At 42.3% G+C, this 57,671-nt stretch carries 47 protein-coding genes and 5 pseudogenes (1 of these 52 running past the window's edge); 29 read left to right on the plus strand and 23 right to left on the minus strand.

The genetic code is table 11. The features are described 5' to 3' along the window. The coding region (trmFO, locus tag ACYRY3_RS25915; RefSeq protein ID WP_460204506.1) for an FADH(2)-oxidizing methylenetetrahydrofolate--tRNA-(uracil(54)-C(5))-methyltransferase TrmFO at nt 1-1,005 on the plus strand (1,005 nt) is incomplete at its 5' end. Here trmFO and egtB read toward each other — a convergent pair. The 3 genes from egtB to ACYRY3_RS25930 form a co-directional block, all read right to left on the minus strand. Further along, the gene (gene egtB / locus ACYRY3_RS25920; protein ID WP_460204507.1) at nt 1,002-2,243 is read right to left on the minus strand and encodes an ergothioneine biosynthesis protein EgtB; all 1,242 of its coding nucleotides are present in this window, start codon (nt 2,241-2,243) and stop codon (nt 1,002-1,004) included. The two genes, trmFO and egtB, sit on opposite strands and share 4 nt — an antisense overlap. Then, the gene (gene egtC, locus ACYRY3_RS25925) at nt 2,218-3,006 is read right to left on the minus strand and encodes an ergothioneine biosynthesis protein EgtC (RefSeq protein ID WP_460204508.1); all 789 of its coding nucleotides are present in this window, start codon (nt 3,004-3,006) and stop codon (nt 2,218-2,220) included. The genes egtB and egtC overlap by 26 nt, the downstream gene beginning before the upstream one ends. 461 nt (nt 3,007-3,467) lie before the next feature. Further along, on the minus strand, nt 3,468-3,899 hold the full coding sequence (locus ACYRY3_RS25930; RefSeq protein ID WP_460204509.1) for a helix-turn-helix domain-containing protein: 432 nt from the start codon (nt 3,897-3,899) through the stop codon (nt 3,468-3,470). A 309-nt stretch (nt 3,900-4,208) separates the two neighbouring features. Here ACYRY3_RS25930 and ACYRY3_RS25935 point away from each other — a divergent pair, with 309 nt between their 5' ends. Then, nucleotides 4,209-5,375, plus strand: coding sequence for a hypothetical protein (locus ACYRY3_RS25935; protein WP_460204510.1), 1,167 nt, complete (start codon nt 4,209-4,211; stop codon nt 5,373-5,375). Between the two features lie 117 nt (nt 5,376-5,492). On the opposite strand, the gene ACYRY3_RS25940 is transcribed toward ACYRY3_RS25935, so the two are convergent. From ACYRY3_RS25940 to nagA, 4 genes are all read right to left on the minus strand, one after another. Then, nucleotides 5,493-5,873: a DUF423 domain-containing protein gene (locus ACYRY3_RS25940; protein WP_460204511.1), complete on the minus strand. Its 381-nt coding sequence runs from the start codon at nt 5,871-5,873 to the stop codon at nt 5,493-5,495. Nucleotides 5,874-5,902: 29 nt separating this feature from the next. Continuing rightward, nucleotides 5,903-6,385, minus strand: coding sequence for a hypothetical protein (locus ACYRY3_RS25945; RefSeq protein ID WP_460204512.1), 483 nt, complete (start codon nt 6,383-6,385; stop codon nt 5,903-5,905). 175 nt (nt 6,386-6,560) lie between these two features. Continuing rightward, nucleotides 6,561-7,247 (minus strand): magnesium protoporphyrin IX methyltransferase, encoded by a 687-nt coding sequence (gene bchM, locus ACYRY3_RS25950; RefSeq protein WP_460204513.1) that lies wholly within the window; start codon nt 7,245-7,247, stop codon nt 6,561-6,563. A 98-nt stretch (nt 7,248-7,345) separates the two neighbouring features. Continuing rightward, complete coding sequence (gene nagA / locus ACYRY3_RS25955; protein ID WP_460204514.1) at nt 7,346-8,575, minus strand: N-acetylglucosamine-6-phosphate deacetylase; 1,230 nt, start codon at nt 8,573-8,575, stop codon at nt 7,346-7,348. A gap of 159 nt (nt 8,576-8,734) precedes the next feature. Between nagA and purE the strand changes: the two genes are divergently transcribed. The 7 genes and pseudogenes from purE to ctpC all read left to right on the plus strand — a co-directional run bounded on the left by purE (nt 8,735) and on the right by ctpC (nt 19,996). Then, nucleotides 8,735-9,262, plus strand: a complete 528-nt coding sequence (gene purE, locus ACYRY3_RS25960) for a 5-(carboxyamino)imidazole ribonucleotide mutase (RefSeq protein ID WP_460204515.1) — start codon at nt 8,735-8,737, stop codon at nt 9,260-9,262. 1,024 nt (nt 9,263-10,286) lie between these two features. Next, nucleotides 10,287-11,732 carry an ammonium transporter gene (locus ACYRY3_RS25965; protein WP_460204634.1) on the plus strand — a complete coding sequence of 482 codons (1,446 nt, stop codon included), beginning with the start codon at nt 10,287-10,289 and terminating at the stop codon, nt 11,730-11,732. 286 nt (nt 11,733-12,018) lie between these two features. Beyond that, nucleotides 12,019-13,371 carry an ammonium transporter gene (locus ACYRY3_RS25970; protein WP_460204516.1) on the plus strand — a complete coding sequence of 451 codons (1,353 nt, stop codon included), beginning with the start codon at nt 12,019-12,021 and terminating at the stop codon, nt 13,369-13,371. A gap of 403 nt (nt 13,372-13,774) precedes the next feature. Further along, nucleotides 13,775-14,659 (plus strand): SGNH/GDSL hydrolase family protein, encoded by an 885-nt coding sequence (locus tag ACYRY3_RS25975; protein WP_460204635.1) that lies wholly within the window; start codon nt 13,775-13,777, stop codon nt 14,657-14,659. 1,407 nt (nt 14,660-16,066) lie between these two features. Further along, nucleotides 16,067-17,275 (plus strand): 4-hydroxy-3-methylbut-2-enyl diphosphate reductase, encoded by a 1,209-nt coding sequence (locus ACYRY3_RS25980; RefSeq protein ID WP_460204517.1) that lies wholly within the window; start codon nt 16,067-16,069, stop codon nt 17,273-17,275. A gap of 392 nt (nt 17,276-17,667) precedes the next feature. After that, nucleotides 17,668-18,558 (plus strand): annotated as a pseudogene (ispG, locus tag ACYRY3_RS25985) ((E)-4-hydroxy-3-methylbut-2-enyl-diphosphate synthase); the annotation flags it as partial. Nucleotides 18,559-18,712: 154 nt separating this feature from the next. Then, nucleotides 18,713-19,996 carry a carboxyl-terminal processing protease CtpC gene (ctpC, locus tag ACYRY3_RS25990; protein WP_460204518.1) on the plus strand — a complete coding sequence of 428 codons (1,284 nt, stop codon included), beginning with the start codon at nt 18,713-18,715 and terminating at the stop codon, nt 19,994-19,996. 93 nt (nt 19,997-20,089) lie between these two features. On the opposite strand, the gene ACYRY3_RS25995 is transcribed toward ctpC, so the two are convergent. Then, nucleotides 20,090-20,278: a DDE transposase family protein gene (locus tag ACYRY3_RS25995; RefSeq protein WP_460204519.1), complete on the minus strand. Its 189-nt coding sequence runs from the start codon at nt 20,276-20,278 to the stop codon at nt 20,090-20,092. 40 nt (nt 20,279-20,318) lie between these two features. Then, the gene (locus ACYRY3_RS26000) at nt 20,319-21,695 is read right to left on the minus strand and encodes a GH1 family beta-glucosidase (protein ID WP_460204520.1); all 1,377 of its coding nucleotides are present in this window, start codon (nt 21,693-21,695) and stop codon (nt 20,319-20,321) included. A gap of 137 nt (nt 21,696-21,832) precedes the next feature. Here ACYRY3_RS26000 and ACYRY3_RS26005 point away from each other — a divergent pair, with 137 nt between their 5' ends. The 5 genes from ACYRY3_RS26005 to rdgB all read left to right on the plus strand — a co-directional run bounded on the left by ACYRY3_RS26005 (nt 21,833) and on the right by rdgB (nt 26,214). Continuing rightward, nucleotides 21,833-22,039, plus strand: a complete 207-nt coding sequence (locus ACYRY3_RS26005; RefSeq protein ID WP_460204521.1) for a hypothetical protein — start codon at nt 21,833-21,835, stop codon at nt 22,037-22,039. 333 nt (nt 22,040-22,372) lie between these two features. Further along, entirely contained in the window at nt 22,373-22,540 is a 168-nt protein-coding gene (locus ACYRY3_RS26010; protein ID WP_460204522.1) for a hypothetical protein, read from the plus strand. Nucleotides 22,541-22,857: 317 nt separating this feature from the next. Next, nucleotides 22,858-23,805: a prolyl aminopeptidase gene (pip, locus tag ACYRY3_RS26015; RefSeq protein ID WP_460204523.1), complete on the plus strand. Its 948-nt coding sequence runs from the start codon at nt 22,858-22,860 to the stop codon at nt 23,803-23,805. Nucleotides 23,806-24,095: 290 nt separating this feature from the next. After that, nucleotides 24,096-25,532, plus strand: a complete 1,437-nt coding sequence (locus tag ACYRY3_RS26020) for a phosphoglucomutase/phosphomannomutase family protein (protein WP_460204524.1) — start codon at nt 24,096-24,098, stop codon at nt 25,530-25,532. A 100-nt stretch (nt 25,533-25,632) separates the two neighbouring features. Beyond that, nucleotides 25,633-26,214, plus strand: coding sequence for an RdgB/HAM1 family non-canonical purine NTP pyrophosphatase (gene rdgB, locus ACYRY3_RS26025; protein ID WP_460204525.1), 582 nt, complete (start codon nt 25,633-25,635; stop codon nt 26,212-26,214). 108 nt (nt 26,215-26,322) lie between these two features. On the opposite strand, the gene ACYRY3_RS26030 is transcribed toward rdgB, so the two are convergent. The 4 genes from ACYRY3_RS26030 to ACYRY3_RS26045 form a co-directional block, all read right to left on the minus strand. Then, complete coding sequence (locus ACYRY3_RS26030; protein WP_017317688.1) at nt 26,323-26,661, minus strand: P-II family nitrogen regulator; 339 nt, start codon at nt 26,659-26,661, stop codon at nt 26,323-26,325. Nucleotides 26,662-26,804: 143 nt separating this feature from the next. Further along, on the minus strand, nt 26,805-27,365 hold the full coding sequence (locus ACYRY3_RS26035; protein ID WP_460204526.1) for a prefoldin domain-containing protein: 561 nt from the start codon (nt 27,363-27,365) through the stop codon (nt 26,805-26,807). A 291-nt stretch (nt 27,366-27,656) separates the two neighbouring features. Next, on the minus strand, nt 27,657-28,484 hold the full coding sequence (gene thiD, locus ACYRY3_RS26040; RefSeq protein WP_460204527.1) for a bifunctional hydroxymethylpyrimidine kinase/phosphomethylpyrimidine kinase: 828 nt from the start codon (nt 28,482-28,484) through the stop codon (nt 27,657-27,659). Between the two features lie 45 nt (nt 28,485-28,529). Beyond that, nucleotides 28,530-28,943, minus strand: coding sequence for a hypothetical protein (locus tag ACYRY3_RS26045; RefSeq protein ID WP_460204528.1), 414 nt, complete (start codon nt 28,941-28,943; stop codon nt 28,530-28,532). Nucleotides 28,944-29,062: 119 nt separating this feature from the next. On the opposite strand from ACYRY3_RS26045, the gene ACYRY3_RS26050 reads away from it, so the two are divergent. Beyond that, entirely contained in the window at nt 29,063-30,892 is a 1,830-nt protein-coding gene (locus ACYRY3_RS26050) for a DUF5942 domain-containing protein (protein ID WP_460204529.1), read from the plus strand. A gap of 82 nt (nt 30,893-30,974) precedes the next feature. Then, the gene (locus ACYRY3_RS26055) at nt 30,975-31,208 is read left to right on the plus strand and encodes a hypothetical protein (RefSeq protein ID WP_460204530.1); all 234 of its coding nucleotides are present in this window, start codon (nt 30,975-30,977) and stop codon (nt 31,206-31,208) included. Here ACYRY3_RS26055 and ACYRY3_RS26060 read toward each other — a convergent pair. Next, the gene (locus ACYRY3_RS26060) at nt 31,195-31,521 is read right to left on the minus strand and encodes a thioredoxin domain-containing protein (RefSeq protein ID WP_460204531.1); all 327 of its coding nucleotides are present in this window, start codon (nt 31,519-31,521) and stop codon (nt 31,195-31,197) included. The two genes, ACYRY3_RS26055 and ACYRY3_RS26060, sit on opposite strands and share 14 nt — an antisense overlap. A gap of 1,021 nt (nt 31,522-32,542) precedes the next feature. Here ACYRY3_RS26060 and ACYRY3_RS26065 point away from each other — a divergent pair. From ACYRY3_RS26065 to ACYRY3_RS26080, 4 genes and pseudogenes are all read left to right on the plus strand, one after another. Beyond that, entirely contained in the window at nt 32,543-33,859 is a 1,317-nt protein-coding gene (locus tag ACYRY3_RS26065; protein ID WP_460204532.1) for a hypothetical protein, read from the plus strand. 268 nt (nt 33,860-34,127) lie between these two features. Beyond that, entirely contained in the window at nt 34,128-34,430 is a 303-nt protein-coding gene (locus ACYRY3_RS26070) for a protealysin inhibitor emfourin (protein WP_460204533.1), read from the plus strand. Between the two features lie 319 nt (nt 34,431-34,749). Beyond that, nucleotides 34,750-35,394, plus strand: a complete 645-nt coding sequence (locus ACYRY3_RS26075; RefSeq protein WP_460204534.1) for a hypothetical protein — start codon at nt 34,750-34,752, stop codon at nt 35,392-35,394. After that, nucleotides 35,345-35,581, plus strand: a pseudogene (locus tag ACYRY3_RS26080) (dihydroxy-acid dehydratase); the annotation flags it as partial. The gene ACYRY3_RS26075 and the pseudogene ACYRY3_RS26080, both read left to right, overlap by 50 nt. Before the next feature lie 67 nt (nt 35,582-35,648). Here ACYRY3_RS26080 and ACYRY3_RS26085 read toward each other — a convergent pair. The 3 genes from ACYRY3_RS26085 to ACYRY3_RS26095 form a co-directional block, all read right to left on the minus strand. Beyond that, on the minus strand, nt 35,649-35,867 hold the full coding sequence (locus ACYRY3_RS26085; RefSeq protein WP_460204535.1) for a hypothetical protein: 219 nt from the start codon (nt 35,865-35,867) through the stop codon (nt 35,649-35,651). A 263-nt stretch (nt 35,868-36,130) separates the two neighbouring features. Further along, the gene (locus tag ACYRY3_RS26090; RefSeq protein WP_460204636.1) at nt 36,131-36,823 is read right to left on the minus strand and encodes a serine/threonine protein kinase; all 693 of its coding nucleotides are present in this window, start codon (nt 36,821-36,823) and stop codon (nt 36,131-36,133) included. 524 nt (nt 36,824-37,347) lie between these two features. Then, nucleotides 37,348-38,103, minus strand: coding sequence for a PEP-CTERM sorting domain-containing protein (locus ACYRY3_RS26095; RefSeq protein ID WP_460204536.1), 756 nt, complete (start codon nt 38,101-38,103; stop codon nt 37,348-37,350). 281 nt (nt 38,104-38,384) lie between these two features. On the opposite strand from ACYRY3_RS26095, the gene ACYRY3_RS26100 reads away from it, so the two are divergent. Both ACYRY3_RS26100 and ACYRY3_RS26105 read left to right on the plus strand, forming a co-directional pair. Continuing rightward, the gene (locus tag ACYRY3_RS26100; RefSeq protein WP_460204537.1) at nt 38,385-38,609 is read left to right on the plus strand and encodes a ribbon-helix-helix domain-containing protein; all 225 of its coding nucleotides are present in this window, start codon (nt 38,385-38,387) and stop codon (nt 38,607-38,609) included. Continuing rightward, on the plus strand, nt 38,596-38,940 hold the full coding sequence (locus ACYRY3_RS26105; protein ID WP_460204538.1) for a type II toxin-antitoxin system PemK/MazF family toxin: 345 nt from the start codon (nt 38,596-38,598) through the stop codon (nt 38,938-38,940). The genes ACYRY3_RS26100 and ACYRY3_RS26105 overlap by 14 nt, the downstream gene beginning before the upstream one ends. Before the next feature lie 205 nt (nt 38,941-39,145). Here ACYRY3_RS26105 and ACYRY3_RS26110 read toward each other — a convergent pair whose 3' ends face one another. From ACYRY3_RS26110 to rtcA, 3 genes are all read right to left on the minus strand, one after another. After that, a complete protein-coding gene (locus tag ACYRY3_RS26110) occupies nt 39,146-42,061 on the minus strand; it encodes a two-partner secretion domain-containing protein (RefSeq protein WP_460204539.1) in 2,916 nt (971 codons plus the stop codon). Nucleotides 42,062-42,769: 708 nt separating this feature from the next. Further along, nucleotides 42,770-45,475, minus strand: a complete 2,706-nt coding sequence (locus ACYRY3_RS26115; RefSeq protein WP_460204540.1) for a CHAT domain-containing protein — start codon at nt 45,473-45,475, stop codon at nt 42,770-42,772. A 246-nt stretch (nt 45,476-45,721) separates the two neighbouring features. Beyond that, nucleotides 45,722-46,768, minus strand: a complete 1,047-nt coding sequence (gene rtcA, locus ACYRY3_RS26120) for an RNA 3'-terminal phosphate cyclase (RefSeq protein WP_460204541.1) — start codon at nt 46,766-46,768, stop codon at nt 45,722-45,724. A gap of 286 nt (nt 46,769-47,054) precedes the next feature. Here rtcA and ACYRY3_RS26125 point away from each other — a divergent pair, with 286 nt between their 5' ends. Continuing rightward, nucleotides 47,055-47,489: a DoxX family protein gene (locus ACYRY3_RS26125; protein WP_460204542.1), complete on the plus strand. Its 435-nt coding sequence runs from the start codon at nt 47,055-47,057 to the stop codon at nt 47,487-47,489. Nucleotides 47,490-47,674: 185 nt separating this feature from the next. Here the strand turns inward: ACYRY3_RS26125 and ACYRY3_RS26130 are convergent, their stop codons facing one another. Beyond that, a complete protein-coding gene (locus ACYRY3_RS26130) occupies nt 47,675-50,284 on the minus strand; it encodes a glycogen/starch/alpha-glucan phosphorylase (protein WP_460204543.1) in 2,610 nt (869 codons plus the stop codon). A gap of 57 nt (nt 50,285-50,341) precedes the next feature. Next, nucleotides 50,342-50,917, minus strand: coding sequence for a TIGR04376 family protein (locus tag ACYRY3_RS26135; RefSeq protein ID WP_460204544.1), 576 nt, complete (start codon nt 50,915-50,917; stop codon nt 50,342-50,344). A gap of 310 nt (nt 50,918-51,227) precedes the next feature. Here ACYRY3_RS26135 and ACYRY3_RS26140 point away from each other — a divergent pair, with 310 nt between their 5' ends. From ACYRY3_RS26140 to ACYRY3_RS26160, 5 genes and pseudogenes are all read left to right on the plus strand, one after another. Further along, nucleotides 51,228-53,183, plus strand: a complete 1,956-nt coding sequence (locus tag ACYRY3_RS26140; protein ID WP_460204637.1) for a histidine kinase dimerization/phospho-acceptor domain-containing protein — start codon at nt 51,228-51,230, stop codon at nt 53,181-53,183. Further along, nucleotides 53,171-53,542, plus strand: a pseudogene (locus ACYRY3_RS26145) (glycosyltransferase); the annotation flags it as partial. The gene ACYRY3_RS26140 and the pseudogene ACYRY3_RS26145, both read left to right, overlap by 13 nt. A gap of 16 nt (nt 53,543-53,558) precedes the next feature. Next, entirely contained in the window at nt 53,559-54,617 is a 1,059-nt protein-coding gene (locus ACYRY3_RS26150; RefSeq protein WP_460204545.1) for a glycosyltransferase family 2 protein, read from the plus strand. A 674-nt stretch (nt 54,618-55,291) separates the two neighbouring features. Further along, a complete protein-coding gene (locus ACYRY3_RS26155) occupies nt 55,292-56,116 on the plus strand; it encodes an Rpn family recombination-promoting nuclease/putative transposase (RefSeq protein ID WP_460204546.1) in 825 nt (274 codons plus the stop codon). 68 nt (nt 56,117-56,184) lie between these two features. Further along, nucleotides 56,185-56,667, plus strand: a pseudogene (locus tag ACYRY3_RS26160) (Rpn family recombination-promoting nuclease/putative transposase); the annotation flags it as partial. A 142-nt stretch (nt 56,668-56,809) separates the two neighbouring features. Here ACYRY3_RS26160 and ACYRY3_RS26165 read toward each other — a convergent pair. Then, the gene (locus tag ACYRY3_RS26165) at nt 56,810-57,181 is read right to left on the minus strand and encodes a helix-turn-helix domain-containing protein (RefSeq protein ID WP_460204547.1); all 372 of its coding nucleotides are present in this window, start codon (nt 57,179-57,181) and stop codon (nt 56,810-56,812) included. Between the two features lie 325 nt (nt 57,182-57,506). Between ACYRY3_RS26165 and ACYRY3_RS26170 the strand changes: the two are divergent. Beyond that, nucleotides 57,507-57,671, plus strand: a pseudogene (locus ACYRY3_RS26170) (hypothetical protein) (its annotated part continues 15 nt past the right edge of the window); the annotation flags it as partial.

Consider the following 57,671-nt stretch of genomic DNA (forward strand, 5'->3'; position numbering starts at 1 on the left):
GATTTGACAGAAACTCTCTCTCGCCATCCCTTAATTGAATTGCGTCGGGATGAAGTGCGTGTGATACCAGAGGGAATTGTCGTTTTGGCAACAGGTCCTTTAACCAGTCCCGATTTAGCAGATGATTTACGTCGGTTCACTGGGATGGAATATCTGAGCTTTTTCGATGCTGCCAGCCCGATTATCGTAGGAGAATCAATTAACCGCGATGTTGCTTTTCTCGCCTCTCGTTATGACAAAGGTGAAGCTGCATATCTCAACTGTCCGATGAATAAACAGCAGTACTTGCAGTTTTGGCAGGAAGTGTCTGCAGCCGAACAAGTGGAATTGAAGGATTTTGAACGGGAAACAGCAAAATTTTTTGAAGGCTGTTTGCCAATTGAAGAACTGGCGCGGCGGGGAGAAGATACGATGCGTTACGGTCCCCTCAAGCCAGTGGGATTATCGGATAGCCGTACAGGGGAACGTCCTTATGCGGTGGTGCAGTTGCGGCAAGAAGACAAAGCGGGTCAACTTTGGAATATGGTGGGATTTCAAACAAACCTGCGTTGGGGGGAGCAAAAGCGTGTCTTTCGGCTGATTCCTGGTTTAGAGAATGCAGAATTTGTGCGGTTGGGAGTAATGCATCGCAACACTTTTGTCAATGCTCCACAACTTATGCTTCCCAGTCTGCTATTTAAACAGCGTCCAACATTATTGGGTGCTGGACAGTTGATTGGTACTGAAGGCTATGCAGCAGCATCTGCAGGTGGCTGGTTAGCGGGGACAAATGCAGCACGGTTAGCTTTGGGTCAAAAACCATTGACTTTACCAAATACAACAATGATGGGAGCGCTGTTTGAATTTATCAGTTCGGCTTCACCCAAGCATTTCCAGCCAATGCCTCCTAATTTTGGGATTTTACCAGAACTTGGTGAAAAAATTAAAAGCAAGCAAGAGCGTTACGGGCGTTACCGCGATCGCGCTTTAGGTGAAATCAAGCAATTCCTCATGCATTGCAGTTAGCTAGCACAGCGGAATCCAGCAAGAATTTGACGTACATTGGGATAATACCAGTTACGAAAACTACAACGTAGAGCCCAAGGACGTGTTGCCCAACTACCACCTTTTAAAACACGATGTTGGTTGTCAAAATAGACTTGGGAGTAACCTATGTAAGGGTAACTTTGGAAACCGGGGTAGCTATCAAACCAAGTAGCTGTCCATTCCCAAACATTTCCTAAAGTATCGTACAAACCATATGCACTTTGCCCAGCAGGAAAAGCATCTACAGGTGTTGTTCCTTTGATGAAGTTGTCATGATTGCAAAGTTGCGGTGTTGGTTGTTGGTTTCCCCAAGGATATGTTTGATGACAACGCGATTGAACATCCCAACTAGCTGCCTTTTCCCATTCCGCTTCTGTGGGTAGCCGTTTTCCGACAAACCTTGAATAAGCGTCTGCTTCGTACCAACTGACTCCACAAACAGGGTGGTTATCCTCAGTGCGATCGCCACTCCAGTAAAGTGGTTGTGTTACGAGTTCTGTATGTAGCCATTCCCAACCAGCTTTTGACCACCACTGAGGATTGTGGTAACCTCCTGCCTCCATAAAAATCCGATACTGCCCGCAAGTGACCGGATAGCGGTCAATCCAATAAGTTTCTAGATAAACTCGATGTGCCGAACGTTCATTATCCAGAGCATCAACTGAGTCGTTACCCATGTAAAATTCCCCAGCCCGGATTTCTATCATTTCCGGGGAGGGAGATGAGGGGGTAAAGGGGTGGCTTTGACTTTTGACCTTTGACCTTTGAGTTTTGAGTAGTTCCAGTAGAAAAGTAATTATCTCATTGTGTTGGCTTTCATGCTGAAGCATAAAGCGCCAAAGAGGGGCTTGCTCCTGTAAATCAGCGACTTCTAGGTAAGGGAGAAGTTTGCTTCTAATGGTGTCTAGGTAATAACGGGTTTCCTCTAAACTGGGTAGTTTAACACGTTCTGTTTTTGGTAAGCCATCAGCTGCGAACAACTTGCGGTACTGTGGAAACAAGCATGGAAAACTCGCAGTGCGTTCTAGCAGCCACAAAGATTCGGTGTAAGCAATATGCCCTAAGTGCCAGCCGACGGGGCTGAAGTCAGGATGGGCTTGCTGGCAAAAAGTTGCTTCGTCGATACCCTCAAAAAGAGTGAGAGTTTTGGCGCGACAAGCCTCAAAAGTGTAATAAATTGTTTCTTTTAAACTAGATTTGCTCAATTCTGATATCACAGTTATCTCCGACACTGATGATGCTATTTTCAGCAAAAGGAATCCATTGACCGGCAAATAGCGGTTCAGAAGCGACGATCGTGGAGTTTGGAAAAGTTGGATCGTCACACAACCAATAAAGAGAAGGAGCAGGTGATTTAGTGCTAAAGCGAGACGCGATCAGGCGATGTCCATCACTGATGACTAAATTGGCTAAAACATAGGTTTGATAGCTTTGCGCTAACTCTGCCAGCTTGAGCAATGTTGTGCGTAAAGCCTGTTCTAAACTTTCCTTTGGATTTATCAGCCACTCGTTCAGCACCAAAGCAAAAATATGTTCTGAATCTGTAGTTCCACCAATCCATTTGTAAATTTTATCGTCTAATTGGTTGCGTATTGGTCTAAAAAGTGTTTGCCGAAATTTGTCAATTCGACCGTTGTGAATAAAAAGCAGACGTTGATATTGAAAGGGTTGAGAATTACTAAAATCTAATGCTTGACCCGGTGTAGCACTGCGAACATAAGCGAGGATACATCCCGACTCAACGAAACGACTGAGACTTGGTAAGTTAACATCATTCCAAATTGGTAATGTATTTTTGTAGATAAACGGTTCAGTCTCTTTGTAAGAATGATACCAACCAACACCAAAGCCATCAGCGTTAACCACGCCAGAGAGCATTTCACGTGGTTGATAACTTTGCACTATGAGGGAGTGCTGGGGTTGATATAGTAAAGGTTCTAGAGAGATAGGTGAACCGAGATAAGCAAGTAATCGGCACATAAAGGGGACTTTTGCTCTCCATGCTGTAGATTTTCAGCTTTTTGGCTAAGAATTACTTAAATTTTGCATAAATTTACGTTAAGGTCGCACTTACTCTCCTCTCAATGCCAAAATATACTGCTAATATCAAGTCTGTTTCAATTGACCACAAAAAAACTACCCGACTTTCAACCCAGTCCTGATTTAGGGTTAGGGGTTGTGAAGCCGGGAGGGGGTAATACGCGAATTATGGGCAACTTACCTGACATGATGTTACCAGTACTTCATATAACTTCACATTATATCAGCGTCATCTTTGTTTGTAGAGAGAAGCACGTCGTACTCAGTCTGACTCCTATGGAACGTCTGGGTTGAAAGTAACAGTAATATGGTAAACCGAGAAAAATTTCAGGAACTCCAGCTAAATCGGGGTTCCTTTCAATGCAAATCATTTAATTGTGTGCTGCAACGTTGCTTGACTATCAAACTTGTTTGGCTAAATATGCAACTGTCAGGGAAATGACTTCAGCAATATCTTTAGGATTTAATGTATAAATTTTATCTAGCACTTCCTTTTTAACATCTTCAGAATCAGAATTGCTGTCATTCCTCGTTGCTAATGTTACTTTTTTTTCTAAACCATTACGGTAGATGAGGAGCGAAATCTCTCCATCTAGATAAAGCTGTAGTGTCATGGGATTACCACCACTCACCTTTGCCAATTGACGAAAATTCTTCGAGTCAGATTCTGGAATAGTCTTCCCTTTCAACCAGCGATGCACGGTGGAAAAATCCACACCAACAGCTTCAGCTAGGCTACTTTGAGTCCAACCGTCTTCTAATAACTTTTTGATCAACTGACTCAGCCGTTGTTGGCGCACCTGCACAGGCGAGGATTCTGAAGCAATAGTCACAAGTTTTACCCTTGCACTCTTCCTGTCAATTAATTTAATCTATAAGTATATGTCCTTACCCTTCGCAACGAGTCGCAATCCAGGTAAGACATTTCGGTATTTGTTTACTAAGGTTCTACTCTTAGTTTAAAAGCATAACTATTGAATTTACAAGGTTTCTAGAAGCTTTTTAAGGCAAGACACACTGCAAGTCTCTCCCCATGCCTGTAGATATGCAATAGTCACTTTGCTTGATGCAATAAAAAGTCTAGAAAAACTCAAATTTTATGACCGATTTGTCTTGCACTATGCAATAATGACTATTGCACGGTGCAAAATAGCAAAAATCAAAAACCCCAAATTTATCAGCAAGCCTGTATTGGGAAGTGCGAAGTGCTGGTAAAACAAGCTTGGGGCAAGACAGGAGGTAATTTGTTAATGTTATCCTTTGAGGATAATGTCATTGATTGTACATTTGAGTCCCAAAACACTTGTGAAGGTGAGGAAATAGGGTTATCTCAGAAATCTCAAACGGACATAGCTGAAAAGGAAAATCTTCCTGAGAAAGAAAATATCCTGACAGAAACTGAGGCTGTAGAACTCAGAGGTCTGGAGGCTAGAGTCCAGAAGGGTTTAAGAGCCTTTTGGGAAATAGGGCAAGCTTTACGCCAAATCCGAGAAAAACGTTTGTACAGACAAGAATACAACACCTTTGAAGAGTATTGTCACCAGCGTTGGGAGATATCCCGACGAACAGCTTACCAGTTGATCGACGCGGCGATCGTTTTGGAAAATGTGCGCAATTGCGCACAAAAATTACCCCTCAACGAAGCTCAAGTGCGTCCTCTAGTAGCACTACCACCTGAAAAACAACGAGAAGCCTGGAATCAAGCAGTTTCTACGGCTCCTAATGGTAAGGTAACAGCAGCCCACGTTCAGCAAGTAGTGAAAGAGTACCAGCAACTGGATGGTACAAGAACGCGCAAGAACGGTGGACGGCAAAAACAGGAAGTGGAAAATCAAACAAGCGATGTTTTGAGTTCTACTGAAAGTCCTTCTTGCAACATTACTGTTGAGAGTCATCTCTTACCAAACCAAAATCAAACGCGCAGTTGCTGGAACTGTCAGCATTGCAGCAGTGAAGCACTTCCAAACAAAGAAACTTTTTATTGCTTTCAATTGGGGATATTGAACTATTTAGAGAAAAATGGTGATACGCGAGGCGCAAGCTGTGAATTTTGGGCTCATCGTCTAACAGATTCAGAAAAACGCCAGCCTCAAAACCAAGAGACTTTCACTGTCACTTTACGCCTTCCAGCCTCAGTACAACCTTTGATGCAAGATGCTGCTAGAGCATCAAATCTAGCTTTAGCAGACTGGGTAGCTAAAGTCTTGTTAGTCGCAGCTTCTAAATCCAGAACTACTATTGATGAGGAGACGTTGAAAAATTTAGTGGATGAAGTCCTTTTGGAAATGCACCCAGCCCTCCTACATTAGGGATTTCCAAGAAATAAATTCTCCTTTGAATGTGGTAGGGCGTCCTCACCCGTCTTTTGTAAATGGCGGGTTGGAAGCCCGCACCGCAAGAGGAAATATGACAACGTGTCATGGAATCTAAAATTTTAGATGCCAAGCAGCAAAAGCCAAAGCACCCCAACCAGCAATAAAAGCAACCCCTCCTAGAGGGGCAATCGCTCCCAATAACTTAACACCACTCAGGCTCAGAGCGTACAAACTTCCCGAAAAAATGGCAATACCAATGATAAACAGCCATCCACTGGCAACAAGGGCTGGTGAAGGAGACTCGTTTTGAGCGAGTAACAATGTCACTGCCAACAGTGCAAGAGCATGGTACATTTGATAGTGAGTCCCAATTTCAAAAATTTCTAGCGATCGCTCGCTAAGTTTCTCTCGCAAGCCATGAGAGGCAAAGGCACCTAAAGCAACAGACAATCCGCCTAGTATGGCTGCTATGGTCAAAAAAATTTGGGTCATGGGGGTATGAAACTGTGCTAAATTGCTTTTTACAGGTCAAAATGGTAAGAGATTCCCCCTTCTTCACTTACCTTAAAATTAGCATTAAATATTTTTGCTTGCTCATCTAAATATTTTCTTGCCGTTGCTGGCGGTATATGAGACTGCATTGCAAAACTTAAAAGAGTAACGTGTCCGTTATTATCTTGAAGCATACGGTAAAAAGTAGACTGTAGCTCCTCACTCGCCTGCTGCTTAAGTGCCTTTTTATCCTGCTGACTTTGACGATACAATCCCAACGCCAGCCATATCCCCAGTATTGAGGTAGGAACGCCGAAAACCAGACCGTGAAAGATAGTATTATCTAGTAAATTAATAGCATCTTTGTTTATCATTTCTTGCTCGCCATGTAAACCAGGTGGAAATGGCTTCTGCATATTATTTTTTTGGATTGTTGCAGATGCTGATAGCGTCAAAAACATGAAGCCAAGTGTGAGTAGCCAACCAGCCGCCAATTTTTCAGCAGTCTTCATAAATTCTTGTATCTCTTATTTCAACCTTGCTTGTGATTCTAACCTCACTTTCCCTAAGCTTCCAGTGAGAATTTATCGTCATTAGTCATTAGTCATTAGTCATTCGCGATACAAAAAACTAAGGACAAAGGACAAATGACGAACAACACGGTTATGGTTGTTTGTACCCAGTTACTTAAGAGCGAGTTGCTTCAAGTAAACGAGAGAAGTAGAAGCGAGTTCGAGTCATAGACTGACGTTGAACCGAAAAGCCATTACTTGCCAAAATTTTCACCACATCAGACTCTCGGTGTAAATAAGCACGAGTCGCCTTACTAGGTCCGGGAAAGAAACTGCCAATCTTCTTCAATAAAGTGAGGGCAAAAGTTTTCGGCGCAAAACTCAGAATCAATCGTGACTGCGATAAAGAACAAAGATGAGAAATCATCTCTGCCGCTTTGTCTTGAGGATAGTGGATGAGAACATCCAAGCAAATGACTGTATGATAGCTACCGCTTAAAGTCTCTAAATCCTGCACAACAAAAGTGGGGTTTTCACCATTTCCGAAAATGTTTAAGCCTCGTTGTTTGGCTTCTTCCACCATTTTTTCAGAAATATCACTGGCGTAAACCTTTGCCCCTGCTTCTGCAAGCGGAATGCTGAGGCTACCGACACCACACCCAGCATCACAAATGGACAGCCCTGGCAGATTGTTATCTGCTTTCAGCCAGGATGTCACCGTATCCACAGTTTGTTGGTGACCATTACGGATATCTAGCTGAACTTTATTAACTTCACCATCACCGTAAATACGTCTCCAACGGTCAAAACCTGTGGAGTTGAAATAGTCTTTAACAATGGTTTTATCGTCAGTTACGTTCATGAAAGTCGATTTTCAAGGTTTCCCAAATGAATAATCGCACGCAAAGACGCGCTTGACGCTAAGAGGTTAAGAAGAACTTTGCGGCGAGCGACATCAGCTTAGCGCGAAACATGAGACAATAGTCTTTGCCAGGATAGTTCTTTTGTAGATTCTTTTAAGTGCCAGCGTAACAATTGAGTAGCAGAAGCACTGTAAAGAATTGTGGGTAAACCAATGGCGCTTCTTGGTGCAGCAGTGGCAAGTGAAATCGCCCTATCTACGTTACAAATTTCCCACTTCACCAAGTTTTGCACCCCTGTAAGTAGAGGAAGAGTTGTTCCTGATAAAGTTCCATCAAAAAGACGTGCTGTTCCTTGTGTCACTTCAATTTGGCGATTATCCCAAGGATACACCCCATCAGGTAGACCTAAAGGTGCAAGGGCATCACTCACAAGAAAAAGCCCATCCCATAAACTTTGATGAATTTCCTTTTGAGCGTCAGGAATGCTGGCGCGGAGTAAAATTTGCAGCACGGTTGGTGAGACGTGCTGACCATCCGCAATAAAACCACACATGATATTAGGATTGACAATTGCCATCCCTAATAATCCAGGTTCGCGATGGTGTAATGGGGGCATAGCATTGAAAGCGTGAGTTACCATTGTTGCACCCAATTCAAAGGCAGATTGTGCTTGGGCGGCGGTGGCTAGAGAATGTCCGAGACTAACAGTGATGCCCAAAGAACGCAAAAAGGGAATCACTTGATTCGTTGAATCTAATTCTGGCGCTAGGGTAATGATTTTCACAATATGAGCGTAATCACCCAAAACCCGTTTGATTTCTTCTAGAGTTAATGGTAATAAATACTCTGCTGGGTGTGCGCCACGTTTTCCATAATTCAGAAACGGACCTTCCAAATGCACGCCAAGAATTTTGGCACCCACTTTTTGAGTCAGCATATGCTTAGCTATGATAGCAAGAGCCCGCTGAATATTGTCTGCTGAAGTCGTGACAAGAGTGGGTAAAAAGGCGTCTATCCCCAAATTCCACAAATATTTACAAATGTCTGTCAGTTGGTGCGAGTTTTCTGGTGAAAGGTCAGTAAAAGCCAATCCCAACGCGCCGTTAATCTGTAAATCGACGCCACCCAAAGAAATCCAGTCACCTGCAACATCCCAAACTTGCAAGTTTTCTGGTGGGACGCGTTCGAGAACTTGAGACATGGGTAGGATGTGCTCGACAATGCCTTGGGGATTTAACAAGATCATCTGTAACTCTTTGTAACCTGGCACCCGAGCATTGATAATGTCTACTGGAGTAGCAATGGGGCTATATATTGCTTCTGTCATCACATACGTTGGCGAGAGAAACAGCTTTGTATGAACTGATTTTAGAGGCAACTCTCTCCTGTTGAATCAGAAATCAACACACATAGGTGTACCTTATCGACTCCATAAATGAGATTATGATCTCCATACACTAATTTCTCCCAGAGTCCCCTCCTTATTATGACCCCTCTTGTCGGAATTATCATGGGTAGCGATTCAGATTTGCCAACCATGCAAGGTGCGATCGCAGTTTGCGAAGAATTTGGTGTAACATCTGAAGTTGCCATTGTCAGCGCCCACCGTACTCCAGAACGTATGGTGGAATATGCTAAGTCAGCACATATACGTGGTATCAAGGTGATTATTGCTGGCGCAGGTGGTGCTGCCCACCTTCCTGGAATGGTAGCATCATTGACTCCCCTCCCTGTGATTGGTGTTCCTGTTTTCAGCCGTCACTTGCAAGGAGTTGATTCACTATATTCTATAGTACAAATGCCCGCAGGTATACCAGTAGCAACTGTTGCTATAGGCAATGCAAAAAATGCTGGTCTTTTGGCAGTACAAATTCTTGCTACCCATCAACCAGAATTACTGGAAAAAGTGCAGCAATACCGTCAGAATTTGTTGGAAACAGTCATGGCTAAGCAAGCCAACCTAGAACATCTTGGCTATCAAGAATATCTAAAACAAATGGGCTCTTCCGGATGAATCAGTTATTCTTTATACATTATTTTTTACTTGATTAAGAATGAGTTTCGGTGAATACTGGCATTACGTGACTAATTATTTACACCCATGACAGTATACCTTATGACACCATTGCAATTGTTAATGCAAAAAGGACAATCGTCAAATTGAGATTGCCTTGCAAAAATAATTCATGAAACTTATGAATAAATTTTGAACATCTGTAGATTTGTGTGGGAGATAACAAAACAAAAATTTTAGAGAATAGTTAGAAAGTTTTTCAAAAAAACTGTATTGAAATTTACAGAATGAGGATGATATATTCATTCTGCTTCAGATAGTTTGAAAAGTGTTGACAGTGAACGATCGACAGCTTTACCAAGACAGTGGGATTTAAATAAATACAAGATATCAGACAACGCTTGAGCAAGGAAACAGGAGGAAAAAACATTAAAGCTATAAAAATAGCAGTAAAAAGGGACTAGTTAACCCAAAAAGCACTTAATTAGCTTATTGAGATTGTGTTGCAAAGATTTTTAGTAGCTCGATAAAGTATTATGTTATAACGAGTAAACTAACGATATTAGTACCTCCAAAAGGTACTTAGTAAAGAGTCAATAAAGTGGTCTTGACGGTTTTGGAAATTACATAATAATTTTTTAAGAATATTAGGAACAGCTGTAGAGGTAGCACCAGTTTATTGACGGCGAACAAACTTAATTTGGCATTATGATTTTCAATCAACCGCAATGGGAATGAAAATCGGCTAGTTTGAGTAACCGACTTGTTTAAATGTCAAATGTAAAAAACGACTCCCACCAGGCTTCAGACGTTACCTAATCTTTACTCAACGTGTTTTTCCGGTAGAAGGATGATTAAGAGCATGATGATAAAGAGCACACACAAAAACAAATCGAGGAAAAAAAATAGGCGGCGGTTATTAGATCGGGGAATATCAGCACAAAATAATCTATTTGTCAAGAAATTGAGCGCATCTATCAAGCGCTTGTCTCCAAGCTGGCAAGCTTGTATCCCTTTAGCTTGCATGATTGTGCTGGCTTGGGGGTGTGCGGCAGTAGCTCAAACCCCAGCAGGCCCAACCACAGCAGACCTGAAGGTAGCGCTAGATACTCTATGGGTAGCGATCGCAGCCTTTTTAGTCATCTTCATGAACGCTGGTTTTTGTATGTTAGAAACCGGCTTCTGCCGTCAGAAAAATGCAGTTAACGTTCTTGCCAAAAACTTGATTGTATTTGCTCTCGCCACCATTGCTTTTTGGGCAATAGGTTTTGGTTTGATGTTTGGCAATGGCAATGACTTCATTGGCTTGAACGGCTTTTTCCTGCAAGGTGCAGATAACAGCCCTGCAACAGGAGATGCCTACAAAGGTGTTTTCAGTGCTCTGAGCTGGGCTGGTGTTCCACTGGCTGGCAAATTTTTATTCCAGTTGGCATTTGCGGGAACAGCAGCAACGATTGTGTCTGGTGCTGTCGCCGAACGGATTAAGTTTGTTGACTTCCTAATCTTCAGCCTCTTACTTGTAGGTATTGCCTATCCCCTCACCGGGCACTGGATTTGGGGAGCTGGCTGGCTCGCAGATAGGGGCTTCTGGGATTTTGCCGGTTGCACAGTGGTTCACTCTGTTGGTGGATGGGCAGCATTAATGGGAGCTGCGTTCCTCGGACCGCGTCTGGGTAAATATCAAGATGGGCAAATTGTTGCCCTACCCGGTCACAACATGAGCATTGCTACTTTAGGCTGTTTAATTTTATGGTTGGGCTGGTTTGGTTTTAACCCCGGTTCAACGATGGCTGCCGATCCCAATGCAATCACTCACATTGCTTTAACAACTAACTTGGCAGGTGCTGTCGGTGGCATTGCTGCTACAGTAACAGCTTGGTTGTATTTGGGTAAGCCAGACCTTTCGATGATTATCAATGGAATCTTGGCAGGTTTGGTTGGCATCACAGCGTCTTGTGCTTACGTCACTCTCGTTGGTGCCTTTATCATTGGTCTCGTCGCTGGAATTGCGGTCGTTTTCTCTGTCACCTTCTTTGACAGAATCGGTATTGACGATCCAGTGGGAGCAACCTCAGTTCACCTGGTATGTGGTATCTGGGGGACTTTAGCGGTTGGCTTATTTGCTGTTGGTCCTGGTGTTGCAACTTTCCCCTGGTACACAGAGACCCTTGGTCCAGCAAAAGGGTTGTTCGCTGGTGGGGGCTTAGGACAACTTTTAACTCAGTTGCTGGGTGTTGTTTCAGTTGGCGGTATGACCGTTCTCTTGAGCACGATCTTCTGGCTGGTACTTAAAGCAACTTTAGGTATCAGAGTATCCAGAGAAGAGGAAATCGAAGGCTTGGATATTGGCGAACACGGTATGGAAGCTTACAGCGGATTCCTAAAAGAAACTGGTGCAAGCGGATTTACGGAAGCGGGTAGCCACGCAGGTGGGGTTTCGCGACCTGGAGATATACCTACAACCTTGTAACTTCTCAAAAGTCAGAAATCATGTACAAAAGAAGCCTGCCCGAGCAGGCTTTTTGTTTTCCCAAAAATCTTAAGTATTGACTAAATTTGCTAAGCGGGGAGTTATTACATAAATCTTAATGAATTGACAACTGCAGTAAGAAGTATAAAATCCATTAATATTGTAAAAATATCAAGGTTTTGTAACTTTAGATACGGTTTATTGTATCAAAAGTAACTGAAATATATATACCTCACACAAAATTGTTGGTGCGCGGGAACAAAAGCAAGTGTTGAAGAAAGTTTTTATGATTGGGGTTATGACCCTAATGTTTCTGGGTGGACCGTTGATAGGTAATGCTGTTGCTCAAGGTACCGCAACTCCGCCCGCTCCCGATACAGGATCTACAGCTTTTATGCTGATTTCAGCAGCACTCGTGTTGCTCATGACACCTGGGTTAGCCTTTTTTTACGGGGGATTTGTGCGATCGCGCAACATCCTCAATACCCTGATGATGAGCTTTGTGCTGATGGGAATAGTTGGTGTAACTTGGGTACTGTGGGGGTATAGTCTCTCCTTTGCACCTAATGATTCAATTCTTGGTAAATTCATCGGCGGATTTCAATGGTTCGGTTTAAATGGGGTTGGTTTTGAGACAACCGATTATGCACCCAAGATTCCCCATCAGGCATTCATGATTTATCAAGCCATGTTTGCCATCATTACCCCAGCTTTGATTTCTGGGGCGATTGCCGAACGGATGAACTTCACAGCATACACTTTGTTTGTACTGTTGTGGTCAACATTTATTTACACCCCCCTAGCCCACATGGTGTGGGGTAAAGGAGGATTTTTGGGTTTATTGGGTGGTATAGGAGCTCTTGACTTTGCTGGTGGTACAGTCGTCCATATCAGTTCCGGAATCTCTGCCCTCGTCGCCGCGATCGTCCTTGGGGCGAGGAAAACATATCCGGATCGCCTCAGCCCCCCTCATAACGTCCCCTTCATCTTGCTGGGCGCTGGCTTATTATGGTTTGGCTGGTTTGGCTTCAACGCAGGTAGTGCATTGGAAGCAAATAATCTAGCAGTTGCTGCTTTTGTCAACACCAATACAAGTGCAGCCGCAGCGACTTTAACCTGGCTGATTCTAGAAAAATCATTGCGGGGTAAACCAACAGCCGTGGGTGCAGCTACAGGAGCAGTTGCTGGATTGGTAGGCATTACTCCAGCCGCAGGATTTGTCACACCCCTAGCAGCAATTCTGATTGGGAGCATAACTGCCTTTATTTGCTTCTACGCCATTAGCTTTAAGCACAAAGTCAATATCGATGATGCTTTAGATACCTATCCCGTACATGGGGTAGGTGGTACAGTGGGCGCAATCCTGACAGGTGTCTTTGCGACTACGACAGTCAATTCAGGCGGAAAAAATGGCTTGTTATATGGGAATCCGGGTGAACTCCTGGTAGAACTGGTAGCGATCGCTGTTGCATACATTTTTGCTGGAGTTGGTACCTGGGTTATTCTCAAAATTCTAGACGCTACAGTGGGTTTGCGAGTCAAAGAAGAAGCAGAATTTCAAGGTTTGGATATCAACGAACACGGTGAAGAAGGATACAACGAGGAATTTGGAGAACGCATCAATATCAGTAATAAGTAAATGAGAATAGCAAACTAACCCATCCCCGCTATATTTAGCCAAAAGTATGGTGGGGATTTAAGTAGGTTGGTGAGAAAAACGTAACTGGTAAGGGTCGTCCTCAGTCATCTGTCATTGAGAGCCACTACGTTGCGGCGAACCCAGAGAAAGTAGGCGATCGGACCAGGGAAAGGAGGCGGGGTTCCCGCATTGTAGCAAGTGGCGTTTATTAGTAAAAGTTTTAGATGCATTTACATTTTGTAACGTATTTTTATTTATTAATGACGACTTACTTAATATTGTAAAACCTGTGACAAAATATCTCGTTTCAAAAAGATTCGACATTAACTTTAAGATACAATGTGGGCTGATTTTAGGAATTCAGTTAAAATCTGAGTCAAAAATTTACTGTATTAAGCTAGTCGTGAACACTCCTGCAAAAACCTTTCCTATTTGGGCATTTCTCTCTTTGACAACCAATGTCCTTCTGATACTAGCACTCGCCCTGTTGATTGCCCGACAGCAGGAATTGACAGCGTTGTTTGGGGCATTCACCAAACCCACTTCCATCAACCCAAACAATCAACCCCAAGCCCAAGCTGCCGTACCCAACTTGGGACCACGCCACAAGCTCAGCTATCAGCAATGGGTGGACATTCTCCAGAAAGAAGCTAAAGTCGCTGCCGAAAAAAAACCTGAAAGTTTAACCATACTAGCGGGAGATTCTCTCAGTCTGTGGTTTCCTTCTGAGTTACTACCTCAAGACAGAAATTGGCTGAATCAAGGAATTTCTGGAGAAACTAGCACTGGATTATTAAAAAGATTGGAAATATTTAACTCCACTCAACCAGAAACAATTTTTGTCATGATTGGTATCAATGACTTAATTCGGGGGGTCAGCGATGAGACAATTTTAGACAATCAGCAACAAATTGTACGCTACCTAGTTTCCAATCACCCAAAGGCGCAAATTGTTGTCCAGTCAATTTTGCCACATGGAGTCGAGCAAGTGACTTGGGAAGGGCGAGAAAAACTGCTAGCTATACCTAACAGTCGCATCCTCAAATTAAATCGGCAACTAGAAGACATAGCCAAAAAAGAAGGCGTAAGATATTTAGATTTATATCCTTTGTTTGCCAACAAGCAAGGTAATATGCGTCCCGAACTCAGTACAGATGGGTTACACCTCAACTCCCAAGGATACTTAGTTTGGAGGTCTGCGCTACAGTTGTACAGTCAAATTGAGTTGAACAAAAATAGTTTCGCACAGTCTCCAGATTTAGATACTAAAAAAGCGTCTGCGTTTTAGATGGGAATAGGAAACCCAGCATAAAAGAACACAATTCGGTAGAAATTTCTTAACATTCTGTTGATGTATCCTATGCGATCTCCTCGGAGAGCAGAAGCGAAGCTATCGCCCTACGTCAAGTCGCTTCGCTCCAATTCGTAATTCATGAACTTTTAATTACGAATTATGAATTATTCGGTTGCCCTGCATTTCACTGAATTTGGGCAAGCAGATTAAAAATTAACTTTATTAAGACAAATTAGTATTAAAAATCAATTACTCCTTTTCCGCTCTAAAATTAACAATTTTTGTAGCACTGCCCACCACTTGCAATTTTGCACCATAGACCTACCTTACTTTTCACGGGATCTGGAAAACCTCACTTCCATTCCTCTCTCCTGCTTTTGAGAGGCTTTGAATTCTCCCCCTTCCCTTGTAGGTAAGGGGGTTGGGAGGTTAGATAAGAGCGTTGATTTTTCCAAATGGCGTGAAAAGTCAGATAGACCTACCAACTCTAATTCAGATTTTTGTAGCCCGCCCTACTCTAATAAAGAGCGAACGGTGGGCACTGCCTACCCTACGCTTGATGAAGGAAATGTTGAAACATCAAATTAAGGTTTCAAATAAATGTTATGAATTAACTTTATTAAGACAAAATTAGTATTAAGAATAAATTAAACAACTAGATATAGCAGATTGCAACGCGGAGGAGGTACAGATTGTTGTAAGGGCGAACCGTTTGAACCTACGGGTATACTTCATTTACCTGAAATGTGCTGTAATAGAGCTACATTGTGAATCTTGAAAAAATCTAGCCCTAATTTTATCTAGTACACATCAGCGCAAATAAGGTTATTATTGTAAATCGTTGTAAAGCTTGCAGAATAAGCCTGTTAATTTCATCTTTTAACCTTCATATTCCAGCCTTTGTGTACTAGTACTTAACGATCGCAATAAAAGCTCTCCAGTATTTAAAAAGCTAACATCAAAGGAGAAGTTGTGACCGCAGGAAACAATAAATCTTTTAAGAATTGGTTACTATTAATGGTTAGCCTTGTACTTGTTGCGGCATTGTTCACCCAAATTCTTGAAAGAGACAAATGCTATATTAGCGAGACTCAATGCAACTATAATAAAATACAAGAAGATGACAGAGTTGTCTGGTAAATAAGCAGGTGATAACAAATCTGCCTGCTTTCTCCAAACTTACTGCTCCTCTTGTGAACTGGGCTTCCGAAGTGTAGAACGATTCCTATAACTCCCAAGGAAACGAGCAAACCCCCGTTCCCCACCCCAAATTATCTTTTTAGTTTTTAAATGTGCCAACTGCGCTCAACATTTTTGCTCCAACCCATTGCCAGAAGATGAAGCGTGTCGTAATGTCAATTGCAAGGGAAAATAAAAAATGGCACTTTAAGAGAAAAACCAATGGATACCAAAGCTTTTAAACGTTCTCTACAGCATTCAGAAAACTACCATCGTAAAGGATTTGGTCACCAAGCAGAAGTCGCGACGCAGTTGGAGTCAGAATATCAAAGCCCATTGATTCAAGAACTTCGGAACAATAACTATACCTTGTCTCGCGGTGATGTTACTATCCATCTAGCTCAAGCGTTTGGTTTTTGTTGGGGTGTGGAACGCGCTGTAGCAATGGCTTATGAAACTCGCAAGCACTTTCCTAACGAACAGATTTGGATTACCAATGAAATCATTCACAATCCCTCGGTGAATCAACGGATGCAGGAAATGGAAGTAGAGCATATTCCTGTGGAAGGAGGCAAAAAAGATTTTTCTGTCGTTGGTTCTGGAGATGTTGTGATCCTACCAGCCTTTGGAGCCAGCGTTCAAGAAATGCAAATTTTAAACGAAAAAGGTTGCAAAATTGTCGATACAACCTGTCCTTGGGTAGCTAAAGTTTGGAATACAGTTGAAAAGCATAAAAAAGGAGAGTATACCTCTATTATTCACGGTAAGTACAAGCACGAAGAAACAGTGGCAACCAGTTCTTTTGCTGGCAAATATCTGATTGTGCTGAATATGAAAGAAGCTGAGTATGTATCTAACTACATTCTCAATGGTGGAAACCGCGAAGAATTTTTAGCAAAATTTAGTAAAGCTTGTTCCTCTGGTTTTGACCCCGATAAAGATTTAGAACGAGTTGGTATTGCTAACCAAACCACAATGCTTAAAACTGAAACCGAGCAAATTGGGAAACTGTTTGAGCATACTATGATGAAAAAATATGGACCAACTGAGTTAAATAAGCACTTCCAAAACTTCAACACAATTTGTGATGCTACCCAAGAACGTCAAGATGCTATGTTGGACTTAGTAGAGCGGAAGCTTGATTTAATGATTGTTATTGGTGGATTTAATTCATCAAATACCACACAATTGCAACAGATAGCAATTCAACGGGGGCTAGCCTCTTATCATATTGATAGTGGGGCGCGGCTGCTATCAGGAAACAGAATTGAGCATCGAGAATTAAGTGGACAGTTGACAATCACAGAAAACTGGTTACCAGAGGGCGAAATAGTTGTAGGAATTACCTCTGGTGCCTCTACGCCAGATAAAGTGGTAGAAGATGTGATTGAAAAGATTTTCGAGTTGAAAGCAACAGCAGCAGTAGTGTAACCGCTTTACAATATAGCGCTTCTCACTGGAATCCAATACAGTGATATTAAGACGTTGTAGGGGCGTTAGCGTAGCTTGCCGACAGGCATACGGTTGTTCGCACTGCTATGTGTATTGCACCCAACTAAAAACCGCTATAATTCGTAATTCGTAGTTGTACTTTTAATTACGAATTACGTTCGCATTCGCGAAGCGTGTGCGTCAGCTATCCCTACAGTTGACAGCATCACTAAGCTTTATGAAAGAATGATGTAGGAATCCAGTTTAATTATTGAAAAAATCTAAGTATTTGTAGGGTGGGCACTGCCCACCAAATCTAAGTTGTGGTGGGCAGTGAGTGCCCAATGCCACTCCTCTCAACGCGGGAAACCCGCGCACGAGGGTGGCTCCCCATGAAAATTGCCTTGGAAGTTGCCAAACATATAGAGAAGGTACGGATTAATCCAGGGTTGTATGTTTTTGAAAAGCCAAACCCCAGCAGAACGGAGTACACTCAGGCAGAATTTGACGAAATTGGGGAAAAAATTCGGGAAACTCTGGAGCCATTGGTCATTTCGTTGCGAGATCAAGGCAAAGCAATGCGAATCGGAGTGAATCATGGTTCTCTTGCTGAAAGGATGCTGTTCACTTATGGCGATACTCCAGAAGGTATGGTGCAATCAGCCATAGAATTTATTCGCATTTGTGAATCTTTGGACTTTCACAACATTGTCATTTCCATGAAAGCCTCACGGGTGCCAGTGATGGTGGCGGCTTACCGCCTCATAGCACAGCGGATGGATGAACTGGGTATGGATTATCCCCTTCATTTGGGTGTAACTGAAGCAGGTGATGGTGAATACGGACGAATCAAATCGACAGCTGGTATTGCTACACTACTGGCTGATGGTATTGGCGATACGATTCGCGTCTCTCTAACAGAAGCGCCAGAAAAAGAAAGTCCCGTCTGCTATAGTATTCTGCAAGCTTTGGGATTGCGGAAGACAATGGTGGAATACGTTGCTTGTCCTTCCTGCGGACGTACATTGTTTAATTTAGAAGAAGTTTTGCATAAAGTACGGGAAGCTACCAAACATTTAACCGGATTGGACATAGCGGTTATGGGTTGTATTGTCAACGGACCCGGAGAAATGGCTGATGCTGACTACGGCTACGTTGGTAAAACCCCCGGTTATATTTCTCTCTATCGAGGTAGAGAAGAAATCAAAAAAGTGCCAGAAGATAAGGGAGTGGAAGAATTAATTAACTTGATTAAGGCTGATGGACGCTGGGTAGATCCTTAAAGTTTTCAACAAGTTTTGTACCGGCAACCACCTAGGTCGCCGGATTACAAAGGATTTTTTAGAAATAAGCAAATATGTTCATTCTGTACAGTGGAACCCTGTGTTAGATTGGGCATACTGAATATTAAAATTTCCGTCTGGCGCAGCTGTCATTATGGTGATTACAAGAAGTGAGCTTGTTTTGGGAGCTACGGCGGTGACATTAGCTACAATCGCAGTCACTAGCCTGGGCATTCACTCGCAGGGACAGGCTTTATTTAAAGAAAGTCCAAAGGAATTAGTAGACGAAGTTTGGCAAATTATTCAACGCCAATATGTAGACGGTACTTTCAATCAAGTAGATTGGCAGGCTGTTCGTAAAGAGTATCTCAACAAGTCATATACCAATAAGCAGGAAGCTTATAAGTCCATCCGGGAAATGCTTAAGAAGCTTGATGACCCCTACACCCGATTTATGGACCCGGAGGAATTCAAGAATATGCAGGTGGATACCTCTGGTGAACTCACCGGGATTGGTATCCAAATTGGTATGGATGAGAAAACCAAAAAATTGACTGTCATTGCGCCAATTGAGGATACACCAGCTGCTAAGGCTGGTGTTTTAGCAAAAGACATTATCACCAAAATTAATGGAAAAAGTACAGAGGGCATGGATACCAATGAAGCAGTATCCTTGATCCGAGGTGAACCAGGAACGTCAGTTAACCTGACAATTTTACGGAACGGTCAATCAAAAGAGTTTAGAATTACACGGGCTAAAATTGAAATTCATCCTGTGGAGTTTTCGACCAAGCAGTCTCCAGTAGGTAATATTGGTTACATCCGTCTGAAGCAGTTTAGTGCTAACGCCGCTAAGGAAATGCAACAGGCAATTAGGAGTTTAGAAAATAAACAAGTAGCTGGGTATATTGTAGATTTGCGAAATAATCCAGGCGGCTTGCTCTTCTCCAGCGTCGAAATTGCCCGGATGTGGTTAAATAATGGCACCATCGTCTCTACTAAGGATCGTTTTGCAGAAGTAGAACGAGAAGTCGCAAATGGGCGTGCTTTAACCAATAAGCCATTGGTGATTCTGGTAGACAAAGGTTCGGCAAGTGCTAGTGAAATTCTCTCAGGAGCTTTGCAAGATAATAAGCGTGCTGTTCTAGTTGGCAGTCAAACCTTTGGTAAGGGCTTGGTACAATCTGTTCGTCCTCTAGACGATGGTTCGGGAATAGCAGTCACAATTGCGAAGTACTTTACCCCCAATGGTAAAGATATTAATAAAGCGGGAATTCACCCAGATGTAGTCGTAGATTTAACTGATAAACAGCGACAGGAATTGTGGCTTGGCGAACGCGAAAAGGTTGGTACCTTACAAGACCTACAATTTGCTAAAGCAGTGGAGGTTTTGGGCAAGCAAATTGCTCAACAGGGTAATCCCAGGGCAGGAAGGTAACACACTGAGAAGTAAGTTATCGTGAAAGTCCCCACTCTTGGCACAAGCAGGGTGGGGATATTTTGGCGAGGATGGGGCTGAAATTTTAATGAGTTAGATGGGTTGGCATTTGCCAGCTCTAATAAGTCCTACACGACGTGCGATCGCTTCCCCTTGAGAGGCAAACGGACCCCATCGCTCAATGATTTCTGGATTGTTTTCCTCTGCCGCTTGATTGTGGGGGATAATTTCGCAATTACCAACAGGACGCTTGACTATATACCAACTTTGTGCATCATTCATGCCTGTTTCATTCAACCCGTACAAAACAAATTTTACCGCTTTAAACAACTCTACTTTGACGGATACACTCGGCGTACCATTCAAAACTAGCTTTAGGAATGCGTTGCTGCGTGTTGTAATCTACATACACAATCCCAAAACGTCGGTCGTACCCCCAAGCCCACTCAAAGTTATCCATCAAGCTCCACAAAAAATACCCTTTTAAAGGATATCCTTCACTCACTGCTCTATGAGCAGATTTAAGGTACTGTCGCAGGTACATAATCCGGTCAGTGTCAATTACTTCACCGCGATCGTTCACTTCATCTTGCGCCGCACAGCCATTCTCAGTAATATACACGCAAAGGTCTTGTCGCCCCAATGTTTCACTGATATGACGGATACCCCAATAGATACTCTCAGGCACAATATTTAACCAAGGCATATGCATTCGCGGATAACCTTTGGGTAAATCCAGAAATTCGTAACCTAGTTTATTCTCGGCAGCACGAACATAGGTGCCACTGTAGATGTTTAAACCAAGAGCATCAAGGGGTTGATGAATCGTTTCTAAATCCCCTGGCTGAATATCTGGGGCTTCTTGTCCCAAGAGATCGAGCATTGCTGGACTGTACGCACCAGTTAAGGCGGGGAAAATAATACCGCCATTGACCCAATTGGTATGGAATGCGTTCTTTGCGGCTGTAATGTTATCGGGAGACTCGTTAATCGGAACTGTTACCGCGATGTTATCAACCAAAGCAATCTCACAGGGAACGGGTGAGGCTTCCCGAATAGCTTGACACCCCAATCCATGAGCTAGTAAGGCGTGGTGAGAAGTTTGCCAGACTTCTTTTTTACGCGTGACTACCTTACCTGGTGCATGGGCAGGTTCCAGCCCTACGTCATAACTTAAATGAGTAAAGCAGGAAATTTCGTTGAGGGTCATCCAATGAGTAATGCGCGATCCCAAGCGCGTGACAACTGCCCTAACATAATCAGCATAATCATATGCCATTTGGCGATTTTGCCAGGAACCGTACAAATCCTCCAGTGTTTGAGGGCTATCCCAGTGAAATAGGGTGGCGTGAGGGGTAATACCATGCTCGTGCAAGCAATCTACCAAACGCTTGTAAAAATCGACACCCTCTTCATTTATGGTGCCACGACCATCAGGAATAATACGAGTCCAGGCAATGCTAAAGCGATAGTGTTTGATGCCCAATTTTGCCATGAGTTCCACATCTGCTTCGTAGCGATGGTAGTGGTCGCAGGCTACGGCACCAGTATCACCATTCAGCACTTTTCCTGGTGTAGCACTGAAGGTGTCCCAAATACTGGCTTTGCGTCCCCCTTCTCCCGATGCTCCTTCAATTTGATAGGCGGCTGTGGCAGCACCCCAAAAAAAATTGTCTGGAAATTCATAAAAATTCATCATTGCTGTATCCTAGGAGAGTTTTTAAAGTTTTAGTAAGGAATAAAAGCCTTCCAAAAGAGGTATTGTGAAGATTTGTTAAAAAAGTCGAAACTTATCACATGAAAAGTTGTAGTCATCTAACTACATGGGTTGGGAGTATGATGCTAATTCGCGAGGTCGTTCAACAAGTCATAACAACTGGATATCTTACCGTTGCTGCGGAAGAACAGTTGCGAAAACTTTTGCAAACAAAGTATGACGTCGAAGATTTCGACGCTTTCATGACTTTACAAGAAGCAGCAAGTTTAGGAAGAATTCGGCAAGAGTCCCGTGAGTTAATGCTTTGCAGTCAGCAGGTACCATAGCCGAGGAAGTTGGTTGTGCGGTGCGAATACCCAATGCCTGTCCTTTAAGGACTTAGCGCATTGCCTAAATGGACAATTCCTGTGTTGTTGTCAGACAAGCGCAAAAGTAACGATTACAAAGCGCAATTATGTCACTCAATCAAATGTAGTTCTTCAACGCGACTCTCCAAACGGGTTGCCAAATCTATTTCTATATTTTTTCCGGAGATTACTTTAGATAGAGTGATAACTGATGGAAATATGGGAATACTGATTAACGTTCAGGCATTAATGACCAGTTTATTGATGCGATAAAAGCCCTAAACCGAAATCAGCAACACATAGGTAAATATTATGACAACCACACAAACTAACCCAAACAAACAAGAACAAAAATCTTCTAAGAAGAGACAAAAATCTTTCTCTTACACAGATATTGGTACTCCTCTAAGACCTGTACGTCCACGTCAAACAAAGCAGCAAGAGTGCGAACAACTCAGTGACTGGAACCACGCAAGCTAGTACAAAAAGGTTGAAGTACCAAGGCATTTGGATGAAAGTAACAGGCTTATACTGCAAGCTTTACAACGATTTCCAAGGGTAGCCTTATTTGTGCCGGCGTTTGCTGGTCACATCCTTTGTAGATGTCATCTAACGTTATGCAGATCCCTTTCGCACAGCATTTTCTAAAGCGCGATCGCCTGCTCAAAAAATAACTCCATCTACCTCACAGGCTACCATATAGGCAGTGAAATAAATTTCATGAGAGAAATTTAATTTTATAATTGCTAGTACAAGACCACCTAATAAGGTGCCACAGAAACGGTAAAATAAGGTTCATGAGAGAACTTTACCCACCCATTGAACCTTACAAAGAAAGTAAACTAAAGGTTTCCGACCTTCATACCATTCATTTTGAGGAATGTGGTAACCCGCAAGGCAAGCCAATTGTTTTACTGCATGGAGGACCGGGCGGTGGCTGTCCTCCCTTTTATCGCCAGTACTTCAATCCCGAAAAATGGCGTCTTATCATGTTCGACCAACGGGGTTGCGGTCAAAGCATACCTCACGCTGAACTGCGGGAAAACACAACTTGGGAATTAGTCACTGACATTGAAAAGCTGCGAAAGCATTTAGGGATAGAACAGTGGGTGGTGTTTGGTGGAAGTTGGGGAAGCACCCTAGCATTAGCTTACAGCCAGACCCATCCTTCTCAATGTAAGGGGCTAATTCTACGTGGCATATTTATGCTCAGGCAAAAAGAATTGCAATGGTTTTATCAAGAAGGGGCTAGCTATATTTTTCCCGATGCTTGGGAAGAGTATTTAAAACCAATTCCACCAGATGAACGAGATGATTTACTCAAAGCCTATTACAAACGCTTGACCAGTCCGGATTTACATACTCGGTTAGAAGCTGCCCGTGCTTGGTCAATTTGGGAAGCTAGTACAAGTCGATTGTTCCCAGATACACAACTGATGGCAAAGTTTGGCGAAAATGTTTTTGCAGAGGCGTTTGCACGAATTGAGTGCCATTACTTTGTCAACAAAGGGTTTTTTGAAACAGACGATCGCTTGTTATCAAATGTTGACCGTATTCGCCACATCCCCAGTGCCATCGTTCAAGGGCGTTATGATGTTGTGTGCCCAATGATATCGGCTTGGGAATTACATCGTGCATGGCCGGAAGCTGAATTTATTGTTATTCCTGATGCGGGTCATTCCATGTCCGAACCGGGAATTCGCAGTGCCTTAATTGAGGCTACAGATAAGTTCGCACAGTTGTAAGTAGGTTGTTATAAATAAAGCTGTAGGGTGCGTTAGGAAAAGTTGGCTACACACAATACCCCCTAACCTTCTTACAGAAGGATACTGGGCGAGCTAAATTTGTTGCAGGGATGAAGAGAATGGATGTTATTTAAGGTTTTCTTTATAAATCAATTCTCATTGGAACAAGTTTGCTATATTGTGTGTCATGGCAATCTAAGTCATTATACTGAAGTAGTAAATGTACTTATTTATTACCGGGTGCCCTATGTAAATACTACAATCCTCAGTTAGGAAGTTGGGATACCTCAATGGGAGTTGCAACTAGCTCAATCAAGTTTGGGACAGATGGTTGGCGGGGCGTGATTGGCGATGAGTTCACTTTTGAACGTGTAGCCCTGGTTGCGCCAATTGCCGCAAAAGTATTATTCGATACATATGGAAAAAAAGTAGGCAGCCGTACAATCGTGGTGGGACATGACCGACGGTTTATGGCAGAAGATTTTGCCCGTAAAGTCGCTGATGTTGTCTCGGCTGCTGGGTTTGATGTCCTGCTGACAGATACTTATGCTCCAACCCCAGCTTTTAGTTGGGCAGCGAAACAGCAAAATGCTTTGGGGGCATTGGTTATTACAGCCAGTCATAATCCCGGAAAATACTCAGGCTTAAAAGTCAAAAGCGCATTTGGTGGCTCAGTACCACCAGAAGTGACTCAACAAATAGAAGCACTTTTAACTCAAGAACTGCCACCTGTCTCAACTCCAGGCAAGATAGAACTGTTTAACCCCTGGCATAGTTACTGTGAGATCCTCAAAACTAAAGTCAATATCGAGGGCATTCGTGATGTTATATCTACAGGCAAACTCACAGTGTTCGTTGACGTTATGCACGGTGCCGCCGCAGGTGGGTTGGCAATGCTGCTTGGGAATGAGGTAAAAGAAATTAACAGCAATCGCGATCCCCTTTTTGAGGGGGGTGCGCCAGAACCTCTGCCCAAATACCTGTCCAAGTTGTTTGAGGTGATGGGTTATCATCGAGATACCCACAATGCTGGTTTAACAGTGGGTTTGGTGTTTGATGGAGACAGCGATCGCATTGCTGCCGTAGACGGAAATGTGAACTTTCTAAGTTCGCAAGTATTAATACCTATACTAATCGACCATTTGACCCTACGACGTGACTTTAAGGGTGAAATCGTCAAAACCGTAAGTGGATCTGATTTAATGCCTCGCGTAGCGGCAATGCACAATTTGTCGGTATTTGAAACACCTGTAGGTTATAAATATATAGCTGATAGAATGTTAGAAACACAGGTGTTGCTAGGTGGAGAAGAGTCAGGAGGAATTGGCTATGGCAGTCACATTCCCGAACGAGATGCTCTCCTATCAGCATTATACGTACTGGAAGCAGTTGTTGAATCAGGGCTGGATTTAGGTGACTATTACTCGCTGTTGCAACAACAAACTGGGTTCACATCCGCATATGACCGTATTGACTTACCTCTATCTAGCATGGAAGTGCGATCGCGTCTTCTGCAACAACTGCAAACCCAACCTCTAAAAGAAATTGCGGGAAAATCAGTCATCGATTGCCAAACAATAGACGGTTACAAATTCCGCTTAGAAGATAACAGTTGGCTAATGATTCGTTTTAGCGGGACCGAACCAGTTTTACGCCTGTACTGTGAAGCCCCCACACTGGAGCAAGTTCACCAAACTCTAGCTTGGGCAAAAGATTGGGCAGAATAGTCAAGAGTCAGAAGTCAATAGTTTAAAGTCTAAAATCTAGTTTTTTTACAATTGACTATTGACTGTTAACTCATAACTATTAACTAATGACTAATGACTAATGACTAAATTACTTGTTGTTGCTACAGGAAATCCAGGTAAGTTACGCGAGATGCAAGCTTACCTGGCTGATACTGGTTGGGAATTAATACTTAAACCCCAAGAATTGGAAGTAGAAGAAACGGGAAAAACTTTTGCCGCCAATGCTTGCTTAAAAGCATCTCAAGTTGCAAAAGCCACGGGAAACTGGGCGATAGCTGATGATTCTGGCTTGCAAGTGGATGCTTTAAATGGTGCCCCTGGAGTATATTCTGCTCGTTATGGCACAACCGATCGCGATCGCATTGCCAGACTATTAAGAGAATTGGGCGATACACCAAATCGGCAAGCTCAATTTGTTTGTGCAATAGCACTCGCCCGTCCGGATGGAACTATTGCTATACAAACAGAAGGTGTTTGTCGCGGCGAAATTCTCTATGAACCTCGTGGTAGTGGGGGATTTGGATACGACCCAGTTTTTTACGTTAAAGAAAAGCAATTGACCTACGCAGAGATGACCTCAGAGTCGAAGCGTTTGGTGAGCCATCGGGGCAAAGCGTTTGATGCTTTCCTGGAAAAGTTACCTTCTTTGACTGAGAAATAGTGAATTGTTAGTTGTTAGTTGTTAGTTATTAGTTATTAGATGTTAGTTGAATTTTCAACGCACCACTAACTACTAACCACTAACCACTAACCACTAACCACTAACTAACTAAACTGCCTCTGTATTCTTTTCGCCAGTACGAATTCGTACAACTTGTTCAACTGGGGAGATGAAAATTTTGCCATCACCGATTTCGCCTGTACGGGCAGCGGCAATGATTTTGTCTACGACCATGTCAACCTGACTATCTTCAACAACAATTTCCACTTTCAGTTTCTGCAAAAACTCAACAGTGTACTCAGAACCGCGATAGCGTTCAGTTTGACCCTTTTGGCGTCCAAAACCGCGAACCTCAGAAACGGTCATACCAACTATACCGGCATTTACCAAAGCAATTTTCACTTCATCTAGCTTAAAGGGACGGATAATAGCCTCTACTTTTTTCATTTTTATTTCCTGACTTGTACGTTTTCTATCTAAGCAGATTCTCTGACTATCACGCTCAATTTTTATTTGTTTGTAGCTTATTTAACACAAAATAAACATTAATAGCGTTGTTCCGCAAACTTCATAAAAGAGAGTGATTTGACCTAACGACTGTGTTGTTCTAGTAAGGGACGCACAATTAAATAGCCTGCGCCAAAACCCATAACAATAATGAACAAGATAGCTACTACGAACCACCATCTGTGAAGTTGTGAGGGTTCTGGTTCATCTTGTAAATAATAGCTTGCTTCCTGCTCTTCTAGATAGACTGGTTGTGAAATAGGGGTCTCAATTTCCATGTCACCAGTCACTACAACTGGGCGGGGGCGGGAAACTGGCTTTTTAGGCGATGCAGTGGCTGGTCTTTTTGTTTGCGGTTGAAAATTGTAAGATGGAGGGGCTTGGCGATCGCTAACTGTTGTCCGAGCATCGATCACCTTTTGCAGATGCAAAATAGACTCAACCGCTTTAGATATTTCCTGCCGCAGTAGCTGATTCTCTTGCACAAGTTGTTGATTTTGGGCAGCAAGAGTATTCAGTTTTGCCTGAACAGCTTGCAACTCACACGCTAAGTCCCGATATACAGAAAGTGGTACGGAGGGGGAGTAGCTTTGAGTGGTTGCACTTGATGTTGTGTTATGAATAGAACCTGTTGTTGTTCGCATTGGTGGGTAAATATCACAATTTAATGTAATTAAACAACAAGAGACCGCGATCGAACATACTCAGTTTCTCAACTCAGCACAGGATTAATGGAATATGTTTTTGTTACTAAGCTCTGCTTGTAAGTAAGTCGGCGTAAATAAACACAAATATGTTACCAAATGTAAATGCATTGGAAACTTTTACTAATGAACGCCACTTGCTACAACGGGGAAAACCCCTGCAACGCAGTAACTCCCAATGACAAATGACTAAGGGCGACCCTGACCAGTTAGTTTTTTCTTACCCACCTACTAGTCGTTAGCTGTTAAAAGTGGAAAAAAGTGCCCTACAGGACCTTGACCTTTGCCAATTGCTAGAGAGTACGAAAGTGCTGCAGTCACATATTCCTTTGCTTGTCGTACTGCTGTTATGAGGTCGTTCCCCAAGGCGAGATTAGCTGCAATAGCTGCTGAGAGAGTACAACCAGTACCGTGGGTGTTTTTTGTATCAACATATTTGGTCGAGAGAGTTTCCATCTTATGACCATCGAACCAAATATCAACACCGCGCACACTTCCTTGCATACCTCCACCTTTTACTAAAACAACCTTTGCTCCTGCACTTTGGTGTATGATATGAGCAGCCACCCTCATGTCCTCTAGAGAGTGAATCGGTAAACCACTCAAAATTTGAGCTTCATATCGATTTGGCGTCACAAGAATTGCTTTAGGAATCAAAACATCGCGGAGAGTCTTGACAGCGTCATCATCAAGTAATTGTGCCCCTGTACGGGATACCATAACTGGGTCAACAACTAGATTGGGAATTTGTAAAACTTCTACCTGTTGAGCCACAGCCGCAATGATTTCCTTACTGAGCAGCATCCCCGTTTTTGCTGCTTGCACGCCAATATCATCGCATACGGCATTCATTTGTGCCACAACAGCCTCTGGTGGTATTGCCTCAACATAGTTCACACCCAGCGTATTTTGTGCAGTAACGCAGGTGATAGCACTTGTACCGTGGACACGGTGAAAGGCAAAGGTGCGTAAATCGGCTTGAATACCCGCGCCGCCACCACTATCGGAACCAGCGATAGTTAAAGCAACGGGTACCGTAAAAACTGTTTGAGTACTCATAAAGAGGAAGGAATAGCGATCGGTGACTAGTAGTCAAAAATACCACTAACTACTAACTAACGACTGTAAATATTTACCCCACTCTGCTGCTAAAGGAATCTCTGTAAAGGGAACCCTGACTGATTGACCGGGGTCAGAAAAAAGAAATTCCAACTCAATAGTACGACCTTTTTCTGGTAGCTTGTTAGTATCTACTGGTTTGTCATCTATTAAAAGGCATACTCTTTTAACATCAAGCAAAGAAAATGTTTGTAGCTGGATTGGACCTTTTGGGGTGGGCTTACCCCAAGTTATTTGGGAATTTTTTTGACCCAAAACTGCATAGATGTCGTACTTAGCTTTTTCAAATTGCTCTGCCCAAGCACGATAAGCTTCTATTTTTTGATACTCCTTCGAGCCTTGCCAAGCTAACCAGAAGAATACAACTAATAGGGGTAACCACAGAAGACCACGTTCCATTTTTTGAAAACTTACTGAGGTTTACTTAAGGATTGTAATTTTAGTGCAAAATACACCAACGGAGGGCTAGTTTGAGTTATGTTAGTGAGCAAACTGGCAAAAAGCGGTAATCGGTTGAGATGAGAAAGCTTATAATCTTTAGCTTATTTATCATTGGGTTGAGTGTTGCCCTGTTTAGTTTTCAGGGGTTAGCAGCCAATGGTGAATTTGAGACGATCTTGTTAAATTTCCGAGAGGATATCCCTAAGGAAATCTTGCAAAAAGACTTGCAAGTACTTGCCCAACAGTACCACGTCACGCCCCAATTTGATAATAAATTTTCTGAGAAAGAGAATGTTTATATCATCAAGGGCAATAAAGAGCTGTTAAAGGCACTGCGAAAGTCTCCACTTGCCAAAGCAGTGGAATTTATTGAGCCTAATTATATCTATAAAATTCCAACACCCGCTGAATCCGCGTCACAGGGAGAATTCTTACAGCCCGAAAGCACAAATAATAAAGCGCTTGCTTTGGGACCTAACGACCCAATGTACAGCAAGCAGTGGAATTTGCACAATATTAATATTGAGGGTGCGTGGAGAGAAAATAAAGGGAATGGCATTACGGTTGCAGTTATTGACACCGGTGTCACTCGCGTACCCGATTTAGCTGAAACACAATTTGTCCCTGGATACGATTTTGTCAATGATAAAGTAGAAGCGGATGACGATAACGGACATGGTACCCATGTTGCCGGTACGATCGCCCAATCTACTAACAATGGCTATGGCGTCGCTGGAATTGCATATGAAGCTAAACTGATGCCTTTAAAGGTTCTCAGTGCATATGGTGGCGGAACTGTTGCCGATATTGCTGAAGCCATTAAATTTGCTGCCGATAACGGTGCAGACGTTATCAACATGAGCTTGGGCGGTGGCGGTGAAAGCCAATTAATGAAGGATGCCATTGAATACGCCTATAGAAAAGGTGTCGCGATTGTTGCTGCTGCTGGTAATGAAAATGAAAATTCTGCTGCCTACCCAGCCCGCTATCCCCATGTTATCGGCGTTTCTGCAATAGGTTCAGATGGCGAGAAAGCCCCATATTCCAACTATGGTGCTGGAGTGGATATTTCAGCGCCTGGTGGTAGTGATGCTGGGAAGATTTTGCAAGAAACTATCGATCCAGATAATGACGGTGTCCCCACCTTTAAGGCATATCAAGGAACAAGCATGGCATCCCCTCACGTTGCGGGCGTTGCTGCACTTGTGAAAGCTGCTGGTGTGAAAGACCCAGATCGAGTTCTAGAAGTTCTCCAGCAGTCAGTAAGAACTATTGAGGATGATAGTTTAAACTACTATGGCGCGGGACACCTAAATGCTGAAGCCGCTGTGAAACGTGCTAGCCAAGGACAAATCAGTTTTCAAGATTTCTTCCGTTGGTTGCGGGATAACGGCTACCTCAACCCCCGCTTCTGGATTGACGGCGGTGCTGTGGCGCTATTACCCAAGATTTTGATGGTTCTTGGTTCTTATCTCCTAGCTTGGTTTTTACGAGTTTACTTCCCATTCACTTGGGGTTGGTCTTTATCCTTTGGTCTGATTGCTGGTAGTTCCGGATTATTCCCCCTCAAAGGATTCTATATCTTTGACCTGCCACAGTGGCCTTTCCGCTTATTAGGAAGTTCAATTCCTGAATTGGGCAATAGCCTTCAAGGAACAAATGCTCTTAACCCAGTGTTTGCCAGTGTGCTGATTCCCCTTGTTCTGATAGCTTCACTGTTAGGACATCGAGATTGGAAGTGGTTTGCAATTGGTTCTTCGATAGGTGTAGCAGCTTGTTTGGCAGTGAGTGCAGTGTTAGACCCAGCAGTTTGGGGGCTGGGTAGTGGCACTGTTGCTCGCATTTTCCTCATCGTTAACGCCTTACTGTGTTTTGGTTTGGCACGGTTGGCTGTTAAAACTACCTAAAGTTAGTGGTTAGTAGTTAGCAGTTAGTAGTATTCTTCTAACTACTAATTACTAACCACCGATCGCTAACCACTAATCACTTATGAGCATTACAGTTACAGGCACTATTGAACGTCGTGACATTGGTACTGGCGCTTGGGCATTAGTCACTGATGAGGGTGTGACTTATGAAATCCTCAGAGGTGCCGACAAAAGTTTACTGAAACAAGGACAAAAAGTAAAAGTTACAGGACAGGTTCGCGAAGATATCATGACCATTGCGATGATCGGTCCCGTCCTAGAAGTAAAATCCTTTGAAGTGATTAATTCTGATTAGGTGCTGCTGAATCTAGAACGTTTTGCAAACGAGTTCTGAACTCTCCTTTGGGATGACCGCCTTTTACCTCACCCACAATCTGAAAATCTCCTTCTGGAGAATCGCAGACAATATAGGTAGGCCATCCCATTTCTGATTTATCAGGGTACTGAGTTAGCAAAATTTTACGATACTTGCGGTAAGTAGCTGTATCCTGCATCTTTACACTAATAAACTGCAGACCTAGTTCCTCAGCTACTTTCTGGTCGTAGAACGACATCTTGTGACATATGCCACAGTCTTCAGAAGAAAACTTAATAACAGCTAAAGTCATCTAAAAACCTCCGGGAGTGTGGAAACCGTGTGTCTTTAAACCATTGAGGAAACACGACACGAAACCGCAACTCTCTCACTACTAGTGTAAACAAGCTCTAAATACAAAAAGTAAGATACCAAAATAGAAAGTCGAGAACTCTAAAGAAATTGTTAAGAATTTTAAGTGGTTTGGCACTTACAAATCACTATTGAGGGATTTGCAAGTCATAAATTGTTGCTTTTATGGCACGGGGAACACTGAAGGATACTTAAAATCAATATAGCACTCCCAAATCATTCTTGAAAAATCTCTAAGTAACGTAGATCGGCAGTGCCCACCGTTGTTCAATTGTGTGGCATAGCCCTACCTACCTACGTTTCAAAAATCAAATATGATTCCTAATATCTTCTTAGCTTGAATAAATAGTCCGGAAAATTTACAAAAAATTTTGGTAATTTTGCCGAGTTTTATGTCAAAAATAGTAAATACACCCCAAAAGCTGATAGCTTGCCAGGGGAGTCAGCGATCGGAGCGCAATTTACCACTACTAAGTTCTGAGCTTAACTAGGGCTATCCGGATATATAGAAAAAATAACGTGCTTTTTGTATCTTCAGAAAGAAAAACTCAAGAAGCTGATAGCTAGCCAGAGGAGCCAGTTATTAGAGCGCAATCTACTACTATGTTTTTAGCTTAACCAGGGTTATCCGGAAGGGAAGTCAAAATTCAGGTGCTATTTATCGCATGAAAAAAAAAGACCCCTAGGCAGCTAAAAGCCAACCAGGGGAGTCAGTTATCAGGGTGCATCTACCACTACTATGTTCTATTAGTAACTAGTACAAGTGGGCGTAAATAAGGCAACCGTTGTAAATCGCTCCAAAGCTTACAGTGTAAGCCTTTTAATTTCATACTTTATCCTTCATACTTCAGCCTTTCTGTACTAGTCGATTGGAATTTATCAGCTACGTATTTACACCTTAAACCCAAAGGTGTGGGTCGTAGTATTTTGTAACCAAATTTACCATCTCAAGGAGAATGACTATGGCAGCTAAATCTGAAACTAAATCAACAGCATCTAAAGCTGAAGAGTTCCACAAGGTGGTTGCTGAAAAGGGATATGTGCGTGCCGTGGCAGAACAAATGGTGGAACTACCTCCACAATTAGACCCGCCTATTTTAGGTTCGCGTATGCGGATTTGGAAGCAAGACCCTTCCGTGAAAGGTATTGAAGTGCCAAGAACTGTTTACATTCACACCCAAGTCAACGATGGTCCGAGTGACTCCCAAATTATTATTCAAGGTATTGATTCTGTTGCTGCGGATATCAATCGAGATTTTTTATTGAATCCTGATGGAAACGCGGCGGCTTTTGACGCGGTGCATACCTATACCATCGTCCGCCAAGTACTGACAATGTACCAGCGAGTATTGAACAAAAAGCTGGATTGGCAATGGAGTACAGATAACAACAAAGAAACAATCAAGGTTTATCCCCATGCTGGAGAGGCGCAGAATGCTTTTTACGACCGTCGGGAAAAAGCTTTAAAATTCTTCTATTTCACTCCCCCCAGAGACTCAGGGTTAACATCGAAAGTTTTTACTTGCCGCTCAATAGACATTGTCGCTCACGAAACTGGACACGCAATCCTAGACTCATTAAAACCTGATTGGATCTTATGGAATGCGCCAGCACAAACAGGAGGGCTGCATGAGTCATTCGGCGATTTGACCTCCATTTTCTTGATTCTGTCTCAAATGGATTTGGTCGAGTATATTGTGGCTGAGACAAAAGCGGATTTACATCAAAAAAATATAGTGGCAGCCCTGGCTGAAGAATTTGGACTAGCTTTTAAACTGAATAATGGGTTACGAAATGCGGATAATGACCTGAAACTCAGCGATGTGACTTCCGCGGTGCATGATGTGTCTCAGGTATTTACAGGAGGAGTTTTCGACACGTTGGCAGATTTATTCACCTCACGCAGAGATCCGCGTGTGCGAGATAGCGCCGAAGTTCTCTACCAAACTGGCAAATACATGGCTGGACTCGTGCTACGTGCTATCATTCAGTCACCTGATACTAATGCTACCTTTGCGGATGTAGCTAATGCCATGATTGAAATTGCCAAGGCAGACGGAGAGGAAGATTGCGCGAAGTTTGTGCAGAAGCACTTTGAGTTTCGGGAAGTTTTGGGACCAAAAACTTTTGCCGACTCTATTGATTTGTCTCACTTTGGTATGTATGCCAGTCGCCGTTGCTCTTGCGGAACGATGCAGCACCCACAATATAGGTCAAAAGCTCCTGACTTAAATGGAAAAACGCCCGCGAGTCGCAATAGATCGGAAAACCGCGCTTAGGCTGAAGGTTAACGTGGGTTTCGGGTTGGTTGCTACTTACAGGCGGAATATATCCCAAGCAATTTTATATTTTCTCTGAAGCAATAAAATTGCCTTGCACCTTCAAGAGGATGGCAAGAAACAAGGATAAAGTATGAAATATGAAGTGTATAGATGCCCTCTAAGGGTCTTGCTGAAAGGTCATATGAAGCATTTATCTTTATATCTTTTATCTTTCATTCTTCTTCTTTTTCTTACTTATCAGCCAATTAGTGAGGTTCACCCAACCATGAAAGTCAAGTTTTCTCAGTCAGGAGGATACGCAAACTTGAGAAGGGGTTGCGAGCTGGATACAGACTTGCTCCCCTCTGACGAAGCCGCTAAGTTACAATCATTGGTGGAACAAAGCGACATTCTCCAAACTCAAAGTAGTCACACGCCCCACGCTCGCGATTTATTTAACTACAACATCACCGTTGAGACTAATGAGGGCGCTCCCACTGTTTCATTTGATGACCTGAGCGTACCTGAAAATGCACAACCTCTGCTTAATTATCTCCAAAGTTGCGCCAAGCCACTTCCACTAAGGTAATGGAGTATCTGGGATGGGGATAAATCAATTAAAAATGCAAAATTTAAAATTTTTAATTTTTTAGCCCCTAGTTGCTTTGTAAAAAAGAACAGGGAAGGGGAACGGGGAACGTCGGATGGTCTATGGTGTGGGCTTTAAACCCACAGATGGTGCAAACCACTGATTGATAAGTACCGCACCAATTCAGTGGGGGACTGAACCCTCTGATTTTATCTAGAACGAACCAGGAAACAGGGAGGAACAACCTGTTTCCTTGTTCAAATTCAGTATTAACACTATTGATTCCCTGACTTCACTGTATAACAAGGAAAATGAATTTATGAATATACCGCGTGACTCTCAAAGTCAAGGCTTTGAAAAAACACGTCAAGGAATGCGTGCTTTCTCGAGATTTGGCGACATACCTAGTCTTGATACCAAGGGAACACGCGCACTTGAGGCATGGTTTCTCGGACCGAAAGCGGAAAATGCTGATGAACTGGAACGCCTAGTAGTAGAAGCAATTCGAGACCAAGCATTTTGGAGAAGAAACTTTCATCCCGGCGATCCAACTCATATCAGTGAGGAAATTAAGCGCTCGCCCGAATATTTACAGGCGATGGATGCTCTTAAAGAAGGTTATGCTTCATTGCTAGCATTTCTCAAGAAGTCCGTGCCATTCTTCAGTATGCGCTATCAAGGGCACATGAACTGGGATTTGACGATTCCAGGTATCCTCGGCTACTTTGCAGCGATGCTATACAATCCCAATAACGTTGCTTTTGAAGGGTCAACAGCAACAACGATTCTGGAAATACTTGTGGGAGACGACCTCTGCAAGATGCTGGGATACAGCATCCCTATGGAAGCAGAGATTGATAATGGGGCGATTAGACCTTGGGGACATATCACCTGTGATGGCACGGTGGCTAACATCCGAAGCCGCCGTTGGTGGTGCGATCGCTTTGGTGGAAGAAGGAGATAGCATCACTATTGATGCTCATGCTCGATTGTTACAAATCAACATTTCGGATGCAGAATTAGCCAGTCGCCGCGCCAAATGGCAACCCCGTCCACCCCGTTATACAAAAGGCATCTTAGCAAAATATGCTCAGTTAGTTTCCTCTAGCAGTGTTGGTGCTGTCACAGACTTAGATTTATTCGATAAGTAGGGAATAAGGATGAAGGATGAAATACCAAGCAATTTTTCATCCTTTACCCTTTATCCTTCATACTTTTTTAACGTGTTCCGGTTCCGGTTGGTGCGATTGGTCCTTTGATCGATACAGGGGGAGTATAACCATCTTGTTGTTTTCTGCCAACACCTCTGCTTTTTGGTTTTTTGGGTTTGGTTTTGGGGTTTGTTTGTGATGCTGTCGGAGTCTTGGCAACAGTTGGCACTACAAAATAGGTTGCATTAATGCTTAATGCAAACAGTATCATTACGAGAATTTTCATAAATTTGAATGTGTCTGGATAAAGGCAATTACCTACGGTTTTTGCAGGTGGAGGGGGTAATTGCTTTTTGATTCATAAGACAGCGACCCATTCAAATCATTGCTTAAATTTCTTTAAATTTCTGTTGATAGCGTTACAAATTCCGCCCACGGCAGATACAATTACTGAAAAGTTGTCATTTTCAGTAAACTGTGCTCATCCAAGTTGTGTTCGATGAGAAAATTCTTTGAATGAACCGCAGAAGAGACAGAGATCTGTCAACCTTAGCGATGCCGACGCTTTCGGGGTTTGCGTACCTGAAACAAGGGTGAAATTAAGCGGCGTAAAAGGCGATAACTCTTGCGGACAATATCCAGAACAGAGTAGGGCACCCGTATCCGCAGCGGGCAGAGTATGGGACGATACAACCAGTAGTACGCTCGCTTCAGGTCATCCCATTTTGAACAAGTTTCCTCTTGAAGAAAGTCTGAAACATCTACAACCAACCCCCTGCCTTCTAACATCATCACATTGCGTCCGTGAACGTCATGGGGGTAGAGACCACGTTCACGGGCATACTCCAGGGCTTTGTCAATATCTCGTATAACCTTAACTGGAATCGGAAGACCAAGGTGCATACAGTCGTAGAGAGTAACACCGTAAAGACGCTTTAGGATTAAGAAGTCTTCCCCAGCATAAAAACACTCGGAGAAAGCAGGGTGAGAACCCAGCCGCCGATAAACCTCTACCTCCTCCTCAAAACCAGGTCGTCCCGGCGCATAAATCTTGACCACCTGTTTCGGATAGTCAGGGTGATAAACCACAGCAGCATAGTTCCCCGCCCCAAGAACCTTCCAGGGGTCGGGTACATAGTGAACTTTCACAGGGTTATGGGGATCGACACTCTCTATCTGTAATCGAGGGAGAAGCTCTTTGCGGACACTCTCGATTAACTGCTTCAACAGCGTTCCATCCATACTGGTTTTTATAACGGGATTGGGATAGCCCTGCGATAGTGGTTCTTCATTATTAATCATTGGGGTTCCTCGGTAGAGGCTTATTCTGGGATATATCTTAGGTTGATATCTACATTTCCTGTAATTATGTTTCCCAATTAAACCAGTAAATTTCATCAATATGTTATCTAGATAAATAAGGTTTTTTAAGTTAGTTGTCAATATGTTAAGAGCAACCAAATTAAACGTAAAATTCTGGTTGTCAAATCTCTGCAGAGATTCATTCAATACTTGTGGAAAAAATCCCCACCCCCCCTTAACGGCACTCCCCCCAAGGTCTCGGGGAGAATAGGGGCAGGGTAAATTCGAGAATTATATGTCAATACAATTCCAGTCAAATTTATGTATAAATCAATACTTGTGTAGGAACCAAGCATGGCTAGTCTCTACATTTTTTCCTGATAAGGGTTTTGGTCTTATCTGAACCGTATTGAATTGTAAGTAAATAAAAGAGAAACGCGATCTGCCACTATGCTGTAGCGAAGCTATCGCAACGTGTCAAAGTCCTTTGTGTTAACAGTTAAACTTGAACCGAGTAAGCCGAGTAGACCCAGGAAACTCAATGGGTAACTAGGTTCGGAAACGGTTTGAATAGTGGGAGCTTGGCGAATGGTAAAGGACTGATAAAAATTGTTTCCATCAAGATCGTCGGGAACATCAACAGAAAACGTGAAAGTGACCGATTCACCGGGAGCAACTGAACCTCCACTCCAGCTAAGATTGAAAGACCCATCCTGAGTGAGTTGAGTAAACTTGGAAGAAGTAGGTTTTGGGTCAGCGTTTGAGGAGTTTGAGTCGAAACTGGGAATTGCAAAGCCAGGGGGAACAAGAATTAACTCAGGCGAGCCGAAGTTATCATTCACTCCAAAGCCAATTCTAAAGTTAAAGCCATTCCAGGTAGAGTCAGTATTATTTACAATTGTTTGGGTAAAGAAATATTCTGTTGTTCCTCCTGATGATTCAACAAAGAGTTGAGTGTCAACCGGCTCTGTAGTTTGAAAAGTTACAGGGGTACAAGATAAACCGGGGAAGTTAGGGATTTGATTTTGACTTGCATCTGTGCTGTTGTCGTTATTAATAAATGGAGTCGCAACGGGAGTTTGAACTTGCGAACACAACACATCGCCAAGACCCATTCCCGTAGGTGGACTTATGCTGGTAATAGTGCGAGCTTCCGAGACTCCGGTAAAGCATAGAGAAATAGCCAAGGTAGTTCCGAGGATTTTACTTACTTGTTTCATGGGATCCTAGTTTGATTGAATAATTCACAACGCCTACAGCCTGTTAGCGGCTATGCTTTAGTATTGTATTTTTAATCACCTCAAAATATTTTATATTGAATATGCTATGGTCATAGGCGATCGCGTGGGTACTGAGTTCAGTTTCTTAGCGAAAGAATCCCTAACTATATTGCTTGCAATTAGTTGGGGTGCGTTCAATGACCGCTTTCCCGATCGCAATACCCTAGATAGTGTTATACTACTTTTTGGTAAGAAAACTTTTCCTACTAGAAGTAGCGACCATGCAAGTAGAAAAAATATCGGTGTCGTTGCCAGCTTCCTTAGTTAAATTTGTGGAGGATTATAAATCTCTACATCAAAAGAAGAGCCGCTCAGAGGTGATAGAGGAAGCAGTAAAGTTGTTGAGAGAGCAAGAGCTAGAAAAGGCTTATAGGGAGGCAAATCAAGAGATAGATGAAACTTGGGATACAGTCGTCGCCGACGGACTGACAGATGAAACGTGGTGAAATATACTACGCCAATCTCAGTCCAGCAGTGGGTTCGGAGACTGATAAGCGCCGCCCAGTCTTGATAGTCAGCAATGATATTAATAACCGCAATGCTACCGTAGTAACTGTTGTACCTCTGACATCAAACGTTATTCGTGTATATCCTTTTGAGGTTTTAGTTGCTCCGGAAGATAGTGGATTACCAAAGCCATCTAAGGTACAGGCTCAACAAATTAGAACTATTTCTAAACAGCGCATTGAAGGTGAGGCAGTGGGACAGCTTTCTGATGAATTAATGCAGCGAGTGGGAGATGCTATAAAACTCCATCTTGCTATGGAGAATAGCTGATGCAACCAAGGTAAATTTTTTAGGTTAGCGACAGCAGCGTAGTCAACAAGGGTAGTCAAACGTAATAGCTTTTCAAGAGCGCTAAATCAACGCGTCGAATATAGTATTAGCAATGACCTAAGAAAAAGGTTGTAACTATGTTATGGAAGCTTTAAAAATCTTTGAGAAAACCAGATTTCAATTGAGAAACTCTGACACACCTGCTTCAAGAGCCAGCACAATAAGCACTTGGGATATTACGATTAGATTGCATGATGTTCAGTCCTTGAGCAATTAGGTGAACATTGCCCCGTGCATCCACAACTAAGCCATTCGCCTCCACAATTGGCTGGGAATCACGAGCAAGATGCTTGGATAATGTCACTGGTTTTACTTCCCCATCTGTGAGGTTTCCTGTCTGTTCATCCAGTGTCACCCATTGGGTGATAACTGCCGGTTGACGTAAAGGTTCGGTAGGGCTTAACGGTAGTCCACCCCGTCCCATAGCAACAAAACGGCTGGTTTGCCCATTTCTTGGAGTACAGCCCTGAGCAATCTGCTGCGAGACATCAACCAGATTTGTGGGTAATTCTACTAATCCTTGACTGGGGTTAATATCGGGAGTGTTGAGTTCTACAGTGCCATCCACGCCGAATTCTGAACTTGCTGTAATGTCACTCCAAGGAGTTGGATTAAGCCTTGGTTGAATCCCGAAAATGCCATTCGCTACAATATTCACTCTCCCACCTTTGCCTGCATAAGCATTGGCACTGATGTCGCTATTTTCACTCTTAACGGCGACAATCAAGCCATCAGGGGCATTGATGGTGATGTTGCCACCATTACCAGTACTGTTTTGATTTGTACCCGCAGTTGTTGAGATGGAACTCCTACCACGCAACAAAAGTAAATTACCGATGTTTAGCTGAATATTTCCACCCTGCCCTGTAGTGGAGGTAGCATAAATTCCAGCAAGATTATCAGAGGTATTACTACGATCGGAATTCCTAATTTTTAAAGCTTCTGCAGTAACAGTAATTTGTCCAGCATCACCTGTACCTAAAGCGTCTGTACTGATACTTGCTGTCTTGAGAGTGAAACCTCCTGCAGCTTTAACGTTGATGTTCCCGCCGTTACCCGTGCTAGCTTCTCCTGTCTTGCTTACAACTCCTGCACTTTCAATCCATAAAGAATTTGCATTTATGTTAATGTTGCCAGCGTTACCTTTTCCATAAGTTTCAGTACTTAGAAAAGCTTGGTTTTGTAATTGAAAGGAATCTACAACATTGATATTGATTTCTCCAGCATAACCTGTATTACTTGTAACACTAAACACCCCCGCCTTATCGTCAATCCGTAAAGAATTCGCAATTATGTTGATTTGCCCACCACTACCCATACCTGTTGTGCTGGTGTTAATCAACGCTTTATTTCGCAATTCTAACGCTCTCGTAGCATCAAGAATGATTGTACCTGCGTTGCCTACATTCGTCGTCAAACTATTGACTTGAGAATTTTCTATACGCAAAGAATTTGCAGTTATCTTGATGTTTCCAGCATTCCCCGTGCCAAAAGTATTGCTATTTATACCAGTATTGCTTAAGATTTCTAAAGAATCTGTAACATCAATTTTAATTTCTCCTGCTTTACCCGTGCCGAAAACACGGCTTTGTATCCCCGATTTTTCCGTGCGTAAAGAATTTGCACGAATGTCTATTGTCCCAGCGTTCCCTGTGGCAGAGGAGTCAGCCTCAATACCTGCACCGTTCATCACCATTGCACCAACAACGATAATGTTGATATCTCCAGCGTTACCTGGACTTGCGAAGGCTGCTAAACTACCGATTCCTACCCTGTGCTTCTCGTCCAAACCTTCTAGCTGCAAAGAATCTGCTTTTATGTTTATTCTTCCAGCATTCCCTTTGTCATAAGTATTAGTATTAATACCCGCTCGATTCTTTAAGATTAACGAGCCTGCATTAATATTGATTTCTCCTGCAGAACCTGTATCCTTTTCCGCTGCAGTGTTGACGCTACTGTTATTCTCAAACGTCACGTTTTTGGCATCTAGTCTAATTTGTCCGCCATTCCCCGTACTGTAGGTGTTAGAGCTGATGTTGGATCGATCGAACACTATAGAGTCGCCTTTTATACTTATACCTCCCCCATTTATGCTGCCTTCGGTATCAGCTAGTAGAAAGGATTGCTGAGTAAGACTGATATTCCTAGCAGCGAGGGCAATTTCCCCACCACCATCTCCCGTAGTACTCACGAACGATTTTCCAGAAAACTGTATGTTGCCAAATTTGATTCTATCTTCATCACTCAACTTCCAAGCCTGTTGAAGGCTTACAGATTGATTGCTAGCAGCACTGACAATTTCAATACGTCCGGATGGTGCTTTGAGAATGCTGCCATTTAGGACAATATTTCCTCCAAAAAGTGCTAAGGTTTGCCTCGGTTTGACTTGCAATCCCTCACCTTGGGTGTTCACTCTGCCTCGGGGTATTTTTTGATTTCGACTGGTAATTTCTTCATAATTAAGATCGTGTCCCACTCCCTTGACTGTAATTGCTCCCGGATTGGAGGCGAATTGTAAACCGATTGGAACGCTAATTGTTAGCAGGGGAGTAGTATTGGACGAATTGGCACTAAATTCCGTACCATCTTTAAACCTGAGACTGTTAGCACTACTACCAATAAACGAACCACCTATATCTAATCGAGCATTCTCACCAAAAACAATCCCATTGGGATTGATTAAAAATAGGTTAGCTATACCGTTAGCTCGAATCAATCCATCAATCTGAGAGATAGACCCACCTGTTACTCTGGTAATAATATTCTGTATATCATTTGCGTTGTTAAAGAAAGCTTCACTACCTGTTAATATAGAAAACTCTTTAAAGCTATGGAACAAGTTACTTCCTACTTGCGTTCCTCCAGAAATCGTCTCTGTATTACCTGAGGAAGTGACAACAGAACTACTGGGTAAAGTGCTATCAGGTGTAATTTGGGCAAGACTACGATTTCCAGAGAATACAAATATTAGCAGCAGCGATGTACCTAAAACATTGCTGAGGACGATTCCTAGTTGTAAAAACCAATTCCACTGAGGCTTTATTTTATATATTATACTCATTTTTACACCAGTAATACTTAGCAAAAAATTTGTTTTTAAATAGTGAAAATCCACAATTTATTGATGAATTCATACCTAAAATCAATACTTAAGTTTGGACAGTTACCCAATACAGTTCACATAAAGATTATTGGTAAAAATTCATGATAGAAACCATAATTTTCTGGTCTCTATACAGCCAGCAAAAATAGGATAATTTGTCTTATCTAAAACAGAGCGGGCTATGAGAATGATAAATTTCCTCAATATTTTTTTATAAGTTCTTTTTATAAATTTATGAATAACATAATTATGTAGCTTATTGTACATTTTGTTATATTTATTATTTTAAAAGTAATGATTTTTTATATGGCTTTGAACAAAACAGCATCACAGCATTAGCTTAAGTTTTATGTCTCGATATTAATATTTTGACAACTCGTGTGTATTCAGTTTCTATAGCATTAATTTAGTCATTCTAAAAACCGAGTTTACAATAAGAATAAAACCTAGGGTATGTTTGTGTGGAGTAAAGTAGTTGTTTGCCCCACATATCATTGGAAGATAACACTTGTACAGCCTATAAAACTATTGCAGAATAGGCTCTCAAGAGCGCTAAATCAATGCGTTGAATACAGTATTAGCAACATCTCTTCCTATCGACACCCCATCTATAGTAGCTAAGCCCACATGAACACTTCCATAAAGGCGTATTTTATGAAAAGATAATTATAACCAGTTACCAACTAAAACATAAGCAGCCCAATAACCCGGACGGCTGTAGTTTGGATACTTCTGTAAAAGTGTCACTTGGGCACGACGTAGGGCTTCGGCTTTGGTGACTTTGGCAGAAACCAACTCACGGTAAAACTCACCAATCAAGATTGCAGTGGAGCGATCGCCCACATTCCAAAGACTTGCCAGTGTACTCCTTGCACCTGCACGTACAGCAGCCCCTGCTAAACCCAGTGTTGCCCGATTGTCTCCAGCTGCTGTCTGACAAGCGCTCAAGACAAGAAGTTCTACGGCTTCTGAGCGTGTTTCATCTCGACGGCGCAAAAGCAAATCAAAATCCGTTACATTAATAAGACCATCTGCTGCTAAGATAAAAGTTTCTTCAGGACGAGAACTAAACTGTCCGTGGGTTGCTAAGTGAACGACATTAAATGGGGAAGCGTTCATCTTTCCCGCGAGTGCTTTACTAGTAAAATCTCGATCTAAAAGTTTTGTGTTTGATACTCCTGCCTTAGCGATCGAGTTCAACTCAGATTTGATTTCTGGTAAAGGTGGAAAGTGTTGAAATTTGGGAGGTGGTTGCACTAGTCCCCCAGCAAGAACCCGTAACTTTTCCTGCGCTAAAGGCTTGGTTTGGTGCAATTGCAGTCCCAGATTCAAGTCAACAGCATATTTCTCAATCAGATACTGCTGACCGTCATAGAGAACTGCCATCGGTACACTTCGCAACGCCCCATCTAGCACAAAAACTAAAGTATTGACATTGCTACGTTGTAACTCAGATTCCGTTGGTTGAATCAGCCAGCTATAGACTTGCTGAGATAGGGATTGAACTTCCTCTATTCTGTCAGGTTCAGTCAAGTACTGCCGAAGCTGCCGTAAAACATTCTCCACTTCGGTTTGAGATTTTTTCACTAAGTAGTTATGTAGTGGTTGTTTGGGAACTTTGACAATGACTTGTAATTGGTCTTTGAGAATTATCGGATAGATAATAGCAGCATTGTGATTGCTTTGGTCTACGACTTGATCTAATACAACCTTTGTCACATTTAAACATGCTTCCCGGAAGAAGTTATCCAATTCTGCTAACTGGAGTGCTTCAATTCTTTGCCTAGCTTTGTCTAATGTTTCCTCACTGAGTTTTTCGCCCTGCGATTGCAAAAGCAATGCAACTGATTCGCGGTAAATAGGTTCTACACTTTCCTTAAATGAAAACTGAACATCTCGATGAATTGCTACAAGGTCGCTTCTGAGAGATTGCAACTCATTCACGGCAGCATCATAGGCAGCAATTGCCCCTGGAATATTGCCCTGCTGTTTCAGCAAGCGTCCTATCTGCCAATGCAGATTGTAGGAAATATCCGGTGCATTTATGGCTTGAGCCAATAGAAGTGCCTGTTGTGTCAGCTTTTGAGCATTTAACCATTGTTTGTCTTGCTCATACAGCTTTCCCAGAGTTCCAAGTGCATGGGATTCAGCACGCACATCACCCAATGCTTTCGCTTGTTGAAGGGCGACAGCAAGCAATTGAGCAACGGATAGGTTATCTGTATCTGTAGGACTTACAGACAACTTATCCGCTACAGAATCCGTTGCTAACTCCATCAAATTTTGAGCCAAATGAATTCTTGCATAAACTGCTACTTGACTTAGTGGGAGGTTACTGAGTTCATTTGGTATTTGAGCTAAAAGGGGTTGTGCAGTTGACCATTTTTGGGTATTTAGTAATACATTGAGAAGATTGATTTGAGCTTGAACTTTGGTGAGTGGTGAAGGAGTTATGGAGATTGCTTGTTGATAAAAGGCGATCGCATTCTGGTGTTTCTGTTGGATTCTAGCCGTATTCCCTAAACTGAGGAGCGCTGCACCGATTTCTCGAGCAGATTGCAACTTTTGAGCAGTTTCCAGGCTTTTTTGCAAAACTTGACGGGATTGTTCCAAATCTCCCGTTAACTGCAGTGTATCTCCAAGCGATCGCAATTCTACAGCTTTAGTTAAAGAATCTGGTTGAGATTGCAAATTCTGACCCACCTCAGTCAACATTATTAAAGCACGACGGTAAAACCCCATGACCTGCAACGCTTGTGCTTGATTAATGCGACTGCGAGTGACACCGATGCGCGAGCTTATTTGAGCATAAATTTTCTCAGCCCGTTGCCATGTTTTTAACCCCTCTTCAGCCTGTCCTTGCTCTAATTGCAGGCTACCTTGAATCTGCAGCGTTTGGGCAAGAACTTGCAAGTATGGTTTTGAAGTATCAGTGTCTGTAAGTTTTAAACTGTCAGCGAGTGCCCTCTCAGCTTCAACCAACATTCCACGAGAAAGGTAAACCAAAGCAAGATTACTCAGCGTCATTGCCTGCCTGAGCTTATCTCCCCGTACCTGATACTGTTGAGATACCCTTTGCAAAACCTCTTGCGCTTCTCCTAACCTTCCCGCTTCATACAATGCTTTTCCCTGTTGTACTAAATCTGTTAAGCTGACTTCTGTTTGGGGCGATTGTTGAACTGAATAATCCGCCGCTTGAGATTGTTCCAAGATAGGTGAAACAAGACAAAATACTGTTACAAACGTTAACAGGAAATAAGCAAGTAAAAAGAAGAGTTTCCGCAGCCTAATATTTCCCCATTGCTGTTGACCTTTTGCTTTGTGGAAAAAAGAGCGCAGATAATAGAAAAAGTAGAAGCGTTTTCTTGCCATAGCTTTTTTACTCCAGCTATTAGGTTGATGAGACCCCCAATTTAAAGAAGTTAGGAATCTTGCTGGTTGCTTTTCTTAGTGCATTCCTTCAATAGCTCGTTCTACCAATGGTAGGGCAATTTTAGCTTTGCGGATTTTTTATATAAGGATGTGGAGATTTCTGATGTCCCACCTGAAATTACCCCGCACCTTGGATTGAGAATCTTTTACTTGACTTTCTATATTAATTCGTATTATTGTTCCACATTAATTAATGAAAGGTTCCACCGCTACTACCTTTTCCTCTTCATCCACTGTTACCTTTGCCAATCCAAATTGCTCAATCACCCAAGCATTAGTCGTCAAGTGCGTACTTACCAAAGCCACCTTGTACTCACTTGGTGTCGATGCCAAAGCAGTCGGCAATAGCAGCTGATCTCCTAAATGTTCATCCACAGGTGCGCCTGTTTCATGAAATTGCAAAAATTCCTCACAAGCTATGTCAGCCACTTTTTCCGCTGGCAAACCGATGCGCCCCAAACCACTAAATCCTGCCAAACTTTTTTCGTAGTCAGCGGTTAGAAACAAACCTGCCCCTGGTGCCACACCTTTGGCGTGTATTGGTTTTACTGCCACTTTCAAGTCTTCTTCACGCAATACATTCTCGGCACGACTCGCCATCCTCTGTGGAATATGGGATGGTAGTTGTGTCACCACTGCTAACCCCCGCACCTGTTGTAAATCGCCCCGTTCCACCAAGTTTATCCCACAAAGTTTAGTATCACCATTGATAGACAACTGTACCTCTCCCCCGCCCTGAGGATACCATCCCCAAGAATTGATTTGTATCTCTATCCGTACACCCATGCGTCGCAGCATTGGCTGATAAACTTCTTGAATATAGGTCATGGAGGGGCTGTAATTAACATGAGTTCCACCCCGTAGTGTTAGCTGAGAATCACCCCTTGCCAGAACCAGGGGCAGGAGAACAGTTTGCAACACCATAGCAACAGCACCCGCAGAACGACCGTCCCGTGCTTCGCTAACATCAAAAGTGTAACTTCCTGCCTGTACTGCATTACCGGGAATAAACTCCAGAGTCATTGAACCCATAGCATCTCCCCGAACTTTGGCACGGCAAATCATTGCTGCAGCACGAACTGATGTTAGGTGTTGTGCTGCTAAACCTGGCTTTTCACGTCCGGCACGGATGTTATTTATCCGTATGGGATGACTTGTAATGGCTGATAAACTGAGGCTGGTGCGGAGTATTTGCCCGCCTCCTTCTCCAAAGGAACCGTCAATGTCAATCATGAGGGATTCTGGATTTTAGACTCTAGATTTTAGATTATTCTATGGCTGATGAAATCCAACCAAAGATTGACACATTTTTTGTGATTTTGGTCTTGCCTGAATTGGAATTTTTTTTAAGTACCTACAAAAGTGTTTGGCTTCTCTTTCTCGCTGAAAATTCTCTAGGTATAACTTTGTAAACGAACCATTTTGGTTCAATGAGGCAATAATTCATATAGCCAACTTTTGATAGAAGTTAAATCACAGAGCAATTTTTACCATTTAACCAGCGTTCTGTCTATTCCCGATGAATTCTACATCTTTCCTAGGTTATCAGCGCAAAGAAATTCTCCGAGGTATTCTTGCCGTATCTATCATCATAGTTGGCATCACCCATTTTCTTAAAGCGGAGCAATATGCTCGCATTGTACCGCCACCATTTCCACCATTCGCATCTGTGTACATAAGTGGTTTCTTCGAGATTCTCGGCGGAATTGGCTTGATGATTCCATTTGTAAGTGTAGCAGCGGCATGGGGACTGGTTTCTTTGTTTATTGCGGTGTTTCCTGCCAATATCTACATGACTTTGCACCAAATTGAGATTGAGGGAATTCCCCACATCCAATCACTTTATTGGGCAAGATTACCCTTTCAGGCAGTTTTCATTGCTTGGGCATACTGGTATACTCGGAAACCAGAGACTCAATCTGGAGCATCGCAACTTATTAACGAAGCACGATAAGCAATAGCCTGACCAAATAATTCGTAATTAAATATGCAACGCCTCTCTTGCGGTGCGGGCTTCCAGAGAGCCACTGGTATAGAACGGGCGAGGACGCCCGTCCCACAAGATGTCCCACAAGATGTCCCACAAGATGAATAGTTTATTTCTTGGACATCCCTGAAAGCAATGATGGCAAGCGTTCTCTAAACCTTAGCTTGTTTTCCATCAAGCTTGATTGCAGCATTTTCTTCTCGTGCATCCTCTAAAGTCACAGGTACTGAGTGAACGTGCCAAATATCTCGGGCGTATTCGGCAATTGTACGGTCTGAGGAAAAGTAGCCCGTGCGAGCTGAGTTCAGAATTGACATTCGCAGCCACCGGTCTTGATTCCGGTATGCCTCATCTACCTGTTGCTGACAATCAATGTAGGATTGGTAATCGGCAAACAGCATATAGTCATCCCGGTTCTTGAGGGATTCGACTAGTGGTTTAAACAAATTGCTGTCACCTTTGGAAAAGTAACCCGATGCAATTTGGTCGATCGCCTGTCTGAGTTGGTTATTACTGTTGTAGTAATCCCAAGGACGGTAGCCACTTGCTTTCCATTGTAAAACTTGAGCGGCACTGAGTCCAAAGAGGAAAAAGTTTTCATGTCCAACGCGATCGCGAATTTCAATATTTGCCCCGTCCAGAGTTCCTATAGTCAGAGCCCCATTCATGGCAAACTTCATGTTACTCGTCCCAGAAGCTTCCTTACCTGCAGTTGAGATTTGCTCGGAAAGATCGGCAGACGGATAAATTCGCTGTGCCAGGGACACATTGTAGTTTTTCAGAAAAACGACCTTGAGACGAGATCCTATATCTGGGTCATTATTTACCACATCTGCAATTGAGTTAATCAGCTCAATAATGAGCTTTGCCATTGCATAACCAGGTGCAGCCTTACCAGCAAAAATGACAGTTCGCGGTACAACATCTACATTGGGATTCTGTTTGATGTAGTTATAAAGTGTAATAATACGCAGCACACTCAAATGCTGGCGCTTGTACTCGTGAATTCGCTTCACCTGTATATCAAACAGGGAATTAGCTTCAACATGAATGCCAGTAGTTTGCAGAATATACTCTGCTAAATCCTGCTTGTTTTCCTGTTTGATTTGCCGCCAATGGTTGCGAAACTCCCCATCGTCTATATATGCTTCTAACTGCCTGAGTTCGTCTAAATTCTTAATCCAACCCTTCCCTATTTTGTTTGTCATAAGTAGGGCTAGTTTGGGATTAGCAATCAACATCCAGCGACGGGGGGTTGCTCCATTAGTTTTGTTGCTAAACTTTTCTGGAAACAGTTGGTAAAAGTCTGGAAACAGGTTGTTTTTCACCAGTTCCGTGTGTAGTTCTGCAACGCCGTTGATAGCATGACTGCCCACACAGGCAAGATGAGCCATTCTTACCTGTTTTTCTGCTCCTTCTTCAATAAGTGAGAGTCGGGCAATTTTCCCAATGTCTCCAGGATACTGAGGGCGAACCCAATCTAGAAAACGCTGGTTAATCTCAAAAATAATTTCTAAGTGTCGGGGCAAGAGTCTGCCAAATAAACTTAGGGGCCAACGTTCCAAAGCTTCGGGCAGCAATGTATGATTGGTAAAACCGAAGGATTTCTGGGTAATATTCCAAGCTTCGTCCCATCCTAGTTTGTGAACATCTAGGAGTAGCCGCATCAGTTCGGCAATGCCAATGGCAGGGTGAGTATCGTTGATTTGGATAGCAAATTTATTGGGAAATTGGTCAAAGTTGTCGTGGTTGAGAAGGTAAACACGGATAATATCTTGTAGAGAACAGGAAACAAAGAAATATTCCTGCATGAGGCGCAGTTCTCTGCCTTGATAGTTACTGTCATTGGGATAGAGGACTTTGGTAATATTCTCTGAGTAGACTTTATCGGCAACCGCTTTGGTGAAGTCTCCACTATTAAAAATCTGTAAGTTAAAGTCCTCACTGGCTTTAGCACTCCACAGACGCAAGGTATTTACGGTGTTGGAGTTGTAGCCAACCATTGGAGTGTCGTAGGGTGTTCCCAGTATGGTTCTTTCTGGAATCCAACGCACTCGGTAGTAGCCCAATTCATCTGTGTATGCTTCTGTATGTCCGCCAAATTTGACTTCCACAGTATAATCAGGACGGGCAATTTCCCAAGGATTGCCAAAGCGCAACCAGCGATCGGGAACTTCCACTTGAGTACCATTGCGAATATCCTGCTGAAAAATGCCGTACTCGTAACGGATACCGTAACCAACAGCAGGAATTTCCAAGGTTGAGAGGGAATCTAAAAAACAAGCAGCTAGTCTTCCCAAACCACCGTTACCCAATCCCGGTTCATCTTCCTGTTCCAGCAAATCGTACAAATCCAGTCCCACTGACTCCCGCACCACTTGGCGGGCTTGCTCGTAAAGCCCCACATTAGTCAGGTTTTTACTAAGTTGGGGTCCAATAAGATATTCAGCAGACAGGTAGCATACGACTTTGACATCTTTTCGGACGTAGGTTTGCTCAACAGTCTTGAGCCATCGGTGTAGCAAGCGATCGCGTACAGTATAAGACAACGCCATGAAAAAATCATGTGCTGTTGCCCAATTCTTGTCTTTTGCTTGGATATAGTAGAGGTTATCTAAAAAAGCACGTTTGAGCGTTTCAATGTCCATTCCCGTGCGGTCATCTTGCACTTGAACGGAAACGTGTTCTGTACGGCAAATGTGCTTTTTCCAATGAGGAACGTGTGTGCCATTGTGTTTTTTTAAGCCGTTGCCATTATTCATATCTTTTTATAGTGGTTAGTGGTTAGTGGTTAGTGGCAAATGACACTTGACACTTGACTACTTTCCCATATTGCGTTTCATTTGTTCTAACTCTGCTTCGGTTTCCCAACGGCGGAACTTTTCTTCTAAATCATCGTAGCCACCTGAAAAATTGCTAGCTGCATTCCACCAACCTGAAGCCTCCACCCTCTGCTGCGATTGTGCTTTGGCACGTGCTGTCTGTGCTTCTGTTGCTTTAGCTTGCACTTCCTGTCGCCGCTGTTGGATTTTTCGCAGTAGTTCTTTTGCTTGGCTGATGCGTTCTTTGACTCCTTGCATCTGTCCCCAAAGCTGATTCCCCTCACGCAACAGGGCGGCTTCTCTCTGCTGTGCGGCTGCTACCAAATCCTGTCTGTTAGAAGCTTTTGCCTTGTCCACACGAAAATGCCACTTTTGAATTTCTTGGGCAGTTGACAAAACTTCTTCCTGCGATCGCTTTTCCTGTAATTGTAAATCGGCTATCAATTTTAAAGTATCTTCCTCTTGCTGGCGCAGTTGCTCTATTAACGCTTCTAACTCCAAATGCGGATTACTTCGCAAGAATTCTTCTAGACGGTTTTCCAGAAACTGACTCAGGTCATCAAATAAGCCCACTGCTAGAACTCCAGAGGTTGGTTACTTTTTCTATTGTAATAATTATTATCCAGAGCGAAAGTGAATTGTAACATTAATATTACTTAGTTCAAAATCTACCTCTCACAGCAGATGACAACTTTTCCTAAGATGTTGATTCTAGTTTATTATGCCTTAGATATAACATAGATTAGTATAAATAGTACCTATCGAAATAAGTAATGTTACTATTGTTTTCTCCTCAAGCGTTCTCCTAGTTTCAAGAGAATGTTTTATGGGTACACTATCACACCCTAAAACCTATGTTCAAAATGAGAAAAGATTTTGGAAGATGGAAATAAAAAATTTTGTCAGTACACAAGAGGTAGATTTAACCAACTGCGATCGCGAAGCTATCCACATTCCGGGGGAGATTCAGCCTCATGGTATTCTTCTTGTTTTACAGGAACCGGAACTGAAGATTTTACAAGTTAGTAATAACATAGATAAGTTTTTCAAAATTTCTTCTGAATCATTAATTAACAAAAACTTAGATATTTTATTTTCTCCGAGTCAAATAGAAATTCTAAAAATCTGTATTGCTCAAGAAGAAGCAGAAGTTTTTAATCCTTTAAGACTATCGGTTGAAGTTCAGAATCAAACTTTAGTATTTGATGGTATGCTCCATCGTAATAATAGTATTTTAATTCTAGAACTAGAACCACCTTTATCTGCAAGAGGAAGTAGCGAACTGAGTTTTTACCATCAAGTCAAAGCATCGATTTTAAAAATTAAGAAAGCTGTTAATTTCACCGAAGCAACAGAATTTATTGTTAAAGAAATCAGAAGAATAACGGAATATGACAGAGTCATGATTTATCGGTTTGAACCCGATGGTACTGGAGTTGTGATTGCTGAAGATAAACAAGAAGGGCTGGAATCTTACTTAGATTTACACTACCCAGCATCAGACGTTCCTCAGCAGGCAAGAAAACTGTATTACGAAAATTGGCTGCGGTTAATAGTTGATATGAATTACCAGCCAGTTGAAATTATACCTACTCTGAATCCTCTAACAAATGCTCCTTTAGATTTGAGTTTCTCTTTATTAAGAAGTGTTTCTTCGCTACACAGAGAATATTGTCAAAATATGGGTGTTGCTGCTTCTATATGCATTTCATTAGTAAATGAAAAACAACTTTGGGGAATGATAGTTGGTCATCACTATTCACCAAAATATGTAGATTATAAAACCCGACAATATTGTGAATTTATTGGGCAACTCATGTCGGTTTATCTTGTAAAAAAGCAAAATGAGGAAGCAGAAATATATCGTCAAAAAATTCATGTTATCCAAGAAAACCTGAAAAATAAATTTTCGGAAAATTCTGGAGATATTGGTCGGATTTTAGAGCAGAATAGCAAAAATATACTAGAGTTAGTTCGAGCAACAGGAGCAGCAGTTTGCTTGGGTCAAGAGTTAACCTTAATCGGTCAGACTCCATCCAGAGAAGCTGTAGAAAACTTATTAGCTTGGCTCATTAGTTCTTACAGACAAGAAATATTTTTTACAAATACTCTATCCAAGATTTATCCGGTAGCAAAAGAGTTTAAAGACACTGCTAGTGGGTTACTAAGTATTTCTATTTTTCTTTACCAGACTTCTTACCACATCCTGTGGTTTAGACCGGAAGCTGTTCATACGGTTAACTGGGGTGGGAATCCCAATAAACCTGTTGTAGTGGGAAATAATGGCAGTGTAAAGCTGTCACCACGTAAATCTTTTGAACTTTGGAAAGAAACAGTTCGTGAAAAATCTTTACCCTGGCAACAAGTGGAAATTGATGCTGCACGGGAACTCAAAAACACATTGATGCTAGCGATGTTGGAATTTTCTCACTCAGCGCTAGAAGAAGCAGCAAAACAAGCCGAAGTTGCCAACCGTGCTAAAAGTCAATTTTTGGCAAAAATGAGTCATGAGTTACGTACTCCCCTCAATGCTATTCTTGGTTTCACCCAAATCATGATTCGTGAAAATGCCCTACCTTCACAACAACTCAAAAACCTAGAAATTATCAATCGCAGTGGAGAACATTTGCTAGCGCTGATTAATGATGTGTTAGAAATGTCCAAAATTGAGGCAGGTAAAGTCACGCTTAATAAACACAGATTTGATTTGCATTGGGTTGTTGAATCAATCAAAGAAATGCTACAACTTAAAGCTTCCGCTAAAGGGTTAAAGCTTGTCTTTGAGGGGTTATCAAATGTTCCTCGATATGTTATCGCGGATGAAGCGTCAACACCTTAAAAGAAGCAATGGCAATGGGATTACCTGTAATTAGTACCTTTCATGGTGGTATTCCCGAATTAGTGCAAGATGGTATTTCCGGATTTCTTGTTCCAGAACGAAACTCAGATGCGATCGCTGAGAAAATAACTTATCTCATATCACATCCAGAAATTTGGAAATCAATAGGTCTTGCTGGTCGTGCGCGTGTTGAAGAAAAATACGACATGAACAAACTCAACGATGAATTAGTTGAAATTTATCAACAACTGCTAAATCCAGAAACAACCCCGCAATCCTTATTAAATAGGTCAGCGGAAATAAAAGCAGTTAAGCTAACGAATCAAAAAATTGCCATAACCCTTAGAAATAACAAATAACAAAGAACACATCCTTATGAAACTATCAACAATAGAACAACCATTAGTCACAATTGTCGTAGTCCCTCGCGAACGTTTTAGTTGCACTCAAGAATCCCTCTCAAGCATTTACCAACATACAGATATCCCCTTCAACTTAATTTACGTTGATGGTAATTCACCACCTAAAGTTCGCTCGTACCTTAAAACCCAAGCACAAGAAAAGAACTTCCAAATTATTCGGACAGATTACTACCTTTCTCCCAATCATGCTCGAAACATTGGTTTGAGCCAAGTTAATACCAAATACTTAGTATTTGTTGATAACGACGTTATTGTGTCACCAGGTTGGTTAAAAGCCTTAGTGAATTGTGCTGAAGAGACAGGGGCTACAGTCGTTGGTCCTTTGATGTGCGAAAAAGAACCAGTACACCAAATCATTCACTTTGCAGGTGGAGAATGTCGCATTGTCACAGACATCAAAGGCAGACGACATCTGCGTGAGAAAATGTACAAGCAAAAGCAGATGGTAGCAGATGTCCGTTCCCAACTCAAGCGGTCTCAAACAGAGTTAGCAGAGTTTCACTGCTTGCTTGTTCGTACCGAAATATTTCAGCGCATTGGTTTGTTAGACGAAGCAATGCTCAACACCAAAGAGCATCTTGATTTCTGTATGACTGTGACGCAAGCAGGAGGAACAGTCTATTTTGAGCCAGACTGTATCGTTACCTATGTACCGGGACCACCACTAGATTGGACAGATATACATTTTTATATGCTGCGCTGGAGTGATGCGTGGACTTTAGGAAGTTTAAAGCGCATTCGTGAAAAATGGGATTTAGCGGAAGATGGATATTTCAAAACCAAGTACAAAAAGTTGGGATGGAGGCGTAGAGGGACGATTATCAAACCTTTAACCCGTCAATTGAGCTTTGGGTGTGAAAACAAGCCGTTGAAAAAAGTCCTCAGTTTTTTGGATAAGAGGTTTAACCGCTATTTGACAAACCGCTATGCCAAACTCTTCCCTCAAAGAAAGTTACAGTTAACGACCATACAAAGTCAGAAAGCTTTAACTCCAGAATTATCTCAGGTTTAAGATTTGGTGAGTTAATATCTTTGGCTTAGAGATAATTTATAAAGTAAACATTAAGAAGAGGTAGGTTGGGTTGAGGAACGAAACCCAACAATAAGGGTTCAATGTTGGATTCAGCAATACCAATCAAGAGTTTGATCTGGTAAGCTTTAGCCCTACCTACACAATACATTTGGCGATTTAAGATTTACTTTATAAATTACCTCTTAAAGGGGGGAAGAACAGCACTTCACAAATCTATCAATATCTAGTAGGATGGGAATCTTGTTGCCCGTCCTTATTTTTTACCTACTCCCTGGCATAAATGCACAAACTGCCATATAGTTTTCAATGGCTACGCAGAAGGAGAGAGAAATTAGGGAGTAGATTGGGTTGAGCAAAGCGCGAAACCCAACAAATGCCATACAGTTTTCGATGGCTACGCAGAAGGAGAGAAATTAGGAAGTAGGTTGGGTTGAGCAAAGCGCGAAACCTAACAAGTGCTGATGCCGAATCAAGCATCAGCAAGCACAGAGTACACAGAGGGAGAAAAGAACAAGAAGAGAACAAAGGCAGCTAATATTCTGATATTAAGGGATTTGATATCGGGTTGTTGCTGAGTTTTGTTCCTCAATCCAGCCTATCGGTAATTACAGGACGGGGTGTTGCGGAAATCCTAAAAATCAACCAAACAAAAAATGAGTTACGACAACGTTTGTAAATATTTAGCCGAACAATACCCAGCAGAATTTGTCCGTTGGTTACTAGGAATTGAACCCCAGGAGATTAATATATTGAAAACAGAATTGAGTTTAGAACCAATTCGCGCTGATTCTGTTATTTTCCTGCAAACAGCAAACCAAATTTTGCATATAGAATTTCAAACTTCAACGTCATCAAATCCACCACTGCCGTTCCGAATGCTGGATTACTCAGTGCGATTAAAGCGGCAATATCAGTGTGGTGTAACACAAGTCATCGTCTTTTTACAAGAGGAAGATAATAAAATTGTCTTTACAGAAGAATATCGAGATGAGACAACAGTTCACCGCTATCGGGTTGTTCGTCTATGGGAACAAGATTCAGCATTATTTCTCGCTAACCCAGGATTGTTACCTCTAGCACCTTTAACGCGGACAGATTCACCCCAAGGATTGCTGGCGCGAGTTGCAGAAAACGTGGATAGAATTTCAGATAGAGACCAACGACAAAATGTTGCAGGTTGTGTAGGGTTTTTAGCTGGTTTACGGTTTCCAGATAATTTAATTGAGCAGTTTCTAGGAGAGAATATCATGCAAGAATCAGTGATTTATCAAAAGGTTTTGCAGAAAGGAAGACAGCAGGAAGCAATTTTATTAATCATGCGTCTGCTGAATCGGCGTTTTGGTCAACTTGACTCATCGGTAATGGATCGAGTTAGGGGGTTATCCACTGAGCAATTAGGAGATTTAGCAGAAGCTTTGCTTGATTTCTCTGAAGTGGGTGATTTAGTGACTTGGTTGAACCAACAACAAAGGGAGTAAAACTAATTTATTTCACTTTTCCTGTTGTCCCCAGGTGATTCCTGGGAATTTATTCAAATAGTTCTGCCACAGTTCACCGTTATGGAGTCGTTCGTCTATGGGAACAAGATTCAGCATTATTTCTCGCTAACCCAGGATTGTTACCCCTAGCACCTTTAACTCGGACAGATTCACCCCAAGGATTGTTGGCGCGAGTTGCAGAAAATGTAGATAGAATTTCAGATAGAGAGGAACGACAAAATGTTGCGGGTTGTCTGGAAGTCTTAGCGGGCTTGCGATTTACCAAAGATTTAATTCGTCAATTTTTGCCGGAGGATATGATGCAAGAATCAGTAATTTATCAAGATATTGCTGCAAAGGAAAGAAAAAAAGAAGCAATTTTATTAATTATGCGTCAGCTTAATCGGCGTTTTGGTAAACTTGACTCATCGGTATTAGAGCGAGTTAGGGGATTATCCACTGAGCAATTAGGAGATTTAGCAGAAGCTTTGCTTGATTTCTCTAAAGTGGGTGATTTAGTGACTTGGTTGAACCAACAACAAAGCGAGTAAAACTAATTTATTCTACTTTTCCTATCGTTCCCAGCTGATTCCTGGGAATTTCTTCAAATAGTTCTGCCTCATTTTCATTCTTGTTGTTTGAAAACAGATAGCAAAACTTTCTACAATTCTAATATGGTTCTATAGGTCTATTTTAAATTTGAATTTCATCCTGGATATTAGCTTTTTGATGTGATAAATTTAATTCGTCCAAGATTTCATAAATTCGACTTGTTTTAAGTTTTACTCCCCAAAGGGTCTCCATCATACTACTAATAATTTTAGCTGTCCAAATATTTCTATTTATACCAGAGTCTATTGGTTTCTTTTCTAGTATTATTTTTAATTCCAACTTTTGTTCTAAATTTAATTGAGAAGGCACTTTATGAATGATTGGGGAAACCAATTTATCCAATCCTCCCTCAAGAAACTGATCTATCCAAGTTGATAAAGTTTTATAACTACAGCTTAATAATTCTGAGACTTCTATTCTAGTTTGACCCTCAAGTACGTATTTAATCGCCAATTATGATGACCCAGACGGTGCTGAAAATGATGACTATACCACCATTACAGTCACACAACCAGTTACTCGGTTCGTAGTAGGTACTTTTGAACCTAGCCAACCGTATGGGTCTAACGGTGTTAATGTAGTACATGAGCACGACAATGGACTTGACGGAAAGGTTTCACGTATCAAGATTCAACACATTCCTGCCGAGAATTAAGCAAAAAAAGAGATCAAAAAAGGTTACAATGCAGACGTGGCATAGCTTTCACGTTAAAATAGGCCCCATAAAAGAGACAAATCAGACAGCCAAGCCCCCATGCTTTGAAAAATGGTGTCAAAGAACACTTTTAGTGATGCAATAGATGCCTTTAGAACAGCGATTTCTTTTCGTTTTTTTGAATGGCTAACCATTAATCGTGACGTATTTGCCTCTCATAAAGCCAGTTTCGACTTTATTTGGGCTGAATTTTTGTCTAAGTCCCGCTACGTAGTAGAAACCTTAATT

It is taken from the genome of Scytonema sp. NUACC21 (assembly GCF_054684315.1).

Coding starts and splice junctions, on each gene's coding strand:
- ACYRY3_RS26095 (WP_460204536.1), bottom strand. CDS start 38,103: ATGAAACAAGTAAGTAAAATCCTCGGAACTACCTTGGCTATTTCTCTA.
- ACYRY3_RS26005 (WP_460204521.1), top strand. CDS start 21,833: ATGATGCTAATTCGCGAGGTCGTTCAACAAGTCATAACAACTGGATAT.
- rtcA (WP_460204541.1), bottom strand. CDS start 46,768: ATGATTGACATTGACGGTTCCTTTGGAGAAGGAGGCGGGCAAATACTC.
- ACYRY3_RS26020 (WP_460204524.1), top strand. CDS start 24,096: ATGGGAGTTGCAACTAGCTCAATCAAGTTTGGGACAGATGGTTGGCGG.
- ACYRY3_RS26045 (WP_460204528.1), bottom strand. CDS start 28,943: ATGGAACGTGGTCTTCTGTGGTTACCCCTATTAGTTGTATTCTTCTGG.
- ACYRY3_RS26155 (WP_460204546.1), top strand. CDS start 55,292: ATGAGTTACGACAACGTTTGTAAATATTTAGCCGAACAATACCCAGCA.
- pip (WP_460204523.1), top strand. CDS start 22,858: ATGAGAGAACTTTACCCACCCATTGAACCTTACAAAGAAAGTAAACTA.
- ACYRY3_RS26100 (WP_460204537.1), top strand. CDS start 38,385: ATGCAAGTAGAAAAAATATCGGTGTCGTTGCCAGCTTCCTTAGTTAAA.
- ACYRY3_RS25980 (WP_460204517.1), top strand. CDS start 16,067: ATGGATACCAAAGCTTTTAAACGTTCTCTACAGCATTCAGAAAACTAC.
- ACYRY3_RS26035 (WP_460204526.1), bottom strand. CDS start 27,365: ATGCGAACAACAACAGGTTCTATTCATAACACAACATCAAGTGCAACC.
- ACYRY3_RS26030 (WP_017317688.1), bottom strand. CDS start 26,661: ATGAAAAAAGTAGAGGCTATTATCCGTCCCTTTAAGCTAGATGAAGTG.
- ACYRY3_RS26075 (WP_460204534.1), top strand. CDS start 34,750: ATGAATATACCGCGTGACTCTCAAAGTCAAGGCTTTGAAAAAACACGT.
- ACYRY3_RS26010 (WP_460204522.1), top strand. CDS start 22,373: ATGACAACCACACAAACTAACCCAAACAAACAAGAACAAAAATCTTCT.
- ACYRY3_RS26065 (WP_460204532.1), top strand. CDS start 32,543: ATGGCAGCTAAATCTGAAACTAAATCAACAGCATCTAAAGCTGAAGAG.
- thiD (WP_460204527.1), bottom strand. CDS start 28,484: ATGAGTACTCAAACAGTTTTTACGGTACCCGTTGCTTTAACTATCGCT.
- egtC (WP_460204508.1), bottom strand. CDS start 3,006: ATGTGCCGATTACTTGCTTATCTCGGTTCACCTATCTCTCTAGAACCT.
- ACYRY3_RS26090 (WP_460204636.1), bottom strand. CDS start 36,823: ATGGATGGAACGCTGTTGAAGCAGTTAATCGAGAGTGTCCGCAAAGAG.
- ACYRY3_RS26125 (WP_460204542.1), top strand. CDS start 47,055: ATGAATTCTACATCTTTCCTAGGTTATCAGCGCAAAGAAATTCTCCGA.
- ACYRY3_RS25995 (WP_460204519.1), bottom strand. CDS start 20,278: ATGAATGATGCACAAAGTTGGTATATAGTCAAGCGTCCTGTTGGTAAT.
- ACYRY3_RS26085 (WP_460204535.1), bottom strand. CDS start 35,867: ATGAAAATTCTCGTAATGATACTGTTTGCATTAAGCATTAATGCAACC.
- ACYRY3_RS26150 (WP_460204545.1), top strand. CDS start 53,559: ATGAAACTATCAACAATAGAACAACCATTAGTCACAATTGTCGTAGTC.
- ACYRY3_RS26140 (WP_460204637.1), top strand. CDS start 51,228: ATGGAAATAAAAAATTTTGTCAGTACACAAGAGGTAGATTTAACCAAC.
- ACYRY3_RS26105 (WP_460204538.1), top strand. CDS start 38,596: ATGAAACGTGGTGAAATATACTACGCCAATCTCAGTCCAGCAGTGGGT.
- ACYRY3_RS26115 (WP_460204540.1), bottom strand. CDS start 45,475: ATGGCAAGAAAACGCTTCTACTTTTTCTATTATCTGCGCTCTTTTTTC.
- ACYRY3_RS26050 (WP_460204529.1), top strand. CDS start 29,063: ATGAGAAAGCTTATAATCTTTAGCTTATTTATCATTGGGTTGAGTGTT.
- ACYRY3_RS26000 (WP_460204520.1), bottom strand. CDS start 21,695: ATGATGAATTTTTATGAATTTCCAGACAATTTTTTTTGGGGTGCTGCC.
- ACYRY3_RS26060 (WP_460204531.1), bottom strand. CDS start 31,521: ATGACTTTAGCTGTTATTAAGTTTTCTTCTGAAGACTGTGGCATATGT.
- ACYRY3_RS25970 (WP_460204516.1), top strand. CDS start 12,019: ATGATTGGGGTTATGACCCTAATGTTTCTGGGTGGACCGTTGATAGGT.
- ACYRY3_RS26130 (WP_460204543.1), bottom strand. CDS start 50,284: ATGAATAATGGCAACGGCTTAAAAAAACACAATGGCACACACGTTCCT.
- ACYRY3_RS26070 (WP_460204533.1), top strand. CDS start 34,128: ATGAAAGTCAAGTTTTCTCAGTCAGGAGGATACGCAAACTTGAGAAGG.
- ACYRY3_RS25940 (WP_460204511.1), bottom strand. CDS start 5,873: ATGACCCAAATTTTTTTGACCATAGCAGCCATACTAGGCGGATTGTCT.
- nagA (WP_460204514.1), bottom strand. CDS start 8,575: ATGACAGAAGCAATATATAGCCCCATTGCTACTCCAGTAGACATTATC.
- ACYRY3_RS25965 (WP_460204634.1), top strand. CDS start 10,287: ATGATTGTGCTGGCTTGGGGGTGTGCGGCAGTAGCTCAAACCCCAGCA.
- ACYRY3_RS25945 (WP_460204512.1), bottom strand. CDS start 6,385: ATGAAGACTGCTGAAAAATTGGCGGCTGGTTGGCTACTCACACTTGGC.
- ACYRY3_RS26055 (WP_460204530.1), top strand. CDS start 30,975: ATGAGCATTACAGTTACAGGCACTATTGAACGTCGTGACATTGGTACT.
- bchM (WP_460204513.1), bottom strand. CDS start 7,247: ATGAACGTAACTGACGATAAAACCATTGTTAAAGACTATTTCAACTCC.
- ACYRY3_RS26110 (WP_460204539.1), bottom strand. CDS start 42,061: ATGAGTATAATATATAAAATAAAGCCTCAGTGGAATTGGTTTTTACAA.
- rdgB (WP_460204525.1), top strand. CDS start 25,633: ATGACTAAATTACTTGTTGTTGCTACAGGAAATCCAGGTAAGTTACGC.
- ctpC (WP_460204518.1), top strand. CDS start 18,713: ATGGTGATTACAAGAAGTGAGCTTGTTTTGGGAGCTACGGCGGTGACA.
- purE (WP_460204515.1), top strand. CDS start 8,735: ATGACCCCTCTTGTCGGAATTATCATGGGTAGCGATTCAGATTTGCCA.